Source organism: Alteromonas abrolhosensis (assembly GCF_001953635.1).
In the GTDB taxonomy this organism is placed as follows: domain Bacteria; phylum Pseudomonadota; class Gammaproteobacteria; order Enterobacterales; family Alteromonadaceae; genus Alteromonas; species Alteromonas abrolhosensis.
The window spans coordinates 173,014-230,684 of record NZ_MEJH01000004.1 but is presented as its reverse complement, the minus strand read 5'-3'; the positions used below and the strand labels follow the sequence as shown (position 1 = coordinate 230,684).

At 43.9% G+C, this 57,671-nt stretch carries 53 protein-coding genes and 4 tRNA genes (2 of these 57 only partly in view); 18 read left to right on the top strand and 39 right to left on the bottom strand.

What is annotated here, in order from left to right:
* From BGK61_RS08445 to BGK61_RS08435, 3 genes are all read left to right on the top strand, one after another.
* A protein-coding gene (locus tag BGK61_RS08445; protein WP_014997859.1) for an efflux RND transporter periplasmic adaptor subunit crosses the window boundary here: on the top strand, positions 1-108 show its 3' portion. 1,041 nt of this gene lie to the left of the window's left edge; only the last 108 of its 1,149 coding nucleotides appear in the window; its start codon lies off the left edge, out of view; it ends in the stop codon at positions 106-108.
* A gap of 9 nt (positions 109-117) precedes the next feature.
* A complete protein-coding gene (locus tag BGK61_RS08440) occupies positions 118-3,288 on the top strand; it encodes an efflux RND transporter permease subunit (protein ID WP_076011372.1) in 3,171 nt (1,056 codons plus the stop codon).
* A gap of 92 nt (positions 3,289-3,380) precedes the next feature.
* The gene (locus tag BGK61_RS08435) at positions 3,381-3,872 is read left to right on the top strand and encodes a GNAT family N-acetyltransferase (protein WP_076011373.1); all 492 of its coding nucleotides are present in this window, start codon (positions 3,381-3,383) and stop codon (positions 3,870-3,872) included.
* A gap of 95 nt (positions 3,873-3,967) precedes the next feature.
* On the opposite strand, the gene BGK61_RS08430 is transcribed toward BGK61_RS08435, so the two are convergent.
* Together BGK61_RS08430 and BGK61_RS08425 are read right to left on the bottom strand one after the other, a co-directional pair.
* Positions 3,968-6,061 carry a TonB-dependent receptor gene (locus BGK61_RS08430; protein ID WP_014997856.1) on the bottom strand — a complete coding sequence of 698 codons (2,094 nt, stop codon included), beginning with the start codon at positions 6,059-6,061 and terminating at the stop codon, positions 3,968-3,970.
* 506 nt (positions 6,062-6,567) lie between these two features.
* Entirely contained in the window at positions 6,568-7,182 is a 615-nt protein-coding gene (locus BGK61_RS08425) for a TetR/AcrR family transcriptional regulator (protein WP_014997855.1), read from the bottom strand.
* A 209-nt stretch (positions 7,183-7,391) separates the two neighbouring features.
* On the opposite strand from BGK61_RS08425, the gene BGK61_RS08420 reads away from it, so the two are divergent.
* Positions 7,392-8,474 (top strand): efflux RND transporter periplasmic adaptor subunit, encoded by a 1,083-nt coding sequence (locus BGK61_RS08420; protein ID WP_014997854.1) that lies wholly within the window; start codon positions 7,392-7,394, stop codon positions 8,472-8,474.
* A gap of 3 nt (positions 8,475-8,477) precedes the next feature.
* Positions 8,478-11,519 (top strand): efflux RND transporter permease subunit, encoded by a 3,042-nt coding sequence (locus tag BGK61_RS08415; RefSeq protein WP_076011374.1) that lies wholly within the window; start codon positions 8,478-8,480, stop codon positions 11,517-11,519.
* Between the two features lie 102 nt (positions 11,520-11,621).
* On the opposite strand, the gene BGK61_RS08410 is transcribed toward BGK61_RS08415, so the two are convergent.
* Both BGK61_RS08410 and BGK61_RS08405 read right to left on the bottom strand, forming a co-directional pair.
* Positions 11,622-12,041 (bottom strand): CBS domain-containing protein, encoded by a 420-nt coding sequence (locus tag BGK61_RS08410; protein WP_076011375.1) that lies wholly within the window; start codon positions 12,039-12,041, stop codon positions 11,622-11,624.
* 136 nt (positions 12,042-12,177) lie between these two features.
* A complete protein-coding gene (locus tag BGK61_RS08405) occupies positions 12,178-12,675 on the bottom strand; it encodes a M48 metallopeptidase family protein (RefSeq protein WP_076011376.1) in 498 nt (165 codons plus the stop codon).
* A 350-nt stretch (positions 12,676-13,025) separates the two neighbouring features.
* Between BGK61_RS08405 and BGK61_RS08400 the strand changes: the two genes are divergently transcribed.
* From BGK61_RS08400 to BGK61_RS08390, 3 genes are read left to right on the top strand one after another with little or no spacing between them, the layout of a single operon-like run.
* Positions 13,026-14,270 carry a hypothetical protein gene (locus BGK61_RS08400; RefSeq protein ID WP_014997850.1) on the top strand — a complete coding sequence of 415 codons (1,245 nt, stop codon included), beginning with the start codon at positions 13,026-13,028 and terminating at the stop codon, positions 14,268-14,270.
* Positions 14,271-14,279: 9 nt separating this feature from the next.
* Positions 14,280-14,723: a type 2 periplasmic-binding domain-containing protein gene (locus BGK61_RS08395; RefSeq protein WP_014997849.1), complete on the top strand. Its 444-nt coding sequence runs from the start codon at positions 14,280-14,282 to the stop codon at positions 14,721-14,723.
* Positions 14,716-16,314, top strand: coding sequence for a sensor domain-containing diguanylate cyclase (locus BGK61_RS08390; RefSeq protein ID WP_014997848.1), 1,599 nt, complete (start codon positions 14,716-14,718; stop codon positions 16,312-16,314). Before BGK61_RS08395 ends, BGK61_RS08390 begins: the two co-directional genes overlap by 8 nt.
* Before the next feature lie 136 nt (positions 16,315-16,450).
* Here the strand turns inward: BGK61_RS08390 and BGK61_RS08385 are convergent, their stop codons facing one another.
* Positions 16,451-17,017: a cytochrome b gene (locus BGK61_RS08385; protein WP_076011377.1), complete on the bottom strand. Its 567-nt coding sequence runs from the start codon at positions 17,015-17,017 to the stop codon at positions 16,451-16,453.
* Positions 17,018-17,485: 468 nt separating this feature from the next.
* Here BGK61_RS08385 and asd point away from each other — a divergent pair, with 468 nt between their 5' ends.
* Complete coding sequence (gene asd, locus BGK61_RS08380; protein ID WP_076011378.1) at positions 17,486-18,610, top strand: aspartate-semialdehyde dehydrogenase; 1,125 nt, start codon at positions 17,486-17,488, stop codon at positions 18,608-18,610.
* A gap of 121 nt (positions 18,611-18,731) precedes the next feature.
* Here the strand turns inward: asd and BGK61_RS08375 are convergent, their stop codons facing one another.
* From BGK61_RS08375 to BGK61_RS08365, 3 genes are all read right to left on the bottom strand, one after another.
* Positions 18,732-19,091, bottom strand: a complete 360-nt coding sequence (locus tag BGK61_RS08375; RefSeq protein WP_076011379.1) for a VOC family protein — start codon at positions 19,089-19,091, stop codon at positions 18,732-18,734.
* 118 nt (positions 19,092-19,209) lie between these two features.
* The gene (locus BGK61_RS08370; RefSeq protein WP_234349456.1) at positions 19,210-20,400 is read right to left on the bottom strand and encodes an OprO/OprP family phosphate-selective porin; all 1,191 of its coding nucleotides are present in this window, start codon (positions 20,398-20,400) and stop codon (positions 19,210-19,212) included.
* Between the two features lie 195 nt (positions 20,401-20,595).
* Complete coding sequence (locus BGK61_RS08365; RefSeq protein ID WP_076011381.1) at positions 20,596-21,612, bottom strand: 2-dehydropantoate 2-reductase; 1,017 nt, start codon at positions 21,610-21,612, stop codon at positions 20,596-20,598.
* Between the two features lie 212 nt (positions 21,613-21,824).
* Here BGK61_RS08365 and BGK61_RS08360 point away from each other — a divergent pair, with 212 nt between their 5' ends.
* Positions 21,825-23,000: a patatin-like phospholipase family protein gene (locus BGK61_RS08360; RefSeq protein ID WP_076011382.1), complete on the top strand. Its 1,176-nt coding sequence runs from the start codon at positions 21,825-21,827 to the stop codon at positions 22,998-23,000.
* Positions 23,001-23,196: 196 nt separating this feature from the next.
* Positions 23,197-23,631, top strand: a complete 435-nt coding sequence (locus tag BGK61_RS08355; protein WP_014997841.1) for a hypothetical protein — start codon at positions 23,197-23,199, stop codon at positions 23,629-23,631.
* A 285-nt stretch (positions 23,632-23,916) separates the two neighbouring features.
* Here BGK61_RS08355 and BGK61_RS08350 read toward each other — a convergent pair whose 3' ends face one another.
* Both BGK61_RS08350 and BGK61_RS08345 read right to left on the bottom strand, forming a co-directional pair.
* Entirely contained in the window at positions 23,917-24,402 is a 486-nt protein-coding gene (locus BGK61_RS08350) for a hypothetical protein (protein WP_076011383.1), read from the bottom strand.
* Between the two features lie 10 nt (positions 24,403-24,412).
* The gene (locus tag BGK61_RS08345; protein ID WP_157888788.1) at positions 24,413-25,288 is read right to left on the bottom strand and encodes an endonuclease/exonuclease/phosphatase family protein; all 876 of its coding nucleotides are present in this window, start codon (positions 25,286-25,288) and stop codon (positions 24,413-24,415) included.
* Positions 25,289-25,539: 251 nt separating this feature from the next.
* Here BGK61_RS08345 and BGK61_RS08340 point away from each other — a divergent pair, with 251 nt between their 5' ends.
* Both BGK61_RS08340 and BGK61_RS08335 read left to right on the top strand, forming a co-directional pair.
* Entirely contained in the window at positions 25,540-26,103 is a 564-nt protein-coding gene (locus BGK61_RS08340; RefSeq protein ID WP_076011385.1) for a recombinase family protein, read from the top strand.
* A complete protein-coding gene (locus tag BGK61_RS08335; RefSeq protein WP_076011386.1) occupies positions 26,103-27,059 on the top strand; it encodes a ParB N-terminal domain-containing protein in 957 nt (318 codons plus the stop codon). Before BGK61_RS08340 ends, BGK61_RS08335 begins: the two co-directional genes overlap by 1 nt.
* A 233-nt stretch (positions 27,060-27,292) precedes the next feature.
* Here BGK61_RS08335 and BGK61_RS08330 read toward each other — a convergent pair whose 3' ends face one another.
* The 18 genes from BGK61_RS08330 to aspS all read right to left on the bottom strand — a co-directional run bounded on the left by BGK61_RS08330 (position 27,293) and on the right by aspS (position 41,413).
* On the bottom strand, positions 27,293-29,026 hold the full coding sequence (locus BGK61_RS08330) for a site-specific integrase (protein ID WP_076011387.1): 1,734 nt from the start codon (positions 29,024-29,026) through the stop codon (positions 27,293-27,295).
* A gap of 94 nt (positions 29,027-29,120) precedes the next feature.
* A tRNA-Ser gene (locus BGK61_RS08325) sits at positions 29,121-29,211 on the bottom strand.
* Positions 29,212-29,333: 122 nt separating this feature from the next.
* Positions 29,334-30,389: a quinolinate synthase NadA gene (gene nadA / locus BGK61_RS08320; RefSeq protein WP_076011388.1), complete on the bottom strand. Its 1,056-nt coding sequence runs from the start codon at positions 30,387-30,389 to the stop codon at positions 29,334-29,336.
* A gap of 286 nt (positions 30,390-30,675) precedes the next feature.
* A tRNA-Lys gene (locus tag BGK61_RS08315) sits at positions 30,676-30,751 on the bottom strand.
* Between the two features lie 38 nt (positions 30,752-30,789).
* Positions 30,790-30,865: transfer RNA gene (locus BGK61_RS08310), tRNA-Lys, on the bottom strand.
* A gap of 24 nt (positions 30,866-30,889) precedes the next feature.
* Positions 30,890-30,965 (bottom strand) — tRNA-Lys (locus tag BGK61_RS08305).
* A gap of 292 nt (positions 30,966-31,257) precedes the next feature.
* Complete coding sequence (gene ybgF, locus BGK61_RS08300; protein WP_014997839.1) at positions 31,258-32,052, bottom strand: tol-pal system protein YbgF; 795 nt, start codon at positions 32,050-32,052, stop codon at positions 31,258-31,260.
* A complete protein-coding gene (gene pal, locus BGK61_RS08295; protein WP_014948870.1) occupies positions 32,052-32,618 on the bottom strand; it encodes a peptidoglycan-associated lipoprotein Pal in 567 nt (188 codons plus the stop codon). The genes ybgF and pal overlap by 1 nt, the downstream gene beginning before the upstream one ends.
* Positions 32,619-32,658: 40 nt before the next feature.
* The gene (tolB, locus tag BGK61_RS08290; protein WP_014997838.1) at positions 32,659-34,014 is read right to left on the bottom strand and encodes a Tol-Pal system beta propeller repeat protein TolB; all 1,356 of its coding nucleotides are present in this window, start codon (positions 34,012-34,014) and stop codon (positions 32,659-32,661) included.
* A gap of 4 nt (positions 34,015-34,018) precedes the next feature.
* Positions 34,019-34,870, bottom strand: a complete 852-nt coding sequence (gene tolA / locus BGK61_RS08285; RefSeq protein ID WP_044556945.1) for a cell envelope integrity protein TolA — start codon at positions 34,868-34,870, stop codon at positions 34,019-34,021.
* 7 nt (positions 34,871-34,877) lie between these two features.
* Positions 34,878-35,297 carry a protein TolR gene (gene tolR, locus BGK61_RS08280; RefSeq protein WP_014997836.1) on the bottom strand — a complete coding sequence of 140 codons (420 nt, stop codon included), beginning with the start codon at positions 35,295-35,297 and terminating at the stop codon, positions 34,878-34,880.
* A 30-nt stretch (positions 35,298-35,327) separates the two neighbouring features.
* Positions 35,328-36,017: a protein TolQ gene (tolQ, locus tag BGK61_RS08275; RefSeq protein WP_014948866.1), complete on the bottom strand. Its 690-nt coding sequence runs from the start codon at positions 36,015-36,017 to the stop codon at positions 35,328-35,330.
* The gene (gene ybgC / locus BGK61_RS08270; protein WP_014948865.1) at positions 36,007-36,405 is read right to left on the bottom strand and encodes a tol-pal system-associated acyl-CoA thioesterase; all 399 of its coding nucleotides are present in this window, start codon (positions 36,403-36,405) and stop codon (positions 36,007-36,009) included. Before ybgC ends, tolQ begins: the two co-directional genes overlap by 11 nt.
* A gap of 555 nt (positions 36,406-36,960) precedes the next feature.
* Positions 36,961-37,965 carry a Holliday junction branch migration DNA helicase RuvB gene (gene ruvB, locus BGK61_RS08265; RefSeq protein ID WP_014976035.1) on the bottom strand — a complete coding sequence of 335 codons (1,005 nt, stop codon included), beginning with the start codon at positions 37,963-37,965 and terminating at the stop codon, positions 36,961-36,963.
* A gap of 68 nt (positions 37,966-38,033) precedes the next feature.
* A complete protein-coding gene (gene ruvA, locus BGK61_RS08260) occupies positions 38,034-38,654 on the bottom strand; it encodes a Holliday junction branch migration protein RuvA (RefSeq protein ID WP_014948863.1) in 621 nt (206 codons plus the stop codon).
* Between the two features lie 36 nt (positions 38,655-38,690).
* Positions 38,691-39,209, bottom strand: coding sequence for a crossover junction endodeoxyribonuclease RuvC (ruvC, locus tag BGK61_RS08255; protein WP_014997834.1), 519 nt, complete (start codon positions 39,207-39,209; stop codon positions 38,691-38,693).
* Positions 39,209-39,649, bottom strand: a complete 441-nt coding sequence (gene nudB, locus BGK61_RS08250; RefSeq protein WP_014997833.1) for a dihydroneopterin triphosphate diphosphatase — start codon at positions 39,647-39,649, stop codon at positions 39,209-39,211. The genes ruvC and nudB overlap by 1 nt, the downstream gene beginning before the upstream one ends.
* 3 nt (positions 39,650-39,652) lie before the next feature.
* On the bottom strand, positions 39,653-41,413 hold the full coding sequence (gene aspS / locus BGK61_RS08245) for an aspartate--tRNA ligase (RefSeq protein ID WP_014997832.1): 1,761 nt from the start codon (positions 41,411-41,413) through the stop codon (positions 39,653-39,655).
* Between the two features lie 200 nt (positions 41,414-41,613).
* Between aspS and BGK61_RS08240 the strand changes: the two genes are divergently transcribed.
* Together BGK61_RS08240 and BGK61_RS08235 are read left to right on the top strand one after the other, a co-directional pair.
* A complete protein-coding gene (locus BGK61_RS08240; RefSeq protein WP_240498945.1) occupies positions 41,614-42,513 on the top strand; it encodes a DUF72 domain-containing protein in 900 nt (299 codons plus the stop codon).
* Between the two features lie 128 nt (positions 42,514-42,641).
* Positions 42,642-43,127: a GAF domain-containing protein gene (locus BGK61_RS08235; protein ID WP_076012755.1), complete on the top strand. Its 486-nt coding sequence runs from the start codon at positions 42,642-42,644 to the stop codon at positions 43,125-43,127.
* A gap of 86 nt (positions 43,128-43,213) precedes the next feature.
* Here BGK61_RS08235 and BGK61_RS08230 read toward each other — a convergent pair whose 3' ends face one another.
* The 8 genes from BGK61_RS08230 to BGK61_RS08195 all read right to left on the bottom strand — a co-directional run bounded on the left by BGK61_RS08230 (position 43,214) and on the right by BGK61_RS08195 (position 52,132).
* Positions 43,214-44,554 carry a sigma 54-interacting transcriptional regulator gene (locus BGK61_RS08230; protein WP_014997829.1) on the bottom strand — a complete coding sequence of 447 codons (1,341 nt, stop codon included), beginning with the start codon at positions 44,552-44,554 and terminating at the stop codon, positions 43,214-43,216.
* The gene (locus tag BGK61_RS08225; RefSeq protein ID WP_014997828.1) at positions 44,551-45,135 is read right to left on the bottom strand and encodes a hypothetical protein; all 585 of its coding nucleotides are present in this window, start codon (positions 45,133-45,135) and stop codon (positions 44,551-44,553) included. The genes BGK61_RS08230 and BGK61_RS08225 overlap by 4 nt, the downstream gene beginning before the upstream one ends.
* A 1-nt stretch (position 45,136) precedes the next feature.
* The gene (locus tag BGK61_RS08220) at positions 45,137-46,534 is read right to left on the bottom strand and encodes a sensor histidine kinase (RefSeq protein WP_014997827.1); all 1,398 of its coding nucleotides are present in this window, start codon (positions 46,532-46,534) and stop codon (positions 45,137-45,139) included.
* 60 nt (positions 46,535-46,594) lie between these two features.
* Entirely contained in the window at positions 46,595-46,876 is a 282-nt protein-coding gene (locus BGK61_RS08215; RefSeq protein ID WP_223866688.1) for an EF-hand domain-containing protein, read from the bottom strand.
* A 300-nt stretch (positions 46,877-47,176) separates the two neighbouring features.
* Positions 47,177-49,249: a putative bifunctional diguanylate cyclase/phosphodiesterase gene (locus tag BGK61_RS08210; protein ID WP_076011781.1), complete on the bottom strand. Its 2,073-nt coding sequence runs from the start codon at positions 49,247-49,249 to the stop codon at positions 47,177-47,179.
* 181 nt (positions 49,250-49,430) lie between these two features.
* Entirely contained in the window at positions 49,431-49,871 is a 441-nt protein-coding gene (locus BGK61_RS08205; RefSeq protein ID WP_014997825.1) for a tellurite resistance TerB family protein, read from the bottom strand.
* A 235-nt stretch (positions 49,872-50,106) separates the two neighbouring features.
* The gene (locus BGK61_RS08200; protein WP_076011782.1) at positions 50,107-51,783 is read right to left on the bottom strand and encodes an ATP-binding SpoIIE family protein phosphatase; all 1,677 of its coding nucleotides are present in this window, start codon (positions 51,781-51,783) and stop codon (positions 50,107-50,109) included.
* A gap of 43 nt (positions 51,784-51,826) precedes the next feature.
* Positions 51,827-52,132, bottom strand: a complete 306-nt coding sequence (locus BGK61_RS08195) for an STAS domain-containing protein (protein ID WP_014997823.1) — start codon at positions 52,130-52,132, stop codon at positions 51,827-51,829.
* 171 nt (positions 52,133-52,303) lie between these two features.
* On the opposite strand from BGK61_RS08195, the gene yciH reads away from it, so the two are divergent.
* The 3 genes from yciH (at position 52,304) to pheA (ending at position 55,105) form a co-directional block, all read left to right on the top strand.
* Positions 52,304-52,636 carry a stress response translation initiation inhibitor YciH gene (yciH, locus tag BGK61_RS08190; protein ID WP_014997822.1) on the top strand — a complete coding sequence of 111 codons (333 nt, stop codon included), beginning with the start codon at positions 52,304-52,306 and terminating at the stop codon, positions 52,634-52,636.
* A 63-nt stretch (positions 52,637-52,699) separates the two neighbouring features.
* Entirely contained in the window at positions 52,700-53,500 is an 801-nt protein-coding gene (locus tag BGK61_RS08185; RefSeq protein ID WP_014997821.1) for a response regulator, read from the top strand.
* A gap of 351 nt (positions 53,501-53,851) precedes the next feature.
* Positions 53,852-55,105, top strand: a complete 1,254-nt coding sequence (gene pheA / locus BGK61_RS08180; protein WP_014997820.1) for a prephenate dehydratase — start codon at positions 53,852-53,854, stop codon at positions 55,103-55,105.
* A 42-nt stretch (positions 55,106-55,147) separates the two neighbouring features.
* On the opposite strand, the gene BGK61_RS08175 is transcribed toward pheA, so the two are convergent.
* From BGK61_RS08175 to BGK61_RS08165, 3 genes are all read right to left on the bottom strand, one after another.
* Positions 55,148-56,911, bottom strand: a complete 1,764-nt coding sequence (locus BGK61_RS08175; protein WP_234349480.1) for a diguanylate cyclase — start codon at positions 56,909-56,911, stop codon at positions 55,148-55,150.
* 15 nt (positions 56,912-56,926) lie between these two features.
* Entirely contained in the window at positions 56,927-57,139 is a 213-nt protein-coding gene (locus BGK61_RS08170) for a hypothetical protein (RefSeq protein ID WP_014997819.1), read from the bottom strand.
* A gap of 165 nt (positions 57,140-57,304) precedes the next feature.
* Positions 57,305-57,671, bottom strand: partial view of a GNAT family N-acetyltransferase gene (locus BGK61_RS08165; RefSeq protein ID WP_014997818.1) — the 3' portion only. 146 nt of this gene lie beyond the right edge of the window; the window shows 367 of its 513 coding nt (coding positions 147-513); its start codon lies off the right edge, out of view — the gene reads right to left on this strand; it ends in the stop codon at positions 57,305-57,307.

The following is a 57,671-nucleotide window of genomic DNA, read 5'->3' as shown; positions in this document are numbered from 1 at the left end:
TTCAATGCGAAAAAAGTGGTGATGAGTCTACCTGAATATCCTCAAAACGGTATGCCCGTTAAGGTTATTGAAACAACGACCGAAATCGTGACAGCAAAAGCAAACTAAGGAGCTGTCATGGAAAACCACAACGACACTCAAAGCGGCATTATTTCTTGGTTCGCCAGAAACTCTGTGGCAGCCAATTTACTCATGGTTTTTATTATCATCATGGGTATCGCGAGCTACTTTACTATTCAACGTCAGATGTTTCCCAACATCGAGATTAATTACATTACCGTTGAGGCCAACTACCCTGGCGCTTCACCTCAAGAAATTGAAGAAAGTATCTTCATAAAGGTTGAGGAAGCGGTAAAAGACATTACGGAAATTAAGCGTACGGTTTCACGTGCATTTCGCGGTGGCGGTGCAGTTACACTGGAAATTGACACCAAAGCCGAGCTTACGGATGTGCTTGATAAGGTAAAATTGCGTGTAGACAGCATTGCGACTTTCCCTGCGGGCATGGAGCCGGTTAATGTTTCTCAGGTAGAATTCCAGCAGCAAGTTATTGAAATGCCTATTGTTGGTGACTTGCCCCTATCAGAACTCAAGATACTGGCAAAAGAGGTGGAAGATGAGCTTCTACAACTTGGCTCTATCTCTTTGGTAGAAGCCAATACGCCTGATGATGAAATTGCCATTGAAATTAAGCCCGACACGCTTCGAAAGTACGGTCTGACCATTAGCGATGTTACACAGGCAATTAATAGCTATTCAGCCAATATTTCCGCAGGTCAACTTAGAACTAACTCAGGTATCGTGTCTGTACGTGTTGAAAACCAGTACTACAGCGGCGATGAGTTTAAGCAAATCCCTATTAAAATTGGCACCGGCGGCGCTAAGGTAACCTTGGGCGATGTAGCTTATATCAACGATGGGTTCGTTGAGGGTGAGCGCTACTTTAAATACAATGGCATGAACGCTATCTACATTGCCGTTAAAGCCACTAAAACCCAAAACACCATTCCGGTGGCTGAAACCGTAAAAGCCTATATTGACCAAAAAAACGAAAGCCTTCCTCAAGGAGTGAGCTTAGAAATCTTGGTTGATATGACCTATTACCTTAACGCCCGTTTAGACATGATGCTGTCAAACTTGGTACAAGGGTCAATTCTGGTCGCGCTTATGCTCACGCTGTTTTTGCGCTTCAGGCTTGCTGTGTGGGTTATGGTTGGACTACCCGTATGTTTCCTTGGCGCAATGATGTTAATGCCCCTTTTCGGCGTGAGCATAAACATTCTTTCGCTGTTCGCGTTTATAATGGTACTGGGTATTGTCGTTGATGATGCTATTGTTATTGGCGAGAGTGCTTACACCGAAATTGAGAGCAAAGGTGGTGGTGTTGACAATGTTATCCGCGGTGCCAAGCGCGTAGCTACGCCCGCCACATTCGGTGTTTTAACCACTATCGCTGTGTTTGCTCCGTTTACGCTAAGCAGCGGGCCTGAAGGTGCTTTCTTCTATAATATCGCTGTGGTGGTTATTTTGTGTTTGGCATTCAGCTTGGTTGAATCCAAGCTAATTTTACCGGCGCATTTAGCTCACACCAAGTTCTCTCCTGTGAAGCAAAATAGCTGGCGCGCGCGTTTTAACAAGCGCTTCTTCGCTTTCGTAAATGGGCCTTATAAGCGCACCGTTGAAAGAGCTATTGAGTGGCGCTGGGCAGTGTTGATGATGTTTGTCGCACTGTTAATGTTAAGCATGGGCCTAATTGGTGCTAACTACGTCCGAATGGTGCCAAATCCTAAAGTACCTCACGACTTCCCTAGCGTAAAAATAGAAATGAACGAGAACGTCTCTGACTTGGCTACCATCAACGCGCTTAAAATTGTTGAGCAAACTATTTTAGACGTTGAAGAGCAGATCATTGATGAATTCGGCCAGGGAATGATAAGAGACCGTCTTGCCTTTAATGATGACAGAACTGAGGGTCGAATTTTAACGCCGCTGGTTAATGAAGAAGACCGCCCTATCGATACATTTGAACTTGCCCGTCGCTGGCGTGAAGCCATTCCTGAAATTACCGGCATGAAGTCGTTTACCGTAGTTGATGACGTAAACGGTGATGGCGATGACGGCGAATTTGGATATTTGCTCTTTGGTCCTGATATCGACACGCTTAACGCTGCAGGTCTTAAATTTATTGAAATGCTGCAACAGCAGGAAGGCTTGTTTGACGTAAGTTCAACTATTGACCCGCCCAGTAAAGAAGTGCAAATGACTTTGCTTCCGGTGGCGTACGATTTGGGGCTTACCCTTTCTAACATTGCTTCTCAAGTGGGTGCTGGCTTCTACGGTGGCGAAGCCCAGCGCGTTATTCGAAATGGTGAAGAAGTGAAAGTGATGGTTCGCTACCCAGAGCTTACCCGCGAACGCTTTGCTGATCTGAAGTACTCACTGATCACCACGCCTAATGGACAGGAAGTTATGCTGGGTGACGTAGTGGCCTTAGAAGAAAAACCGGGCATTAGTTATATTCGCCGTGAAGGTGGATATCGCAGCGTTTACATTTGGGGCAACATCGATGAGGAAAAGATTGAACCTAATGAAGTCGTTACTGAAATTCGCGAGAAACTACTTCCTCAGTTAAAAGAATCATTCCCATCGGTTATGACTGAGCTTGGTGGTGACATTGAAGAGCAGCAAGCTCAACAAAACGAGCAAATACTGTTTTTCTTGGCCGCCATGATCATGGTGTATATCCTTCTGGCTGTGCCGCTTAAAAGTTATGGGCAACCTCTTATTATCATGTCGGTTATCCCATTTAGTTTTACCGGAGCAGTCTTTGGTCACTTCATATTAGGTTTAGACTTATCTATGATGTCTAACTTTGGCCTAATCGCTGCCGCAGGGGTTGTTATCAACGACTCACTGGTTATGACTGACTTTGTAAACCAGCGCCGTGCTCAAGGCTACAGCATTAAAGAAGCAGTGACTGAGGCTGGTACAGCTCGTTTTAGAGCGATAACCCTAACCTCAATTACCACGTTTGTGGGCGTATTGCCGATCATGTTTGAGACAAGCCTTCAGGCCGCGTTTGTTGTACCAATGGCAGCAGCCTTGGGCTTTGCCGTACTCTACGCCACGCTTGTGACACTAATATTGGTACCGTGTTTGTACTTAATACTGCTTGATTTACGTGGTCCATTTACGTTTATTAAGAGAAAAATTGTACGCAAAAAGCCTACCAATGACACTAGCGCTACGCACACGCATGTACCTCAGCCAAGTGGGCAAATTGACTAGCTTTTATTTTTGATAAAAGATACAAACTTGCAGCTTTTTTAAAATGAGCCTTTATTGGCTCATTTTTTTATTATTTTTGACGGGGAATTAGCATGAATAACACCATTTCAATTAGACCTGCAACGCCTGACGATATTTCGCAAATTCGCCAGTTCGTACTTGAGTTGGCTATTTATGAAAAAGCAGAACACGAAGTAGAAGCTTCTGAAGAAGCGCTACTGAAAACGTTATTTGGAGAAGGCGCGACAGCGCATTGTGTGATGTGTGAAAGCGATAATGCCCCCATTGGTTTCGCTGTGTATTTCTTTAATTACTCAACGTGGCAAGGTCGAAATGGCCTCTACCTTGAAGATTTGTACGTGTCACCAAAATCACGTGGTATGGGTGCTGGGAAAGCGTTATTGCAACACTTAGCTAAAACTGCGGTAGACAACGACTGTGGTCGTTTCGAATGGAGCGTATTAGACTGGAACAAACCCGCTATCGATTTTTATGAATCGCTTGGTGCTAAACCCAAGAGTGAATGGCTAGGCTATCGAATGGATGGACAGACACTTATCGACTTTGCAAAGCAAGGCGAATAAATTACAAAACCCTGAATACCGTTAGCTGAGATACAAAAAAGCCATTCGCTTTTACGAATGGCTTTTAATTAATGTATTAACTGTTGATGGTTAGTTTAGAAAGAACCAATCAACGATAGACGCGCATTAATCGGCGCACCTACTGTTACCTGATGCGTAGAGTGAGCATTAGGGAAATATAAAGTGTCAGTCAGGTTTTCAACGTTTAACTGAAGGCGCATCTTGTCGCTAAGCGTGTAGTAAGCAGACGCATCAACACGTGTATAGCTAGGTAGTACCGGCGATGAAGCACTTGTCGCTACTTTACTTTCGTCCTGATAAGTAGCGCCTATGCCGAAGCCAAACACATCACTTACTTCATATGTAGACCATACAGACATGGTATGTTCAGGTAGCTCGCGAAGTTCAACGCCGCTAGCATTTTCGCCATCTAAGTTGCTGTAGTTAGCAGTAACATGCCACTTTTCTGTAATGTAGCCTTGTAGCTGAAGTTCAAATCCAGATACGTCTGAATCTACTTCTACAAAGCGCTCTGCGTCGTTTGGATCGTTATCTAAAGACGTTTGCTCATTCTCAAAGATTGCGGCAGTAAAGCTCATACCTTCGCTGAAGTCCCACTTAATACCGATTTCTTGGTTAGTGAACGTATCAGGGTCTAACGCATCAGCATTGCCGTTGATATTCGCGTATTGCTCGCCGCTGCGAGGTAGGAACGATTCGCTGTAGCTTGCGTAGATTGAGATATTTTCCTGAGGCTTATACACAAGACCTGCGCGTGGCGACACTTCTTCGTCTTTTCTGCTGCGTGTTTCGTTTGCAACAACGTTAAACACTTCAATATCAAAGCTATCGAAACGCGCGCCTAAAACAAGGTCAAAGTTCTCTGACAGTGCAATTTCGTCTTGAACGTAGAATGAGTAAACATCAAGGTCTACGTGTGTATCGTCATTAACATCACTAAACACAGCAGTGGTTGTTAGCCCTGCACTTGTTGTTCCAGTAAGCCCGCGGAAAGCAAGTGGACGAGAAATATCAAAAACCTCTCGGTCATTACTTTTGTCTGGATCACCTACTCGCGTATCAAATACTGGATTGTAACGATCTTGATTAGATTTGGTGTTAATCAATTCACCGCCGAAGATAACCGTATGCTCGATATCGCCTGTTGCAAATTCACCCACAAGGTTTGCCGAAAGAATAGCGTTTTCGCGTTGGGTGTTGTCAACGTAGCCGTCTAACGTAACCTGATTAGCTTCTGCGTCGTAGCTTGCGGCATAAAAGTTTGAATAAACCTTATCGTAGTCGCCGTAAAACGCGTTGAAGTTCCCTTTTAAGTTGTCAGAGAAGGTATGTTGTAGGTTTGCGCGGAATACATCGGCACCTAAGGTTTGATAGTTGTTTTCTGGATCACCAAAAACAATGTCTTCAAACGCTTCAACTGGCTCGCCGTTGGCTGTTGGCACACCGCGGTCAATAAAACGCTCGTGATCGATGTATTCATACGACAAATCAACAATTGTGTCATCGCTTAGTTCAAAGCGTGCAGTTGGGTTGAAACCGTAACGATCCCCGTAGAAAAAGTCGCGATGGTTGTCTAGGCTTTCGTACATGGCGTTAATACGCAATGCTGACTTGTCGCCCGTATCAACGTTTGTGTCTAATTGTAAGTTGTAAGCGCCAAAAGTATTTGCCGACACGTTGTAATTTACAAATGTCTCGCTAGTTTTCGCTTTCTTAGATACACGATTTAAAATACCGCCCGTTCCACCGCGACCGAATAGTAGCGCGTTTGGACCACGAAGAATTTCTACCTGCTCTACATTATAAAGTGCACGGTAGTACTGAACATCGTCACGATTGCCGTCTAAGTAAAAATCTGCAGTAGAACGCACGCCACGGAATACAACAGAGTCGCGGTGACCTTCACCTTGCGATGTATTAACACCTGGCGTGTAATCTATGATTTGACCAACGCTAGTAATACCGCGAGCAGTAATTTCTTCAGCCGTCATAATCGACAAGCTTTGTGGCACGTCGATGATAGGTGTTGGGCTTTTAATTGAGTTAGACTGGTTAACTGAAAGGTACTTACCTTCTACGGTCAATCTCTCAATATCTTCCATGTCAGCGGCAAACGCAGCTGGGCTTAGAATTATCGCAGTAGCAATACTAGTAAGTTTAAATTTCAAAATTGCTCTCCAAGTGTTCTGTAAGTCTTGTGTGTTTACTTTCAAAAATCTCTTAACCCCTATTATCAAAACGCGGTTTTGTGCCGCACTTTGTAATTGCAAATAATAATAGTTGTTATTTTTGGTCGGGATATTATAAAAATTTTGACTAAATGACGAGACCTAAAGCGATAAAATTTAAAAACTCTTTATAAAAATTCTTAATTTATTGGATGAATAAGGTGGAAAATCGCCTTAATTGTATAAATAAGACACAAAGATTACGTTTTGAGGGCTCATTTGCCCGCTAAGAGTGAGTGATTCGATTGGTCGAATTTTAGTAGGAAGACACTAAAGCGCTTTTCAAAAAATGAATTACGCTGAGAATGCTCTTGCAGCTAGGTTCGTTGAACTAAGTAAGGGCGTTGGCGCGCAACAGCTAGGAAGGATGCGCTTTGTGAGGTTGCAGGTTTACAGTGCTATTGAGTGGTTAAAAGCGAATGGAAGTAGGTGGAATGATGTAGCCGTTATGCAATAGCATAGCGGCTTAAGATTAACGCGGCCGTATTTTTAGCCAAGCTTTTTTTATCACTATCGCTAAGTGTATCTTCAATTTTGAACAATTGAGGCCAGAAACACTGCCCTTTTACCAAGCTATCAATTTCATCGACTACCCGCTCCAAATCATCAAAGGCGAGTTTGTTATCCGCTTTTGCATCTTTTAACCAGCGATGCATTGCCGTTTCTTGTGCTTTCAACTGCGCAACTTCATCTTTTAACTTTTCAGGCTCATAGAAAAAATGACCAATAGCCACACGCGCTAAATCCAGATGCGATTCGCTCACCATGAATTCGATGTCTTGTAATATTAGGTCTTGAAGCTGCTCATCGAGCCCTAGTGTCGCGTCATACTTTTTATTTATATTTAAAATTGCCGTTTGCCACTGCTGCGTGACCAAATGCATCACAAGTTCTTCTTTTGTAGAAAAGTGATTATATACGGTGCGCTTAGACACATTCGCCAGTTCAGCAAGCTTGTCCATACTGGTTCCATTCACGCCAAATTCTTGGAATGCCTGTGTTGCTGCCTGAATAATGGCTTCGCGTTTAATGTCACTACGCGTACGTGTATTGCCTACCATATAGAAATTCTCAAAATTAGTTACTGGCTACTTTACCCAGCTCATTTTACACCGAACAGTTTACTTTTCAATGAGACCACACTAAAATGCACTCACCAGTTTACTTTAGGTAGTGACCATTCCGGCAAAGGCTTGGCATGTCGTCGCTACCTGGGTTTACAAGTCTATACTTTATTTACCCTGACAATGGATTACACACACCTATGTCCATGATGCGATTTTCTCACATTTTGATTTTAAGCGTTCTATCGATTTCCACCTTAAGTGCATGTTCTTCTGAAGAGCCTGCCGAGCAGCAATCCAAGGCGTCACCCCGATACGTCAAACTCGCTACGGTTAGCAACATACCCGACTTCGACGAATTTACCTTCCCTGCGGTGGTATCGGCTGTAAAAACCGTCGATTTAAGTTTTGAAGTGTCTGGGCGACTCATTCAAACCGACTTGGTGACGGGTAGCGATATCAATAAAGGAAAGCTACTGGCTACTATCGATCGCAAACCGTTTGAACGCCGTGTAGAGGAATCGAAGACACGCCTAGACCAAGCTAAACGTGAACTCGACAGAATTGAGAAAATGTTCGCCCAAAAGCTGGTCGCGCAGAGCTCACTTGATACTGCAAAAACGTCTTACGAACTGGCAGTGATAGACCTAAAAAATGCAGAGCAAGACCTAAGCTACACGCAACTTTACGCCCCTTTTGACGCAAAAGTGTCTCAACGTCTTGTTGAAAATAACAGCTTTGTTGCCGCTGGTACACCGATTGCTCGCCTGCAAGATGTATCTAAAATCTATTTCAATATTAACGTTCCTGAGCGCCTGCTCACGGCCAATATTGGTCGTGGGATCAAACAAGCTAGCGCCACTTTAGCTACAAGTCGCAATCAGTGGTATCCAGTAAACTACGTCGAGCACTCTACCCAGCCTGACCCCGTATCACAAACCTACGAAGTCGTATTTGCCATGGAGCCACGCGAAGAGTTACCGCTGACTCCGGGCGCGCGAGCAGTAGTGAAAGTCAGCTTACAAGGTAGTCTATATCCTGATGGTTTTGTTGTACCTGTCAGATCGCTTGTAGGTGACAAAGATTCTGGTTTTGCCGTTTGGGTGTTTAACAGCGAGTCGAGCTCGGTGACCAAACAGTCTGTAAACGTTAAGCATATTGAAAATGAGTTAGCGATTATTGAAGGTCAGAACAAAGGTGAAATTACACTTGGCCAGCAAGTGGTGGCTGCTGGAGCAACACAGATGCGTGCAGATATGAAAGTACTTCCTTATCGAGGAGAGAAGTAGTTTATGGATATCGCACGTTATTCTATCGATAAGCCCGTCAACATTTGGCTAATGGTAGTTATTCTGCTTTTAGGTGGCATATTGGCGATGAGCAAGATTGGCCGCTTAGAAGACCCTGCTTTTACCATCAAACAGGTAAAGGTATACACCAATTATCCAGGCGCCAGCGCTGAAAAAGTTGAGCGTGAAGTAACCGAGCGCTTGGAAATTGCTATTCAACAAATGCCACAGTTGAAAGAAGTCACATCGATTTCCTCGCCAGGCCTATCTGAAATTACATTAGAAGTAAAAAGTACTTACGACAGTAAGCTCTTGCCGCAAATTTGGGATGAATTGAGAAAGCGACTTCGCGATACGGCAAGTTCACTTCCAACAGGCGCACAAGACCCGGTGGTATTTGATGATTTTGGTGACGTATATGGACTTTACTATGCATTAAGTGCTCCTGATTTTGATACCCGGGAGCTCAGAGAGTTTGCGCGAATCATTCGACGTGAACTACTGACTACTGAAGGTGTGGCAAAGGTAAATGTGACTGGCGTTCAAAAAGAGCAAATAGTCGCGTATATAAACCCTTATCAACTCGCTGGTTTAGGCATTTCATTCCCCGATCTCGCTTCGCTTTTTGAAGACAACTTACGCCCCTTTAACGGCGGCCGTATTAAAGTTGACGAAAAAAACGTACGCCTAATCGTAGAGCGCGCACCAGATAGGCTTGAAGAAATATCGAACCTTTCTGTGGTAGTGCCTGGTACAAACCGTTCCCTTCGAGTTGCCGATATTGCCACATTAAAATTAGAGCCTGCCGATATACAGCCTGTGCAAGTACGTTACAACGGAGAAGAGGCACTCACGCTTTCCGTATCAGCCTTGACCGACGTTAATATTGTTGATGTGGGCGAGCGCGTTAACGCAAAAGTAGAAAAACTGCTTCGGGAACTGCCAGTCGGCATTACGCTTACGCCGATTTACGATCAAGCCTCGGTAGTTGATGAATCGGTAACTGGCTTTATTAACAACCTCGTTATGTCGGTGGCAGTTGTTACGTTAACGCTATGTTTATTTATGGGTTGGCGCTCGGGCGTGGTGGTTGGCTCTGTGCTGCTTGTCACCGTACTAGGTACGATTCTAATCATGTGGCTTATGGATATTCAGCTACAGCGGATTTCACTTGGCGCCATGGTTATTGCCATGGGTATGTTGGTAGACAATGCCATTGTCGTTGCTGAAGGTATGATGCTTCGCATGGCTACCGGCTCTACAGCTAAAGAATCTGCCAGTTTTATTGTTAAGCGTACTCAGTGGCCTTTGCTTGGCGCAACGGTTATTGGTATTGCGGCGTTTTCTGGCATAGGCCTTTCCAACGATGCCACAGGCGAGTTTCTTTACTCTCTATTTGCCGTAGTACTGGTTTCACTCATGATAAGTTGGGTACTCGCGGTAACTTTAGTGCCAGTGCTTGGCGCGTATTTCTACCGCAAAGGTATAGGCCAAACCGCAGGGAACGAACTCTCTGCATCGCAGCGCTGGTTTAAGCGTGCATTACTCGGTGCACTTAAGCTTCGCTGGGTAACTATTGGTGCCCTACTAGTTATTACCATTGTAGCTTACGCAAGCTTTGGTATGGTAAAACAAGGCTTCTTCCCACCGTCAAACGCACCTCTATTCTTTGTACACTACTGGGGCCCACAAGATAGAGATATTCGTGCCACAGAAGAGATAGCAAAAGAAGCTGAAGCACGTATTTTAGAAATGGAGAACGTGACGGCTGTAACTACTTTTATTGGTCAAGGTGCAGACCGCTTTACCTTAACTTATGCACCTAAAAGCGCGAATGAAAACTATGCCTTTTTCATGGTTCGAGCTAATGAATTGGAAAATATTCCGGCTATTCAAAGCGCTCTTGCAGGTAAGCTAACCGACTTGGACTTCGATGCTAGCTTTTATATGGAGCGCATGCAGTTTGGCCCTGGCTCTGGTGCCAAACTTGAGGCCCGTTTCTCTGGCCCAGATACCGAAATATTGCGCCAGTTGGCTGATGAAGCAAAGGCTCTGCTTTTTGCTGACGGACAAGTAAAATTCGTGCGTCACAACTGGCGTGAAAAAGGCTTTGCTATCAATACGCAGTTTGATAACTACAACGCGGGCATTGCTGGCGTATCACATAATGACTTTAGCCAAACCATTCAGTATGCCAGTAGCGGGGTAAGACTTGGTACGGTACAAGATGGTGATTACGCTTATAATATCATCGCAAAGATGGGTAAAGCAGAAGACACTGAACTTCAATCAATACGCGAGTCGCAAGTATGGTCTACGCAGCAGCGCCAGTACGTACCATTTACTCAAGTGTCGCAAGGCTTAGAGTTAATGACAGAAGAAATGCGCATTCACCGCCGCGACCGCGTGCGTACTATTACGGTAGAAGCGGAACCGGGTGACGACGAAACTGCTGCCAAAGCATTGGCTCGAATTCGCCCGCTTATTGAAGGTATTGAATTACCTGCGGGTTATACGTTGGAATGGGGCGGCGAATTTGAAAGCTCTAGCGATGCGCAAAAAGCGCTGGGCGCAGGTTTACCTGCTGGCTTTTTAGTCATGTTTATTATTTCAGTATTGCTATTTGGCCATGCTCGCCAGCCGCTGATTATTTGGCTAGTCGTTCCCATGGCTATAGTGGGCGTAGTTACCGGCTTACTCAGTACTGATATGCCGTTTGGCTTTATGTCGCTACTGGGCTTCTTGAGCTTGTTCGGTATGCTTATTAAAAATGCCATTGTCTTGATAGAAGAAATAGATCTTCAAATAGAAGAAGGCCTAGCCATTCGACAAGCCATTGTAGACGCCACTATTAGCCGTGTTCGCCCTGTATCATTGGCGGCTGTAACGACTATTTTGGGTATGGCACCACTGCTGTTCGATGCATTCTTTGCCGACATGGCAGTAACCATAATGGGCGGATTGGCATTTGCCACGGTACTTACTCTTATCGCCGTACCGGTGCTTTACAGCCTGCTGTTTAAAGTTAGCTACCGCGAGAGCTAACGCTTCAATACTAACGGTCTCTCTACCGCAATATTTATTTACGCTGGTAGAGAGGCACATCCCCTTCCACCGTGACTATTACCTTTGGCGTTACCCAGGCAGCTAACGTTTTGCCTCTACTCTACTTTGCATGAACTTCATGACATCGCGCCACGACACCATTCCTACTGGATGTCTATCTTTGTCGATAATCGGAATGCATGAAATTTTGTGGGTATTAAAAAGCTCAATAGCCGAATAAACAGAGTCACTTGGGTTAAGTGTAATGACTTCACGAGTCATGATTTGGTGCGCTTTTTTAACCAAAGTAGCGCGATCAAGTTTTCGTTCGCTTAGGGTATCTACAAAAGGGCTAATCGACTTCATTAAGTCTCTATCAGATATAATGCCCTGCAGCTTGTTTCCATGAACCACAACTAAATGATGAAACCCCGTCGCGGCGAAAAGTTCACGCAGTGACTGTAAACTGTCATCCATATGCACGCTAACCACCCGCTTAGACATGATGTTTACAATACTCATTTGCACATCCTCGTTATTACTTCATACATTTGAATAGCGCTATTACATTGCTTCAATTATAGAAACCACCCAGCAATAAGTTAGTTTTACTGACTCACATAGGAGATTTAAGAGCCCCACTGGTAGAAAATTCTGCCTATGCGTAAGGGTTTTCTCCCATAGCCAAAGCGACGCAAAACAAACGTAAATCTAGCTCAAGTTGATGATAATCAGGCTCCATATAACAACAGAGTTTGTAAAATGCTTTGTTGTGATCTTTTTCTTTAAAATGGGCGAGTTCATGTACAACAAGCGCCTTTAACAGGGGCTCAGGGGCATTGAGTAAATCGTTATTGATCGCCAAATCGTGTTTGCGGGTTTTCCCTTGCATTCGATAGGTATGCGTACCTAGTGCATTCGTTATCATATCGCCTTGCTTTTTGAATGCTGCGCGCCCAAACGGTGGTGCATTTTTCAAATACCGTTTTTTCAAACCGGTAGCATACTGATAGAGCAATTTATCTGTCGTTACATCATGGGCATTCGGGTATTTTTTTAAGAGGTAAGTAATTAACTGGTTGCTTGAAATTAACTTAAGCGCTTGGTCAACAATATTAGAGGGGTAGCCATTAAAATACCGAGCATATTCGTTCACGTTTATTTCTCCTTTGCCGCGTGGATTATAAAGCAAATGGAAACGGAGAATAGCACTAGCTGCTAACAACTCTGATTAAAGAGCACCCTACTGAATGATGAGTGGATAGTTATAGACGTTTCCATTGCAGCACAAGTGCTGGAAGAGCGAGTAAACACACTAAATGATATGCACTAAAAACTATATTCAATGGTACCATTTACTTTCTTTAGGCATTAAACAATAAAAATAAAAAAAGCTGACTTTTCAGACGTTTTCCTGTTTTTTTACTATCCTTATTTAAACCAGCAGCTTTAGACGTGTGATTTTTTGATGTTAGCTGAAACTAGCTTAAATTTGGATATGTATTAATGATTAAAAAGCCCTTCTCTATTGTCGCTATTGTGTTCAGCTTCCTTACCGTTAATAGCGCCTATGCTGAAAAAGAAAATGTAAAAATAAGTGGGTTCGGCACTATCGCAACAGCAACGTCCGATTCAAACAGATACCAGTTTCGCGCCGACCGTTCACAGGCGGAATTAGCAAAAAAAGACGGTTTTGCATTCAAACCGTTGAGTTTGATTGGCGTACAGCTCGATTACAGTATTTCAGATGATTTGGACTTCGTAGGTCAATTTGTCTATCGAGAGCAGGATGAGCAAAATCTCGATTCTATAACTCAAATGGCCTTTCTAAGATACGACATTTCTCCTTCGTGGCAAGTAAGAGCTGGGCGTTTAGCGGCCGATATCTTTCACTTCAGCGACACTCGAGATGTTTCCATTGCCTATCCATGGGTAAAAGTACCTACGGAAGTTTACGGTATTGTGCCTGCGCGAAGCTTTGATGGAGGAGATATCAATTACACGAAACCTTACGACAGTTTCAATCTGATGATTAAAGGCTTTTGGGGAAGTGGAGAAAGTGACTTTTCAAGTGATGGTTACAGCCCCATAGCTTTTAATAACTTGCGTTCAATTGGTGTCGAGCTTGTTTCATTTGATTGGAGTGTGGCTTTTAAACACACTCAAACTGAAGCGGATAACGACTACGAAGAACTAGCAGTTGTGGCCGCGTCTGTCGCACAGTTACAGCCCTTATGGAGCGGGGCCAGTGATTTTTCTAGGGAAGTAAGCCTTAAAAATACCACAATTCAATATACATCCGTTTACTTCAACCGCTTTTTTAATGCGTGGGAGCTTTCTGGAGAATTGTCGTACATTGATTCTAATTCAATTGCCTTAAGACCCTCGTTTAACGGTTTCTTAAACCTGAGCTACCTTTACGGCGCACATACATTTTACGCTTTGTATTCATTTGCAGAGACAGATACATACTTTCTGAGTAAGGAACAACCCAGCTTCCCTATTAACGATAGTACCGCGCAGTTAGCCATGTTTGTTGAAGAAGTAGCGAGTAGCCTGGCGCACGATCAACAAACCCTCTCTTTAGGTTGGCGTTGGGACTTGCGAGAAAACCTCGCCTTTAAAGTACAGCTTGAGCGAACCGATGTGGAAGCTAGAGGCACGGGACTTCGCGCCCGAGACGGCCTAGTTGTCGACGATGAAGACGGTGTAGTACACACCCTTTTCCTCGCTTTAAGCTTTAGCTTCTAGGGGGCGAAAATGAATTGGTATAAGCGCTTCCCCACAATGATTGTTGCACTGCTCTTGTTATATAGCGTCTCTTCGGTTGCGCAATCTCAAGAGAAAATTGTCGTAGTAACAAATCCAAACAACGATGTGCAGGTGTTAGACAAAAAAGGGTTGATAGATCTTTTTATGGGTAAATATTCTGCGTTTCCAAATGGCAAACAAGCAACCCCCATCGATATTGATCGTGATGACAAGCTAAAAGGTCAATTTTACAAATCGTTGGTTGGGCTTCCCCTTGCACGGGTCAATGCTTATTGGTCTAGACTGAAATTCTCTGGACGTGTGAAGCCACCAGCCATAGAACAAACCATTGATGATGTCATGCAACGGCTTGAAGAAGACGAATCAGCGTTAGCCTATGTTTATGAGTCGTACGTGACGGACAAGATGAAGGTAGTATACCGCTTTGATTAATATTCACGGCTTAGGATTTCGATTCTCGCTCATCTTAGTGGCTGCAGCCATGCTAGTAGTGTTCACTACCGCAGAGTTTTTTTATCGCGCAACGTACGAGCATGAGATTAGTGAGGCGAATAACGACATACAAGAGCTTTACCAAACCGTTAGTGCAACGGCATCTATCGCGGCCTTTTTAGAAGATGAAGATCTTGCCAAAGAGGCAATAAACGGCTTAGTAAAAAGTGAGAAAATACTTGCGGCATCGATTAAAAGTGATGCGTTGTATTATCAATTCAACGTTAATGAGGCCATTAATAAAGAGGTTGAGCCTCGTGTATTTGTGGTACGACACCCTTTCATTCCTGAAGACTCGTTAGCAGAAGTAAATGTCTACCCGAATTTTGACCACATTATTAAACAGGCTGAGGAAATAAGTACTGATAACAATTACTCCTTATATGTAGAAGCACTTGTTGTTGGCATTGTTGCCTTAATTATTACCTATTACATCATCATTTCTCCCATGCTGCGCGTGGGGCGCTCGCTGCACGGAATTACCCCTGGTACGAAAGAGCGAATTGATATCCCTGAGTATCATTCTAAGAGTGAGATTGGCGAATTGGTACAAGACACCAACCAACTGCTAAATAAAGTTGAAGAGCAATTTACTCAAGAGCGGCAATTAAGAGAAGAAATCGAGTTTCTGGAAAAGCGTTTTAGAATGCTGTTTGAAAATGCAAAATCAGCCACTGTTTTAATGGCAGAAGATGGAACTATTGAACTTAGAAACAACGCATTTAATGACTTAGTTGAAAAACTAGGTCTTGAGATTAAACAAGAATACGGTGAGCTGCTTGAAGAACTATTTGAAACCGCTTCAGCAATGAAAAGCTCTCTTTCAGAAGCTTTTGCGCGTAATGAGTTTGCTACGGGCGAATACAAGCTAAAGTCGCACAAAACTGATGATGCTACTTGGGTGCAATTAATCGCTAGTCCGTTGATAACCGACGACGGTGAACGGTATTACCAGCTAACGCTAAATGATATTTCCAGCCGAAAACACGAGCTACAGAAGTTAGCGTTACAGGCGGACTTCGACGCACTAACGGGCATTTATAATCGCAATGGCGGTGAAAAGCTAGTTGCTAAATTAATGAAGAAAGGCCACCACTTCGCCCTAGCATTAATTGATTTAAATGGCTTTAAAGCAGTCAACGATATCTTCGGTCACGACGCCGGCGATGAAGTGCTTATTTTTGTAGCTGAACAATTAAAAGAAAAAATTCGCAAAAACGATGTGGCTATTCGCTGGGGCGGCGATGAGTTTGTGCTGCTACTCCACGCTGAAGACAAAGCTTCTGTCAAAAGTGCTATCGAAAAAGTAAATAATGGCGTAAAACAGCCTTTTTATTTCAACGACGATCCAGAACCCACTTATATTTCAATGAGCGTAGGTGTTGCCTTCTTCCCTCGTATGAGTGACGACATGAGTACCTTAATTAAGTTGGCTGACATTGCGATGTACAAAGCTAAACAAAATAAGATAGCTGCACCAGATGATTACCTTTTCTTTGCTGAGTCTACATCACTCGATACCGAGCATTGAACTTGGATGTAAAAAGCCGAGCTAAAATAGCTCGGCTTTTATTTTAAAGTTATGTACTCAGTCTTGCTGTGAGCACAGCACCGTCAAAACACGTCCACACTGACACTGCTACGCAAGAATACCATGTGGTTAGGCACTACTGTGCAATGTCTTTGCCTAACATGCGCTTTAAAGTGCCATCTTTGTCGACGAAGTGATGCTTGAGTGCGCCAGCAATGTGTAGCAATAGTGCGACAATTACCGTGTAGCCGAGATAAAAATGGATGGCACCACCCGCTTTAGAAAGCTCATAATTTATAGGCAAAGTTTTTTCAGGGTCTTCAACGCTGTAGTTTGGCGCGAACACTTCTAAACCAAAGACTGACAGGCCATGACCACCAAGTACCGACGCCATCAAGCCAGAAATGGGCATTAAAAGCGTAGCGATGATTAATACCCAGTGTACAACCGACGCAAGCTTATGTTCTATTGGCTTGTAGTTAGCGGCAGCGCTAGGCCAACCATTTTTCATACGCCACACTACACGTGCAAGCGCGACAAAAAGCACTAGAAAGCCAATCGCTTTGTGCCAAGGGTATAACGCATACACACCGTTTTCTGACATGTAAATCCCCGTGGCAAGTAATCCAATAATGGTTAATCCAACCACCCAATGTAAAAATACCGTAGTGGTAGCAAATTTGTTATGGCTATCGTACTGCATGTGTGTTCCTCACTTTTATGATTGATGTTAAGAACTACGTTTTCCTTAAAGCGTATCTCAACATGGCAAACCCTCGCGTATTGTGAGGGGTTACCTGAAAGTGACAAAGCAATTTTTAGGCCGACAATCTTTTTTAAATCAGGTAAGTGTGCGGTGTTGGGCTGTGTTTAAGCCCTCGCTTACCTGCATTCTATAGATTGTTTAGCTACTAATTCAGCGTTTCTAAAATGCTTATATCAACGACAGAATATTTATAAAAAACCATCTAGCCAGCGGGATAAATAACACTTAGACTGCAAAGACAAAAATAAAAACGACAGGTATTACGCCAGCTCAACAGATAAGCGGCGTTCGACGTTACTCTTCGTCTAGTTTGTATCTACGTTTGTTCATGAATGAATAGGCGTTGACTAAACAGGCGTAGGTGGCGAAGTACTTTTCATTTTAGTTACAAGGGTTCTCAATTTAATGTCACAACAAAAAGTAGGTTTAGTGGGCTGGCGCGGTATGGTTGGCTCAGTATTAATGCAGCGCATGCAAGAAGAGCAAGACTTTGCGCACATTGAGCCCACCTTTTTCACTACCTCACAAAAAGGCAGTGCAGCACCAGATTTTGCTGGGAAAGATGCAGGTGTTCTAGAAGATGCGCACGACATAGAAGCGTTGTCTAAACAAGATATTATTATCACCTGTCAGGGCGGCGACTACACAAAAGCAGTATACGACGACTTAAGAGCCGCTGGCTGGAACGGCTACTGGATTGATGCTGCGTCAGCACTTCGCATGAAAGACGACGCCGTAATTATTCTGGACCCTGTAAACCGCAAAGAAATTGATAGTGGTATTGAAAAAGGCATTCGCACTTATGTAGGTGGAAACTGTACCGTTTCCCTTATGTTATTGGCGCTAGGTGGCCTGTTTGAAAAAGACCTCGTTGAGTGGGCGTCACCCATGACGTATCAAGCCGCTTCAGGTTCAGGTGCACAGCACATGCGCGAACTCATTACTCAAATGGGCGCAATTCACCGTAATGTGAAAGAAAAGGTTGAAGATCCGGCTACCGCGATTTTAGAGATTGACCAGCAAGTGTCTGAGTTTATACGAAGCGCAGACTATCCAAGTGAACAGTTCGGTGTACCGCTGGCGGGTAGCTTGATTCCATATATCGATTCACAACTACCTTCAGGTCAAAGCCGTGAAGAGTGGAAAGCCCAAGCCGAAGCTAACAAAATTTTGGGTATTAAAGGCAGCGAAGTACCTATCGACGGTATTTGTGTACGCGTTGGCGCCATGCGCTGTCATAGCCAGGCGATCACGCTCAAGCTTAAAAAGGATTTACCGTTAGCTGAAATTGAAGATATTCTTGCTAAGCACAACGACTGGGTAAAAGTTATTCCTAATGACCGCGACGCTACCATGCGTGAACTTACTCCTGCGAAAGTAACCGGTACACTTTCTATTCCAGTAGGTCGTATTCGCAAGCTTAATATGGGCCCTGAATATATTTCTGCATTCACTGTTGGCGATCAACTATTATGGGGCGCTGCAGAGCCGCTCCGCAGAATGTTGCGCATTGTGCTTGAGCAAAACTAACGGAATGTTTTAAAGCTCACTAAACGCGATTTATAACGCCTTGCTGTTATATTACATGCAAGGCGTTTTTGTTTTTAGCGTTGTAAGCCTATGAAAACTAGGCTTTGACAGGTATATAGTACTACTTAGCTGACTCAGACCAAACAGCAAGCTCGTTACCGCCTGGCTCTATGAAATGAAAGCGGCACCCGCCCGGAAAATCAAAAAGTGGTTTGCTGATTGCACCGCCCGCGTCTTCTACCTTGCGCTGAACTTCAGAAATATTCTTGGCATAGAGCACCAACAAAGGAGCGCCGTTTTCTGCTTGTGCCACACGCTGTGAAGCAAAAATGCCTCCTTCCAAACCAGAGTTATTAAAAGCGGTGTACTCACTTCCATAGTCTGTAAAGCGCCAGTCAAAAGCATTTTCAAAAAAAGCCTTTGAACGGCCTATATCTAAAGATGCGAATTCAACATAGTTGATTTTTATACTTTCTGACATTGTTAAAAAGGCCTAATAAGGGAGAGTAAATACCATCATAGCACTTATTTCTCGCTAGTCCCGGGTTTAGAAAATAGGTGCAACAAACACGGTTATTTTTCTAAACGATAACCTTAATTTAAAAGCTCACGTCCCATTGCAATGAATAGACAGTCTCATCCCCTGCTTCAGTGCCGAACTGATCGAGCGCTACCTTGCTCACCTCGGCCGTCACTTTATTTTTGTGTCCATTGAAGAAGTAGTTAAATGCCAAAGTTCTTTCAAAGAAGTGATCATCGCCTTCATTCGTATTTGGAGAGTAAGTAGCGTAACGCGCCGCAATTTCAAGAGGCTCTGGCCACCAACTAATTGATTCGGAGATGAAATACCCCGCCTGTACGTAATACCCGCGCAGCGTTGTTTGAGAATCGTTTTGGGCTATATTCACAATCTTTTTCTCGTGATATTCCGCTTGAGCATTAAACCCTTGATAGAAGTACGCGCCATCAATGACGAATTGCTGAATATCATACTGACCTTCAATTTCACCTTCGTCAAAGTTAGTTAAATTGCCAGCTCCAGATGAGGAGAAGCGTGTAAACTGGCTTTTGAACTTTGCTCCCGCTATTGCTAAAGCTGCCTTGGGCTTAGCAGAGCGTTTGATATCGCTATTGTCGAAACCAACTTTTTCACCAAAAATGTTCCACTGAAAACGTCCAACATACATTGCGTCGCCATCGTGGTTGCTATAATCACCTCGACCAGACCCATTAAATAGCCCCGCCCAATAATTAAAACTAGAAGCGCCACCGCTATCGATGTGACCGTAGACTGAAGCGCCCATCTGTCTGTCTAGCGTAAATATTCTATTGATGATTGAGCGATCCATCATTTGTTGGCCACCACTACTAACGCTACGTTCTCTGGAATATTCAACTTTCCACTGACCAAGCTTAAGCCGAAGGGCATCATACTTTTCAAGGGATAACGTGGCGCTTAGCGTGCGTTGATCAACGGCATCATATTCCACACCGTATTTAATCCACGGTATACCTATATGACCATCTAGCTTAACTCGAGCCCTATTAACACCAAATTGATTCCCTGCGTTATGAGCAAAATCATCACGTTCTGTAGGCTGGCTTATCCCGGGGTTGGCGTAACGAAACTGAAGTCGACCACGCACACGTATCGAGAAGGCGTTATTGTCACTTTGAAAAGTGAGACCGTTGCCATTGTAGGCAGGAATAGTTGCTTCAGACTCACGCTTAAGGTCAACCTCTAGCGCTAAAATAGCCGAGGAGAAAAACAAAGCCCCAACGGAGCTCAATAAAAGACACCAAGAAAAGAATGTTTGGAAAAGCAAAATACACTAAGAAGAATGAGAGTTTGCGCTCAGAATATATACTTTAGTATAAGAATCAAGGGTACTGACACAAAAATGACATAAAACTGTAATATTTCACGTTAAATCGCGCTTTTAACTAGGCCCCTTTTGTTTAGGTGCTTTTTATTCAGGTACTCTTTATTTAGGTAAGAGTGCCACTGCCGGTAAGTGAGGGCTTCCTTTTTCCGCTTGTTCAGATTGTTTTATTAGTTCAACAATGTGAGTGTTTACGGGGGTGGCTATATGATTTTTCTCCCCTAACCTTACAATTTCACCGTTTAGAAAATCTATTTCAGTTCGCCTACCTAGCATCAGATCCTCATACATTGAAGAGCGAGCCTCAGGGTCTATTTTAAGTGTTGATGCTGCAACCACATTGAATAAAAAATCAGGGAGCTTCATAATTTTTGGCATTAGATTGGGAATAACTTTCCCTGTTCTTGCTGGTGTAATACCTTCTGCTTCTAGCACTGTTAATGCCTCGGATAATACTTTCGCCATCACTAACCTGTACTGCCTATTGCCAAGCTGTTCCTTTAGTGGAATACCCGACAATGCATTGACCGCGTTGTTGAGGTTCATTATGAGCTTGCCATACTGTACCGCAGCCATATCGCTATAAACTGTCACCGGAAGCGATGCTTTCTGACAAGCCTTTATCAGGTCTGAGCATTCGCTATTGGGGTCTTCCAGGGCTATGTTACCTTCAGTTCCACAGTGAAAGTGGCCATTCCCCTTATAGAAAACATTAAAAGGCACCATACCCGCAATCACGCTCTGCTTGAGGCGGTGCCGAAGCATGTGTGCGTTGCGTACACCGTTTTGTAAACTAACAACAATTGCAGAAGGACTCGCGTACTGGTCAATAATGTTAGCGGCCTGTTCTGTATCTTGGCTTTTTACACAAAGTAAAATGATATCAGCGTTAACCAAACTTTCGTTACTTAATGAAAACGAGATATGTTTAGGGGCAACCATTTGGTCGCGACCTTGCCAGTCAGTTACATTGATGCCATGTGCTGTGATGTCATCGCACAAACGCTGTCGACCAATAAGCGTAAGCGAATTAGGAGTACATAACGCATCTTTAGATGCCAACAGGCAGCCTGCTACATAACAACCAATACTGCCTGCACCTAACACCACAATTTTCATTACCGTACTTCCTACTTAAGCTTTATCTCTTAAGACTGCGGTTAAACGATCAAAATGTAAACACCAAAATTACAGGTGAATAACAAAAAGTGTTTCAGTATCAGTTATTTCCTATCAGTACGATTCATTCTTTCAATTTTCGCCCATTGCATGATCTCTCTACAATTTGGCCAAGTAGTCAATTTATATTCATCTTCTAGTAAAGGGGTATCATGTTAGGCCAAAAACTAGTTCCTACGCATTCATCAGCTTACTTAGAAACTCGTAAGTTTGGTATGCCGTACAAGGGCAAGGTTGCCTTGGTCGCAGAAGGTGGAGGTCAACGTGGAATATTCACAGCGGGCGTTCTTGATACATGGTTAGACGCTGGTCACGACCCCTTTGATATCCTGATTGGTACTTCAGCAGGTTCACAAAATCTAACAAGCTTTGTAGCACGTCAGAAAGGCTATGCAAAACGCCTTATTCGCGGCTTAACTCGACACAGACGCTTTTTCCAAATGGGACGAGGTTTAATGGGTAAGCATATTGTCGATTTAGATTGGTATTTCGACAAAACTCAAGAAGCTAACCGTTTACTTGATCTCGACACTGCCAAGGCAAACGTGGCGGACCGAGAAATTCTGTTTACCGCTACTAACTCCCGAGATAGAAAAGCTTATTATCTTGACCCTATGAAAAGTAATCACGACTGGGTAGAACTAATTAAGGCATCGAGTGCACTACCTTTGCTGTATAAGCAGGGCGTTCCACTGCACATTGGCGTTGAAGCAAAACAGGCAGCCAATACCGACTTTTACTTAGACGGCGGTTTGGCAGCGCCATTGCCAGTGACCGAGGCCTACAAACGAGGGGCTACCAAGATTGTCGTTATTCGCACGGTAGATAAAGGCTTTCAAGCACAGTCGCCTTGGCTACAAAAGTTGAGCGCAGTAATGTGTGCAACGGGCACCTGCCCCAAAACTATCGACTACCTGTTACAGCACGAACAAGCTTATCAAAAAGAGCTGGCGTTTATTGAAAACCCACCAGAAGGTGTAGAGGTTGTTCAAATTTTTGCGTCAGATAAGCTTCAAAGTAAATTGTTAGGCAGTACAGATGCGCAGCTTCGCCATGACTATAAGCTAGGTAAGCAAGCCGGAAGTACCTTTTTAGAAACTGAACGCAAAGCCATTGCTTTCCCACAAGAAGCAAACAGCCAGCCTACCGCTTCACTGCACGGTGAGAATGCTACAAGTGCCGCAGCGTACTTTCCAAAAAACGCTAATGGCTATATGAAGTCACAGCACGGCGCATCTAATAGAAAGCATGCAATTAAACTTCCTATTCCAGCACCTCGCAAACCCAACGCGGGGGCTGATGATATAAATAGCAGGATCTCGGCATAATCAGGCGTCTTGCGCTTATAAAATAGTGGCTAGCCTGAGGTGGCTGTGCATAAATTGCTAAGTGCATGACCATGTTCACAGGTGAGACTTCGCGTTGCTTTCCCTCTTGTAATTGCCCAGATTAGCGGCAAACGGGTTGACATTGTCTGGCAGAATATTTATAACGCGCTCACCCACATAATCAACAAATGTAACCATGTCAGAATTATCAACACCCGTAAAACAAACTGAAGCCCATAAACTTATCGACAGCCTATTGAAGTCTAACGACCCAACTGCTGATTTAGATAAGATTGCTGAAGAATACAACATTGCGAACTGGGGACAGTCTAACGCTGTTTCTGCTGATTTATACTCAGCAGTTAGAGACTTGCTTGGCAAAGGCGTTGTGACTGGTAATGACCTAGTTTCTGGAAAAGACACCATGGATCCGATTGTACATAAAGTACAAGCGGAGACAGAAAAGCTAATTGCTAACCCAAGTGAAGCAGACGCTGACCGCGTTCAAACCTTTGTACTTGGCTTCTTACGTACATTCGTAAGCCAACTACTTCATCCAGGTACGAAGAAAGCGATTTACGCGAAAAAGCTTCCTGACCTAATTAAGCTTCATCAACAAGTTGCGAAGTAGCTCGCCGCGGCGCGACATCAGAGATGAGAAGCCGTAGGCTTTAGCATACCAGCGTCGCCATAAACGCGTTTAAAAAGAAACCCGCTTCAACGCGGGTTTCTTTTTGCGCAAGCGAAAGGTATTGCTGCGTTGATAAGCACTAATCGATAGACACAAAAAAACCGGCCTAAAGCCGGTTCTTTGTATTTGGCGGAGAGAGAGGGATTCGAACCCTCGAATGTAACCACTTTAAATTTTAACCATTAATTTCAGTAACTTAACTAAAAATTGCAATAAACCATTGTACTAGTCCTCAGTACTTGAGTCGCCCAGCTTTAATCTTTTCTTTTCTTCTTCTTTAAGAATTCTATTCTTTAAGTGTCTTAGCCTGAGGTGAAAATCCGTACTACTTATAACTTCACCTAGATTACCTTGAAAGTCAGGAAAACAAGGAGCCACATAATGCTTGTCGTCAAAGCTTAAAGTTAAAGGGTATACATCTGAAGAATACTTTAATTTGAAAAGCTTCAATGTCTCACCTGTTGGCACATTACGCACGTGAATATTTATGAAGCCAGTTTTTTCTTTGGGTGCAAAAGGATCTGTCAGCGCAGCAAGTCCTGTTTTCACGTTTTCTACATAGTCTATCGACTTGTAAACCTCTAAATCACACACGAGAAATTTAGATAGTGATTGAGAAAGCTCATCTAAGGTTTTCTCGATCTCGTCCAGATTACTTTGATATTCATCTGCGGACTCATTGCCTCTTCTAAGTAATTCATCAAAATTCACTATACTCTCCTCAAACTTTCACTATTTCGCAAATGACAGGGAAATGATCAATATTCATTTTTTTTCCCTCCTCATAAAAACTCTCATCATAAAGTACGTTGGTGAAGAACTCATTTAACTGCCAGTCATTCCCATTTAAAAAACTGCCAGATAGAATTATTTGATCCAGCGAATGCCAAATTGTATTTTTGAACTCTTTGTATCTATAGGATCCAGACCTAAACTCCTCATTGTTCATCAAATAGCCAAAACGCTTTTCTGATACAATCGTTCGCCAAAAAGGATTATAGAAAAACTCTCGAGGGTATTTTTTTACAGCTTCGTGACATCTGTTCGCTCTCATCTCATTGACTAGGCAATTTTCATAAGGTTCAGCGTTAAAGTCTCCCATGACAATTACACTTCCACCGTCATTCATTAATGTCTTACAATCCGCATAAAGATATTTTGCAGCTTCATCTCTACGCGCCATACCATCTCCGTACAGCTTACTTGCCCAGTGACAAAGATAAAGTCTGAACGAGGAATCATCAAATACGTTTCCTACATTAACAACCTGAGCAACTTTGAGAGTATTTCCAGTAACAGTCTCTTTAAACTCCCTTTCCTTTTTTATAGCTACCTTTTTATTATTAAACGCGATAGCCATATCAAATCTGGAACGACCAGCAGGGCTCACTAAATCAATGAGCCCTATGTCAGATAAACTTAATTCGTTATTGATGTATGCTATATCGTGTTCGTTTACTTCACAAAGACCTATAAGATCACATGAGTATTTAGTCAGCATTAAACGCAAGACTCTCACCATGGCTTTTAAACACTCTTCATCAGAACAATTTGCGCCACCTTTTGTAGGAGAGAGGTTAGTATTCCACCAACCCAAACGAAGTCTATGAAGCATAAGTCAGAAAATATCGTCCGTAAATCAAATAAACATCCTAAAGAACATGATGACATACTATTAAACAATTGAAAATCAGTAAGATGTTCAAACATACTTTGCCACAAGTGTGAACATTAGGTATACCCAAACAGGTATAGTCATTTAATTACCACTTTGTACCTATTTGTATTGACTTTTATTTATGGGTACACCATTATCCGCCACCTCTTAGAATCAAACAGGTACAGGAAGTGGCTGATTTAGCATACATTAGGGTTTCTACTACAGACCAGAACACAGACCGTCAGTTGTCAGACTCTAGACTCTCTTTCAAGAAGCAATTCATAGACCGCTGTAGTGGTGGTACTACTAACCGTCCAGCACTAGAAGACCTTAAGGAATATGCTAGAGAAGGAGATACTATTCATGTTCATAGCATTGATAGACTTGCTAGAAACCTTGTAGACCTCAAGACACTCGTAACCCAATGGAACGCAGAAGGCATTAATGTAAAGTTTCATAGAGAAGCTCTGTGCTTCAATGCTGGTGGGTCTGATGCTATGTCAGACCTAATGCTGAGCATGTTAGGAGCAGTTGCCCAGTTTGAGCTTTCAATGATTCAAGAGAGACGTCAGGAAGGCATAGAGAAAGCCAAGCAAGCTGGTAAGTACCGTGGGCGTCCAGTTAATCAATCCAACCACCAGCGCATTCACACACTGCGCTCAGAAGGTGTATCACTTCGTAAGATTGCCTCTGAGGTAGGTGTGTCATTATCAACAGTACAACGGGCTCTAGCAGCCTCTGAGAACGCTTAATGAATTTATACTCGTCAGACACTATTGACACAGACTTAGACCCTCGCGACCTTGTATTAGACCTTATGATACAAGCTCGTGAACCTGAGTTGATTAGGAAAAGCAAGGATAGAGAAGCTCAGATTACGAAGCAATCAATGCAAGACTCTAAAATCCTCAAGGATCTACTTAACGGTGTGGGAATAAAGCAACCTATTACAGTTTTTGAAGTTGAAGAAAAGCTCTATGTAGTCGATGGCTTTCATCGTACAAAAGCGTGTTTAGAATACCTTAAGAAAAAACCAGACGAGCCAATGACAATCAAAGCTGTACTAGTAAAGAAACGCACCTATGTTGAAGCGTTCCTAGCAGCACAGGAGATGAACCAAGAACACGGTGTAGGTGTTACCGCTGAGGAAATAACTCAGTCCAAGTTTAGAAGCCTTATAGTTTCAAATAAATTTGGTCTTAGCATCTCTAAACTAATGGAGTTAGTAGGCTGTGACAAGGGACAAGCCGCCCATTATCGAAGAGCTTTAATAGCATGTGCTAATGCTCTAGAAGGTGTGATACAAGATAAAAACATAAGTGTGCAACAACTTGCAGAAGTTCTTAAGACGCGACTTGAAGAAGAATACTACTTAACTGATTCTGCATGGGATTCAAAAGGTTTCCCTAGGATGAGAAAATTAGCTAACGCATATTCAGGTATTGTTTCTGAACCACCAGCAGAGACACAAGAGTGGATAGAATATAGAACCAATCAGGCTATCAAAAACTTCACTAACATGATGAAGTACTATGATGCTGGTATTTTCAGAGAAGCATTGAGAAAGGCTGTACGAGGTCAAGAGCTAGGAATCACCATCTCGAAAAGAGCCACTTGGGAGTCTGCGAATGCTTACTCTGATGAGGCTAATTATGAGGAAAACCATGGTAACACCACAAAGTTCTCGTTAGAAACCGACCAATTCTAAAGACAAGAAAGTCACTCAAACCCTTTAATATCAGGGCCTACAAGGACATTAGCCTCACACCGTACACATGTGTACACTTCGAGTTATCAAGGTGTACACAATAGGTTTAGGTACATATTAAGTGTCTTACTAAAAGACTAAAAATCAACCACTAATAAACGACGTTTTTTTAACCAGTAACGAGACGATGCAATCGCTAATAGAGTGATTACCTCGCCCCCTCCCCCCTGTACCTACCAGATACGTTGAAGATCTAGTCTTGGTAATTTGTCTATTGCGACCTTCTTAACTTCAAGTGTAACAGTGCCATACCTTCCACCCTCTGTTGTAGCGGCATGACCTGTAATAGCGTCACTGACACTATCCTCAATAAAGAGACCTCTCATCTGAGTCTTGAAGGAGTGACGAAAAGCATGTGAGGGCTGAGCTATAGCAATGTTTTTGCTTCTTACTCGCTTTCCCCACCATTGGCCAATTTTAAGGCCTTTATCACCGTACATATTTGTAGGAAGTTTTGGGAACAACCATTCAGTGGTCGATGCGACATAATCCAAGAAGCCTAGCTCTTTTATGTGTTCAGGAATGGGAATTTCACGAACTGAACTTACTGTTTTGACGTTTTGTTCTTCACCTTGCCTAATGTATAAATAATCAATGCCACTCTCAGATTTACACACGTCTACCTTGCGTAACTGTGCAATCTCATTGATACGAGCGCCAGTGTATCTGCAGATTAAAGGAATCCAGTAACACGCCATGTCATAGATTTTTGGAGCGTCTTCTACATGGAAAACTTCATCTTTAAAAATTAACTGAATATCGCCTTCTGTATAGCCTTTAGCAGCTTTAACTTGAGACTTATCTGCAGCGCTTTTTACCGTGACTCCATTCACAGGATTAGTCTCTATATAGCCTCTATCAATAGCATGACTGAACACTCTGGACAGGAGTTTGAGGTCTTTAATTACAGTATTGGCAGCATAACGGTCCATTTTCTTTTCTTCACAAATGCGAATCTGCTCTGCTACGGGCTTAGCTAGTAAAGCTTTGTCACTTGTTTTAGGAATTAAACAAAGTATGTCTCGCAGCTGTACGATATCGCTACGCTTAAACTTAGCAACATCATGGTCTCCCAAGAATGATATCAGTTTTGAGATTCTTGATTTCGTCTCGTCCAAGGTTTTAGACCTTGCACTTTTAGCATTGACCTTTGCTTTCTCAACAACAATGAAGTCTTCTAGAACGGCTGAAATCGCTTGCGTCTTAACACTGGTGATAGACTGAGTATTTAACATTAGTGGAGCTGCTTTAACTTCACTGCGAACAGAGAGCTCTTTGTCTGCAAGTTCACAGTTAAGAGGCTGGTAGGTCCAGTCATCCTTGTATCTCGCTCTACACAGGGATTCGAGTCTAATTACATACGGATAAAAAGCCCTTCCAAGCTGAATAAAGTTAGCACTGCTAAAAGGGACAGCTATTCCCTCTATATCAAGCTGACTCTCTATATGCTTCCTCAAGTCCTCAGCCAACTCTCTTAGCTGGCTTTCCGTAGCTCTCACAATCTCAGAGCCAGAAATTGGCAACGTGTCAGACAAGCCAAACTCATGAAATTGATACTCACCACCACACCATTGTGCATCACGAACAAGTATCTCTGTGAAGTCTCCACTAGCCTCCATACGGTCTCTTACACGTATGTACCAGCGCTCAGCTAGAATGACACAATCCCTTACTGTGAGCTTTACAGAAGGCTCATCACTTAGTTTAAGTTTTGCTAGCTCTATTTCTCTGTGAGCTTCTTCGAGATAGCTAGGGAATATCTGTTTAGCTTCATTTAAGCTTTTGGTCTTTAGGGATGTTTTGAATGCTGTTTTACCTATGATAGGAACTAGGTCTTTTGGCACAGCCATTCTGAAGTAATAAACCCCTGATTTAGGGTCTTTGTGAGGTGTAGCCATTCTACTCATTTTACCACCACTTTGTACAAGTTGATGGTTACACTAGGATCTCTGCAGGCCTTTAAGAACAAAGCCCCTAGAGAATTAGGGGCCTGTAGGTATTTGGCGGAGAGAGAGGGATTCGAACCCTCGATACGCTATAAACGTATACACACTTTCCAGGCGTGCGCCTTCAGCCACTCAGCCATCTCTCCAATTTTTGTATCAAGAAGTTTTTAACTACGAAAACCCTTGAGCGCGCGTATAGTAGGTAAAGCCGCGCGCTTAATCAAGAACTTGCTGGAAAATATTCAGCAAGTGCTTATAAAACGTGCGCTTATAGCCCGCCTTTCGCTTTTAGCTCGGCTGAGAAGTTAAGCATGCGATCAAGTGGAATAAGTGCACCTTTACGCAACTCATCATCAACAAAGATTTCGTGACCATCAGTTTCGCCCGTTAAAGACGCCTTAATCGCTTCTAAGCCGTTCATTGCCATCCAAGGGCAGTGAGCACAGCTTTTACACGTAGCGCCGTTACCGCCCGTTGGAGCCTCTATAAACGTCTTCTCTGGAGTAAGTTGTTGCATCTTGTAAAAGATGCCCTTATCGGTAGCAACAATAAAGGTGTCGTTATCCATGGTTTGCGAGGCTTTTATCAATTGACTGGTTGAGCCAACTGCATCTGCCATTTCAACCACGCTCGCGGGTGATTCAGGGTGAACCAGTATCGCGGCATTTGGATACAGTGCTTTCATGTCTGCTAGCTTCTGCGCAGAGAACTCGTCGTGAACGATACACTCGCCCTGCCACATTAGCATGTCGGCACCCGTTTGCTTGGCAATGTAAGAGCCTAAGTGTCTGTCGGGGCCCCAAATGATTTTCTTGCCTTGGCTGTCTAAGTGCTCAACGATTTCAAGCGCGATGCTCGACGTCACTACCCAGTCAGCGCGCGCTTTTACCGCTGCAGATGTATTTGCGTAAACCACTACAGTATGGTCGGGGTGTTGGTCACAGAAATCGCTGAACTCTTTTACCGGGCAGCCAATATCAAGTGAACACGTTGCTTCAAGCGTTGGCATTAGCACGGTTTTTTCTGGGCTAAGAATTTTTGCGGTTTCGCCCATAAAGCGAACGCCTGCAACAATTAAGGTCTGCTCTTGAGCATCTCTACCAAATCGCGCCATTTCTAATGAGTCTGCTACACAGCCGCCGGTTTCTTCAGCTAACGCTTGAATTTCATGGTCGGTGTAATAGTGTGCGACAAGCACAGCGTTACGGGCCTTAAGTAAAGCTTTGATCTCAGCCTTTAACTCAGCTTTACGTGCTTCTGATAATGGCTGTGGTTTTGCTGGGAACGGGTACTCTACCTGATCCACTCGAAATGCTACTGACATTAACCTACATCTCTGTTGCGACAAGGGTGCGGATTATACCCAACTGTCATAAAAATTACACACTACCTAATCAACATAAGCGTAATTAAATAGTCGTAGTTGTGCTTAACTGTTCTACTACATGGGGTTAGATAAACCAGATCAAAGTGCAATTGAGATGAGTAACCTTTTAAAACCCAAATAGTGTTCAGTTTTAAAATTTGCTTTGAGCGCTGCTGTAATCGACGCTGGGAAAATATTTTTAAAGATATATGTTTGTGGTGCAGAGTGCGAGGTAAAGACTTGATGGTGGGTCGTGCTGGATTCGAACCAGCGACCAATTGATTAAAAGTCAACTGCTCTACCAACTGAGCTAACGACCCATCAAGTGACACACAGATAAGTTTAGCAATTCAAATGATGGTGGGTCGTGCTGGATTCGAACCAGCGACCAATTGATTAAAAGTCAACTGCTCTACCAACTGAGCTAACGACCCATCATTTGATGCTAGGAGAGAAAGTGGTGGGTCGTGCTGGATTCGAACCAGCGACCAATTGATTAAAAGTCAACTGCTCTACCAACTGAGCTAACGACCCTTTCTTTCCTGTTGTTGCCTGTGTCTTGGCAACGGCGGCATATAATACTCAGATTTTTATTCGACGCAACCCATAACGTCCTTTTATTTTCATTTTTCTGCTAAATTACGACTAAACGGTCAAAATGAAAACAAATCGCTGGGTATTTATACCAGTGCTAATTGAGTTTAGTCGTTTTTCTACGAAACACAGTAAGATTTGGTGCAGAAGTTTTATGCAGTCTGAATGGAAATTTTTGAAAAAAAATTTTCTTTAACTCATAAAAAAGCCTCTTTAAAAGAGGCTTTGTTTATTACAAGTCATTTAATCGAGATTCCGCAAGGCGTTTTGCCGAAGAATCAGGGTAATCATTTACAACTTGCTGGAACAGCTGTCGTGCTGTCGCGCTGTCTCCGGTTCGCTCAGCGATAACACCTAATTTTAGTAAGGCATCTGGACGCTTTGTTGAATCGGTAAAGCGATTAGCTACAATATTGAATTGCTCACTTGCTTCACTCCACTGTTGCTTATTGAACAACAGTTGCCCTAGCCAGTAATGCGCATTTGGTGCATAGCCACTGTTAGGAAAGCGCGAAATGAACGATTGAAACGCAGGAATGGCTTTATCGTACTCACGAGATTTAAGGATCAGATTCACCGCATTTTCGTAGGCTTCATCTTCTCCAGCCTGAGGGGCTGACGGTGTTGTAGCTGGCGCTGGAGAGCTCACAGAGCCCGAACTAACACCCGCACTAGGCATGGCACTACCCTGTAGCGCTCCACTTTGTTTAAGTGCTTCCACGCGTTTATCTATTTCAAGATAGAGCTCACGTTGGCGCTCAAGTACTTTTTGAAGTTCGTTGGTATTGACTTCAACCGCACCGCGTAGCTGATCAACTTCCATTTGCATGTTATCTAACTGAGTTTGCAACCTGTGCTGCATTTCAGTTCGACTTTTAACAATTCGCTCAAGCACTACAATGCGCTGCTCTAATTCACTGCCGCCGTTGGCGTCAACCACAGGCGCTTGTGCGAATGCGGCAGAAACAGCAAGGGCGCCACATAATGTGACGCCCAATTTTAATGTCTTATTCGTTAGAAAAGTCATTAGCGGTAAACAACCACTCCGCGACGGTTTTGAGCAAATGCATACTCAGTAGAACCCATCACTGCTGGTTTTTCTTCACCGTATGAAACTACTGTTACTTGGCTGCTGCTTACGCCAGCATTAAGTAGGTAAGTTTCAACAGACTGTGCACGACGCTCACCAAGAGCAATGTTGTACTCTGGGGTGCCACGGCTATCAGTGTGACCTTCAATTGTCACTTTGGTGCTTGGGTTTTTAACCAAGAACGCCGCGTGCTTGTCTAGAATACGCTGGAACTCTGGCTTGATGCTTGAGCGGTCAAAGTCAAAGTAAACCGTTTGTTCGTTTTTCAGCGCTTCCATTTCTTGCTGAACCATTTCTTCTTGACGCTTCATGCGCTGTGCAGCTTCTGCTTTAACGCGTTGTGCTTCCGCTTCACGCGCTTCTGCTTCTGCGGCCGCTTGTTCTTGCGCAAGACGGTTACGCTCTGCTGCCAATTCTTCTTCGCTAGGGCCTGAAGAACATGCCATCATTGTCACTACTGGCAATGCGATAATGAAGCTCTTCATCACTTTATTCATTTGCATCCTACTAATCCTTAAATTTTATTGTTTAGTCTTTAAATTGTTAGAACAAAAATGGTGACCAACTTGGCGATTTAACTTGCCCATTGGCTGCTGGTAACCTAGCTTTAAAACGCCCATCTAGAGAAACCAACGACAACACTTGGGTTCCCTCATGAAGGGTGCTGTATATAATCATGCTTCCGTTCGGCGCTACGCTTGGTGACTCATCCAAGTACGTCCGTGTCAGTACTTGAGGTGAGCCTCCATCCAAAGACTGCTTCGCAATATGATAGTTCCCATTAGTTTGGTTAACCATAATCATTTGCTTGCCGTCTGGGGAAATTGTACCGCCAAGGTTTTGTTCACCTACAAAGGTAACTCGCCTTACTTTCCCAGAATTTAAATTTACGCTATATATCTGGGGTTTACCACCCCGTTCCGAGCTAAATATTAAACCACTGCCGTCTGGTAGCCATGAAGGCTCCGTATCAATCGCTCTATTTCGTGTTACTCGGCGAAGATTTTTTGTCGCTAAGTCCATCACATAGAGTTCAGGGTTTCCATCTTTCGATAAAACCATTGCAAGTTGCTTGCCATCTGGTGAAAACACAGGGCTACTATTTATTCCAGGGAAATCAGTAATGCGCGTACGCTCACTGGTATAGATATTCTGAATGAATATTTGCGGTCTGCGATTTTCAAAGCTTACATAGGCCAACTTCTCGCCATCGGGCGACCACACTGGCGACATAAGTGGCTCAGGAGAAGACAACAGGCGCGTTTCGTTCTCGCCGTCGTAGTCGGCAATCACTAATTGATAAGGCTTTTCAACCGTATCGCGGTCGCGAACAATGACATAAGCAATTTTAGTTAAGAACGCACCGCGAACACCGGTCAATTTTTCATACACAATGTCGCTAATTCGATGCGCATACTGGCGAAAATCTCGACCGTTAATTACCGCCTGACGGGCAGCAAGAACATGATCGTTGCTCGACACAAGATTCCCGTCTTTCAGTACTTTGGACTGACCATTGTCAACCTGTCCCTTAAGCACATCAATCAACTCATAGGATACAAGGTAGCGCTCTCCCCCTTGCGGCTCGATACTACCAACTAAAACCGTATCAACGCCTAAGGTTGCCCATGCGGTGAAAGAGACTTGCTCAACTGTCTCAGGGTACTGTGGCATTTTGTCGACAGATACCGGGTTAAACTTACCGCTTCGCATTAAGTCTGCCATCACCACTTTAGAAATATCGCCAGGCATGCTGCCTTGCCCTTTCCATTTAAATGGCACAACACCGATGGGGCGAGCACTGTCAACGCCCTCGGTAATCACAATTTCTAAGGATGCAAACACTTTGGCACTGAATGCCATCGTAATAAGCGCTATCCATAAACCTAGTTTTTTCATACCACTATAATTCCACTTTTAAAGTAATGTCTTTTAACTGCTCGTAAACGTCTGGCGCGTCAGAAACCGGTAACTTCTCGGCTCTTCGAACTGCGCTTTCAGCTGCTCTGCAAAGCGCGTCGTTTCCGCCTAGCACGCGAATACTCGTTACAAAGCCCGTCGTCGCTAATCGAATATTCAAGCGACATGTTTTACCTTGGTAACTGTCGTCCGAATATAAGTTGCGCTTAATGGTTTGCTGAATAAGCGCGGTGTAGCGCTCAACTTCAGTAAGTACCTGTTTACGCCTACGTTCTTGCTGAGCAGCTTGTTCTTTCGCTAGCTGCTCTTGCATGATCCTTTCCATCTCGGCGCGCTCAGCCGCTTCTTTTTTCTTACGCTCGGCTTCAGCTTTCGCTTTTGCTTCACGCTCCTTACGTTCCTGTTCCTTTTGCGCAGCTAGGCGCTCCAAGTCTTTTTGACGTTTAGCTTCAGCGGCCTCAGCTTCACGCTTCTCTTTAGCACGCTTGGCCGCAAGCTGTTGCTGACGTTTTTTCTCTGCCGCCGCTTGGGCTTCTCTTTGCCTTTCTTGTTCCTCAGCCCTCGCTTGAGCTTCAGCTTGTGCCTGCTCCCTTTTTTGATCTGCTATCGCTTGTGCATCAATAAACGTCGCTTCAATTACTGGTGCATTCGACGGCAAACTCGGCAAAGGATCAGGAGAGAAACTGACGCTAATTAGCAACAGCGCAGCGATAAAAAGATGCAAGCCAATAGATTTAAATAAGCCTATTTGTTCTGGGCTTAAACTACTGGCCTGTTTAGTCTTCGTATCACTGTTTGCGCGTGACGTGCTTCTCGACACTTCGGGTTTCGACATATCTATATTACTCAACCGGATCCGTCATTAACCCTACCGAAGGCACACCCGCCTGTTGTAATAACACCATTAGCTGTATCACTTCGTTATACGCTACTTGTCCATCGCCTTTTACCACTACGGGTGTATTGGGCTCTTTGGTCAACTGTGCTTTTACAATAGCGCCAAGCTCTTCTTTACTAATAGGCGATTCCTGGTCTTCTCCTACGTTCAGAAAATAGCGCCCCTTAACATCTACCGATGCAATGATCGGTGGTGTATCTTCCTGCTCTATTGGGTTTGCACTTGCTTTAGGCAAATCCACTTTCACCCCTTGAGAAATAAGCGGCGCCGTTACCATAAAGATAATAAGTAGCACCAGCATTACGTCGATGTAGGGCACTACGTTTATCTCAGATACCGGCCTGCGGCGTTTTCTTACATACATAACAAGTCCTCCGTTTTGGAATGTAAACGCTTAGGCTTGTTGTTGTGCTTGCGCAGCAACGGCTTGGCGATGAAGGATTGCAGAGAACTCTTCCATGAAGTTGCCATAGCTATTTTCTAGCTTCTCAACCTGATGGCTGAAGCGGTTGTATGCAATTACGGCTGGGATGGCAGCAAATAGGCCGATAGCAGTTGCAATTAGTGCTTCTGCAATACCGGGCGCTACCATCGCAAGGGTGGCTTGTTGCACTTCACCTAGTGCGATGAAGGCGTTCATGATCCCCCACACAGTACCGAATAGGCCAATGTAAGGACTGATTGAGCCTGCTGTTGCTAAAAAGGGTAAACGACTTTCTAATTCTTCAACTTGACGAGACATAGAAACGCGCATAGCACGGTATGTACCGTCGACGATACCGTTGGTAGCGGTGTTAGATTTGCGCAGACGAACAAACTCTTTAAAGCCTGAGCAAAAGATGCTGCCCATACCAGTAAGGTTAGTTCTAGCTGAAAGCTCTTGATAAAGACGGTTAAGGTCAGCGCCTGACCAGAACTTATCTTCAAACTGACGCATTTCGTTGCGTGCCGCCGACAAGGCCTTGCTGCGTTGGAAAATAAATGTCCACGAGGCTATCGACACGCTTAATAACAAGAGCATAACTAGTTGAACAATAAAACTCGCTTGTAAAAACAAGCCAATAAAAGTGAGATCAGATGACACGCGAAATTTCCCCTAACAAAGTACGTGGTAATCTTTTTGGCTTCATAACTGCCAAATCGACGCAGGCAACCTTGATATCTCCCGATACCAATGTAACGCCTTGTTCATTTTTAATAATTTGTTGAAACGTCATACTAGCGCCTTTCAATTCTACAACGCGAGTCTCAATACTCAACAGTTGATTAAACCGCGCAGGCGCATAGTTATGCATTTCAACGTGTTTGACGACGAAAGCGATGGATTGTTCCATCAGTGTATCTTGTTCAAAGCCTAGCTCGCGAAGCCACTCTGTACGGGCTCGCTCCATAAACTTTAGGTAATTCGCATAATAGACGATACCGCCTGCGTCGGTATCTTCGTAATACACTCTTACCTGATGTAAATGCATAACTATTCCTTTACCAAAAAAATTAATAATCCAAACTGAAGATAAACTAACTAATTAGCGCGATAAAGTGCAGAGCAAAACCTCTCTACAACCCCCACCAAAGCTAACATTTAATCAAAAGTAAACCAATATTAAACACCTAGTTAACACATTAGTTATTCTAATCCAAAACAACAATTTTACTCAATTGTAGTTTTTTCGGCACTCCCTATAATGCACAGCATCAGTCGTACAGAGCGTGATGGTGCTAAGCACGGTCATGCAAGAGTTATCCTCCTGTTAGACATGAGTTCCCTGGATTTATTTCCTTCAACACTTGTTGTTTTAGCCCGCTCACTGAGCGGGCTTTTTTTTGCCAAAAATTTAGCGCGTGTCTTTAATAGTTAAAGTTTACAACAGCGCAGTAATAACCAACTCATACGTTTAAAGCAGTACTTCCCTGCCTAGACGTTAATTCACGTGAATTCGATTGGGGACAGCCCCACCAAAAAAAGCCCAGCTTTCCAGCCAGGCCTTAAAAACGAATCTTTACTCTTTTACAATGTAGGCAGTAAATTATTCAGACGGAGCGAAGCCAAAATGAAGATAAGCGCGCTGCGACACAATACGGCCTCGAGGCGTGCGCTGTAAAAAGCCCTGCTGAATAAGAAACGGTTCAATTACATCTTCAATTGTTTCTTTCTCTTCACCAATGGCTGCTGCCAAATTGTCTAAGCCTACTGGCCCACCATCAAACTTTTCGATAATAGCAGTAAGCAATTTACGATCCATGTAATCGAAACCTTCTTTATCTACGTCCAGCATATCCAGTGCCTTCGCTGCCGTATCGGCCCCCACCGTACCGTCTGCTTTAATTTCTGCGTAGTCTCGAACACGGCGTAACAAACGATTAGCAATACGCGGCGTGCCACGCGAACGGCGAGCCACTTCTTGCGCACCTTCATCGTTCATGTCTAAATTCAGATAGCTCGCGCTCCTTGCCACAATGCTGGTGAGATCTTTTACGTTGTAAAACTCAAGGCGTTGAACAATACCGAAACGATCGCGTAATGGAGACGTTAGCGAGCCTGCGCGCGTGGTTGCGCCCACAAGAGTAAACGGAGGGAGATCCAGTTTAATAGAACGGGCTGCAGGCCCCTCGCCTATCATAATATCAAGCTGGTAGTCTTCCATGGCAGGATAGAGAATTTCTTCTACTACTGGGCTTAGGCGATGTATTTCATCGATGAACAATACATCGTTGCGCTCAAGGTTGGTAAGAAGTGCAGCCAAGTCCCCAGCTTTCTCAAGCACGGGGCCTGACGTGGTTTTAATATTCACGCCCATTTCGTTCGCCACGATATTTGCAAGCGTGGTTTTACCGAGCCCTGGCGGACCAAATATAAGTAGATGGTCTAGCGCATCGTCACGATTTCGCGCAGCTTGAATAAAAATTTCCATCTGCTCACATACGTGAGGCTGCCCCGTATAGTCTTCCAGCATTTTAGGGCGAATGGCGCGGTCGATGACCTCGTCTTCGGTACTGGCTTCAGGCGTAATCAGTCTGTCGGCTTCAATCATGATAGTTCTACTTTAAACGGTAACGTGAAGACAGGCAGACTAAGAACCGCTGTCTTCGTTGAGTGCCATTATATGGCCGCTTTTAATGATTCGCGAATAAGGGCTTCGCTTTCCATGCCCTCTTTGTATACGCTGTCGACTAGCTTGCTCGCTTGAGCAGGTTTATAGCCTAGTGCAATAAGCGCGCTTTGCGCTTCTTCCCGGGCGTCGTTTACAGCAACAATAGTGTTGGTGGATAACAAATCGCCACTTGGGGGAGGCACAGCTATACTCTGCGCTTTGCCAAACTTAGCCAATCTGTCTTTAAGTTCTACCACTAAGCGTTCTGCGGTTTTCTTACCTATACCCGGTAAGCTGACGAGCGCAGAAACATCTTCGTTTTGTACGCTTGCCAAAAACTGGCTTGCCGACATACCAGATAAAATAGCAAGGCCTAATTTCGGACCTACGCCATTAGCTTTGATCAATTCGCGGAAAAGCCCTCTTTCCATTTTATCAGCAAAACCAAACAGCAATTGGGCGTCTTCACGAACCACAAAGTGTGTGTACACCACGACTTCTTCACCCACCGCGGGAAGCTGGTAGAAACTGGTCATAGGCATGTGAATTTCGTAGCCAACACCGGCTACATCTACAAGAATTTCTGGAGGCTGTTTCTCAGCCAACGTACCGCGAATTCGTCCAATCATGAATTATCTCTGTAAAAGCGTGAGCTTTAGGCAGTTTTAGCGCAAACGACCACGAACGGTTTTTCGGGCTTGCCCTGCCATGTTTATCAGGCCCTGTTCGGTGTGTGCATGACACAAGGCAACGGCTAATGCATCGGCAGCATCGGCCTGTGGCGTGCCGCTTAAATTCAGCAGGTGTTTTACCATGTGCTGAACTTGCGTTTTATCTGCACCACCTTTACCAACTACCGACTGCTTAATTTGCCTTGCGCTGTATTCAGCAACAGGAAGTTGCGCTTGGGTGGCTGCCACAATGGCGGCGCCTCTGGCTTGACCAAGCTTCAGCGCTGAATCAGGGTTTTTCGCCATAAATACTTGCTCAATAGCAAACTGGTCGGGTTTATATTGACGAATAATATCGCCAACACCGGTAAAAATATTTGCAAGGCGAGAAGGCAAATCTGCCGTTCCAACGCGAATGCATCCGCTTGCTACATACACCAGTTTACCTTGCTTGCGTGCAATTAAACCGTAGCCTGTGATCCGAGAACCTGGATCTATACCCAGTATAACCATTAAGGCACACTCGGTACAAACAAAGATACCGCTTCTTTATTGGAGGGAGACCATAAGCGCGCGAGCGCTTCGTCTTTCGACACCCATTCGTACTGCAAGTGTTCTGTCAAAACAATGGGTAAATCGCTGCTTATTTGAAGGGAAAATACGTGTTCTGTGTTATGAACAGTGCCCGGAGGATAACGGTGTAACCAGCGGTTACGAATTTCATATTGGTTTTGTTTATCGTGATCGTTAATCACAAACCCGTGTGCTTTAGCATCGATGCCAATTTCTTCACACACTTCACGATACGCTGTTTCTAAGGGCAACTCCCCCTCTTCCAATGCGCCTGTTACCGACTGCCAGAAAGTGGGGTCATCTTGTCGTTGCAAAAGCAGCACTCGGTAGTGTTGGTCGTACAACACTACCAGTGCAGATTCAGGCTTCTTATACGCCATAAATTACGATTGCTTTTTCACCGTTGCAATAGCTAGCTCTTCAAGCTGCTGCGGATTTGCAGGGCTAGGCGCCGATGTTAATGGACATGCCGCTGTGGTCGTTTTAGGGAATGCCATCACGTCACGAATAGATGTTGCGCCAGTCATAAGCATTACTAGGCGATCTAGACCAAACGCAAGACCTGCATGCGGCGGCGCACCAAAGCGCAATGCGTCTAGCAAGAAGCCAAACTTGTTCTTCGCTTCTTCATCGTCAATGCCAAGAATGTTGAATACCGTAGACTGCATGTCTTCATTGTGAATACGTACAGAACCACCGCCTAATTCAACACCGTTCAATACCATATCGTAAGCGTCAGATAAGGCTTCAGCAGGGTTGGCTTTAAGCTCTTCTGGCGTTAAACCACGTGGCGCGGTAAACGGGTGGTGAATAGCGTGAAGCTGACCGTCAAACTCTTCGAACATTGGGAAATCAACAACCCAAAGTGGTTTCCAGTCGCCTTCAAGAAGCTCAAAGTCTTCACCAAGCTTAAGACGTAGTGCGCCCATTGCTTCGGTTACCACAGTGTAGCTGTCTGCACCAAACAATAGAATATCGCCACTTTGTGCGCCAGTGCGCTCTAGCATGGCGTTAGTGATGTCTTCAGTTAGGAATTTAAGAATTGGCGACTGTAGACCTTCAAGACCAGCACCGGCATCGTTAACTTTAACCCATGCTAGGCCTTTCGCGCCGTAAATACCTACAAATTTGGTGTAGTCATCAATTTGTTTACGCGAAAGTGACGCCCCACCTGGTACGCGAATAGCTGCTACTCGACCTTTAGGGTCGTTTGCCGGACCGCTGAATACTTTAAAGTCAACGTTAGCAAGCAAGTCTGCAACGTCGGTTAACTCTAGCGGGTTACGCAGGTCTGGCTTATCGCTACCAAAGCGCGTCATGGCTTCTTTATACGTCATGCGCGGGAAGTCGCCAAGGTCAACGTTTAGCATTTTGTTGAACAAGTCACGAATCATGCGCTCGGTAATAGACATTACGCCATCGGCATCTAAGAACGTGGTCTCAATATCGATTTGGGTAAATTCTGGCTGACGGTCGGCACGTAAGTCTTCGTCGCGAAAGCACTTAACGATTTGATAGTAACGGTCCATACCCGACATCATCAGAAGCTGTTTGAAAAGCTGTGGCGATTGCGGAAGTGCAAAGAACTCACCTTTGTGCGTGCGGCTTGGCACTAGGTAGTCACGTGCACCTTCTGGCGTTGCCTTAGTAAGAATAGGTGTTTCAATATCAAGGAAACCTTCTTCTTCTAGGAAGCGACGTACAGCACCGGTTACTTTTGCACGGAATTGTAAGCGCTGGCTCATTACAGGACGGCGAAGGTCTAGGTAACGGTAACGAAGGCGCTGTTCTTCTGAGTTTTCTTGGTTCCAGTCTAGTGGAAGCACGTCAGATTTGTTGATCACTTCAAGGCCTGTGCCTAGGATCTCAATCTCGCCAGTGCGCATGTCTTTGTTTACTTGACCTTCAGGGCGCGCGCGTACTTTACCCGTTAGCTTTACGCAGAATTCACTACGCAACGTGTTAGCTACAGATAGCACGTCTGGTAAATCTGGGTCGAACACCACTTGTACGATACCTTCGCGATCGCGTAAGTCGATGAAAATTACACCGCCTAAATCGCGACGCTTATTAACCCACCCGCAAAGGGTAACTTCTTGTCCAATGTATGATGAATCGATATTCCCACAGTAATCTGTGCGCATGGTCCTTGACCCCTGATGTTTTTCTCTTGCTTCGCATGCAGTGAATTGGCGTTCAAAACCGCTTATTTTTGGGCTTAAGACTTTGACAAAAACCGCGTAAACTTGCTGGCCAATTAGCTGGCCCGCCCACAACATGCATAATGTAATGATTTAAAGGCCGCATAGTATAAACAAATGCTTGATAAAGCCCAATGACAAATATGCACAAATCAGCCATATCACAAGGAAATCTCTATATTGGATTGCCAATGTGGCAACACAGCCATTGGCCAAGCACGTGGTTTGCTAATTATCCCAAGTCTGATAATGGATTGTCGCTGTATGCCAAGGAGTGTAATACGGTTGAAGGGAATACCACATTTTACTCTCTTCCCCACCAAGACGCTGTAGCGAGATGGTGCGATTCAGTACCCGACCACTTCAGATTTACTTTCAAGTTTCACCAGAACATTACTCATGTACATCAATTACAGCATTGTGATGAAGAGGTTGCCCAACAGCTTTCATTGTTAAGTCCGCTTAAAGAAAAGCTAGGAGTCATGATGCTGCAACTGCCCGCTTCTTTCGGGCCAGAAAAGCTGCCCGTTCTGGATACCTTTTTAGCGGCGTTACCCCAAGAATTAAACGTAGCAGTTGAAGTGCGCCACTTGGCATTTTTTGCAAAGGGGGATGAGGAAAAGGCGCTTAACCAACTTTTGATTCGCCACAGTGCGAATAGAATCATTATGGACACCCGAGCACTGTTTACTGGGTCTTTAGACGCAGGGGGAAACAATAGACGAGCGATGCTAGAGGAAGTACGAGAGAAAAAGCCCCGTGTACCGGTAAACGTTATCGCTACAGGACATACTCCCATTGTGCGCTTTGTCGGTAACGATGTAGACGATGACAACCGACGCTGTTTGTTACCTTGGGTGAAAAAAGTGAAGATTTGGCAAAGAGAAGGAAAAGACGTGTACTTTTTTTGTCACCGCCCCGACAATAAAGACGCTCCCTGGTTAGCTCAGCAGTTTATCGATTTATATAACAACGATGACCCATCACTAGTGCTAAAAAACCTGTCCATCAAAAGCCAGCCAGCGCAGAATTCTCTGTTTTGATGACAAGTAACTGACATTGCGCCGATTGATATTTCGTTTTTAATAGATAGCGTTTTTCTAATTCAACGGTAAACTACTGTCCTTATCTATTTTGGTACTACACCATTATTTACTGTGAAATAACCTCAATGAATCATGAATATGAGAAAGCGCGTATTGCTGCGCTTGAATCGTTAGATATTTTAGATACTTCCCCAAGCGAACAGCTTGACGAACTTACCAAAACCGTACAAGAAGAGTTTAATGCTAAAACTTGCTTGGTAAGCCTTGTAGCAGAAGATCGCCAATGGTTTAAGTCCCGCCAGTGTATGGATGCTACCGAAACACCGCGTAATATCTCGTTTTGCACCTACGCGATAGCCGAAGAAGAATACTTGATTGTTCCCGACGCTCAAGCCGATAAGCTATTTGCTAATAACCCGCTGGTTACTGGCAGCCCTTACATAAGAGGTTACGCAGGTGCTATCTTGCGCAACAAAGATGGCTATGAATTGGGTACGTTATGCCTTCTATTTGATGAACCTCGTGACTTTTTAGACGTTGAGATAGAAAGCTTAAAAAACCACGCCCGCACAGTTGAAGCTATTATTTTTTCAAAACACCTTCCAGCATAACCCCAGCGCTAGGCTTTGCGTATCGCAAAACAAAAACGCATCACTAAAAAGTGATGCGTTTAATAACTCTCTAAGCTCGACTGTGTCTATCTGAAATCAGCTGCGTCTAATTCATGCTTTTTCATAAGTTTATGCATGTCTGTACGGTTTCTACCTGCAAGCTCCGCCGCGCGCGTTACATTGCCGTCGGTCATTTTAAGAAGTTTGTGCAAGTATTGCTGTTCAAAGGCATCGCGCGCTTCTGTAAGCGTTGGCCAGCTTTGCTTAGTGGCTGACAAGGCTTGCTCTACTAAGTGAAGCGGGATAACCGGCGTTTGCGTTAACGCAACACACTGCTCAACCACGTTCACAAGCTGGCGTACGTTGCCAGGCCAAGACGAGGTTACTAGCTGTTGCATTGCGTCATCAGAAAATTGGCTTACATTTACACCATGACGCTGCGCACTTTGTTGTAGCAAAGATCGCGCAAGCAGCGGTATATCTTCACTACGCGATTTTAGCGACGGAAGTTTTAGGTTCACCACGTTTAGACGATAATATAAATCTTCACGGAAGGTGCCTTCTTCCATTTCTTTGTGCAAGTCTTTATGCGTTGCAGAAATGATACGCACATCGATGTCTACGTGCTTACTGCTACCTACTGGACGAATTTGACGCTCTTGTAGCGCGCGCAATAGCTTCACTTGAAGCGTCATTGGCATGTCGCCAATTTCATCTAAAAACAGCGTACCGCCGTCGGCTTCTCTAAACAGACCTGGGTGAGCAGCTACAGCGCCGGTAAACGCACCTTTAGCATGACCAAATAGCTCAGATTCAAGTAAATTTTCAGGCAATGCTCCACAGTTAATAGCTACAAATGGCTTATCACTGCGGTTGCTGGCTTTATGAATTGCATTAGCGAGTAACTCTTTACCGGTTCCACTTGCGCCGCTAATAAGTACAGATACTTCACGCTGCGCAATGCGGAAGGCTTGGTCTAGTACATTTAGCATTTCAGGAGAACGCGTAATGATGTCTTTCGCCCAATCTCCAGGCTGTGCAGCTTGAGACTGGCTAAGTGCTTTTTGCAGCAGCGCACGTAGCTCGTCGTGATCCACTGGTTTAGGTAGAAAACCAAATACGCCGCGCTGCGTGGCAGCAACTGCATCAGCAATGGTGCCGTGCGCCGTCATCAGAATTACAGGAATGTCTTTTCTAATCCCCATAATTTCTTCAAACAAGCTTAAGCCATCTAAACCCGGCATACGCAAGTCACTTAATACAACATCGTAGTTGTCGTTTTGAAGTTTTCTTAACGCTGATTGACCGTCTTCCACTGCGGTCACGTGGTAACCTTCGCCTTCCAAACGAATGGTTAGCAAGCGCAATAAGCTTTTATCATCATCAACCAACAATAAGTTAGGGTTACTATTCGCCTTTTCGCTCACTGTTGTGTACTCCTGTTTTTGTCCATCAGTGTTGCTTCAATCTGCAACAATTCTTCTAGTTTTTTGCGCAGGTTAACTGCTTCAATTTCAAGTGCTTTTACTTTCTCACCACGAGAAGTATTTTCCTGCTCTAATACCACCATGGCAGACTCAAGCTGCATAATCTGGTTGTTGTGCGACCCAGCAATAACGTTAATTACTTCCTGAGCTGTTGGTGTGAATTTATTAGCGATATCGTCTAAGGCCAATTGCGCGCGTAACCTGTCTTGATAAGGGGTATCAGTAGGTAGGGTTAGAATGTAGGCATGCAGCGTATCGAAAGCCGAGTCGCCCAATGCTTTTAATGCCTGCTTTCGCTCTAACCAAGGTTGATTAGCTGAAGAAATCCACGTGTTTAGCCAATACACAGCATCACAATTGTGCTCGAAGCCTTGGGGAGCCTCATCAAACAAACATAAATCGCGTTCTATTTTAGCTACAGGGGTAACCTTTTCGGGTTCTCCTGCGTTGTCGTTGTTTCTGGTTAAACTCTGACATCCTGTCAGCACCAGTAAGGCGACAATTAAACCACTTATTCTCATTTTATTTTTCCTGTTGCCCAATGGTCACTCTAAAGCAAACATCGGCATAGTCTACATCTACAACGCGTACATCACCATGCATCAGTCGAGCACAATCGGCAACAATTGATAACCCTAAACCCGTCCCAATAACATTGTCGTTTCTTGGCTCGGTTCCTCGGATAAAAGGTTCAAATAAAGTATGTACTGATTCAGGTGCAATGCGCTTTCCGCGGTTGGCAACATCTAGTACAAGATTATCGTTTTCGTTATAAAGGCTTATATTTATCGGTCTTCCAACAGCACCATGTGCTACTGCATTGGACACCAGATTATCAAGTATTCTTCTAAATAGCTCCTCGTCCACACGTACATCAGACGCTGTTATCTTTACCTCCACTTCTCTGTCTTGAATAGCAAGCGCGTAATCTTCTAAACATGCAGATACCAACTTACTCACATCACTTTGCACCATTTTCGGCTGAGCCTGTTGCAATAGCAGGTTGTAGTCGAGCAGCTTTTCCACCAGCGTGTTAAGTCGCTGGGTGCTGGCAGTAAGTAAAGAAAGCACTTCTCGTTGACCGTTATTCAACTCGCCCACCACGTTTTCAGACAGCAAGCTGCAGCCTTCTTTAATACTGGCAAGCGGTGTTTTGAGTTCGTGCGCCGCATGTCTCAACAGTGCGGTCCTAATATGCTCTAACTGCTGTAAACGATCATAAAGCCAGTGTAAGTCTTTCTCGACATCAATGAGTTCTTTTGGCGCTTGCCTTGAAAGCGGTGGAAGCTGACCATCGCTGTGCGCCATGATCCTAATAATCTTTTTTAAGTTATTAACGGGGTTAACAATCAGTTGGCTTCCCATCAAGATAAGTAATAACGACACACTCACAAGCATAGCGGTGGACCAAGCTTGCTTTGCTTGCATGGCATTCAGGTCGTCCTGTTGGACTTTAACCCGTTCAGTAATTGCGGATTCGACGTCGTCCCGCAGTTGGTCAACGCTATCGCCTACCGACGCAAGATAAGCATTAAGCAGCAGCTGATCTTCAATGGCGCGATATTCGGCTAACTGGTTTAACTGTTCTGAAAGTCGTGTGCAGGTAGAGGGTACAGAGAGAGCCTGACATAGATTGTCAGCAGCCACTGCAAACTGGTCGATAGCGTTGTCAGAAAGGGACGCCACTCTATCGTTTCTTAGCACGGCAAATTGTCGAATGCTGCGCTCTACATCAACGACAGCGTTGTCGAGTCTTTGCATGTCGCTAACAACATCGACCACGAACCGAGTTTCGAGGGTGGTCATTTGACCTACTTTGGCTAAGTCGCTTTGACTTTGCCAAAGTAGCGCAATGAGAGGGATAAGGGCCAGTACAAAACTACCTAACGTCAACTGCCTTAGTGAACCAAGTTGTACCAAGCGTTCACCAAACGAAACCTTGTTTATCAGAACCTTACCCTCTTCAATATATTATTTTATCTACTCACTTGCTGTGAGCTTTTCATTGCCTGGCGTTAACTTACTTTTTGCCAACTCGGCTTCAGAAAGTTTGCCATCTTCGTTGTCATCAATCAGCCCAAAGTTACGCAGTAAACCTGTATGTCGAACTGCTTCTTTAAGTGATATCAAACCGTCTTTGTCTGTGTCTAATTCCTGCATCAACGAGCGCGCCGGACTTGCGTACGCGTCCGCTACTGAAATGGCTTGTACTGCAGCAACAGCACAAAGTGCTAAGAAAACTTTTTCGAGACGTTTCATCATGAATCCTCCGCTAAACGCTTTTAAAATCCTTCTCAATCCACTTTATTAACAGACCGCTCAATTAAAGCGCGGCGCGAATAAAGCTCATGGATACTACCACTAGTCTTCAATTAACCACTATCATAATTGCATACAATCTGCCTATGCGATTTTCAGACCAAAACTTAAAATATCAATAAAAACAGAGGTTTAACCAAATTTACATACCAAGCCAATTGCTACACACAAGTGGTATGTAGCAAAAAAGAAACACCACTTTGAAACACTGCGCGTCAAAGCGGTTCTATTGTTACCATATGCTTAAACAGAGAAACTGCTGTCGCTGTAATGGTAGGGAGAATGGATTAGTTCAGCCAAGGGAATAGGTTTACTAAACATAAAACCTTGCACATTGTCACAACCGTGCGCCCTGAGATAATTCCACTGTTCGAGGTTTTCAATTCCTTCAGCACAGACCGAAAGAGAAAGTCGTTTTGCCAAATCGATAATCGCCCCTGTTACCAGTCGACTTCGCTCTGAAGTCTGAATCTCCATAACAAATTGTCTGTCGACTTTTAGAGTATCGATATTGATTTGAGTGAGGTAACTCAAAGAAGAGTATCCTGTACCAAAATCGTCTAGCGCTATGGCACATCCCATGTTTCCTATCCGCCTGAAGAACTTATTTGAAAGGGTAAAGTTTTCAAGGTATGCACTTTCAGTCACTTCAAATTCAATGTTTTCTGGGTTGATGTCGTAAAGCTTGAAAGTGTTGTAAATGTAGTCGAATAACTGTGAACTACGTAAGTCGTGACCAGACAAGTTAATAGAGGCTCTAAAAGGCGACGTAGCCCATTGTTTTAAGTCTGGCATATCGATGCAAACTCGTTTTATTACCCACTGAGTAATTGCGGTTATCTTGCCGCCCTGTTCTGCAATGGGAATAAACTCGTTCGGCATAACCAATCCAAATTCAGGGTGTTGCCAACGAATAAGCGCTTCTACGCCTATGACGTTTCCTTCGTTATTAACTTTAACCTGATAATAAACAACAAACTCATCATTTATTAGGCCTTGTTCAATGCCGTTAGCCAAGTGCAGTTTACGCTTATGCGATTCAACCATGTCAGGGGTGAACAGTGTATAACTGCCACGCCCTCTCGCCTTTGAGCGGTACATCGCCAAATCTGCGTTGCTCATAAGCTCACTAAGGTCGTAGCCTGCATCAGAGGCAGTCGCAATACCCACACTTAACCCAACCGTAAGCGATAAACCTCTAAGTTCGAAAGGTTCATCAAACGCTGTAATGAGTCGCGTTGCCAAACTTTGTGCTTGGTCGGTCGACACGTCTCTATCTGGTAGTACCAAAAACTCGTCTCCGCCCAAGCGCGCAAACAAGTCGCCATCGCGCAATAAACATTGAACTCTGTCAGCAACCTCGATGAGTATAAGGTCTCCGGTCTCGTGCCCCAACGAATCGTTAATTCCTTTGAACCCATCTAAATCAAAAAACAGAAGTAACAAATCTTCATCGTTTCGTTTAGCTCTGGCTAGCTCAAGCCTTAGGTTATCTAGCACAAACTGTCGATTAGGCAGGCCGGTTAAACTGTCGAAGTTTGCAAGACGAGACATGGTCTCTTGTTGATCAACTAACGTTTGTTTTTGTTCAAAGTTGATAAGTAATTCAACTTCAATGGTATCTAGTAAGCTATTAATATTATTCGATAATTGTCCAATTTCGTTAGATGTATCAAGCGAACTGCGCAGCGCATAGTCTTTTGACTCAAAAACCTCTTGCGTAAACTGCTTTAGCGACCCAATAGGAGAAATTAAACGATAGAGAATGAAGACACAAATGCCAGTACACAACAGCCAAACTGCCAATACGATAGGAATTTGCTTGATGAGCTGGCGAGCTGAACCTTCTGTTATAGTATCTTCTATGTCTACATAAATAACGACATGACCAAGAGGATATAAGCTACTGCCAACAATTTGGTGAGCGGTGATAATATTATCGTACTGCGTAACGCCAAACGGAATTTTTGCAGGGTCTATGGGAACAGATTTACCGGAAAGCTGGTTTAAGGATTCAGGTTGAATAGTGGATATAACTTGGTAATCATTGTCGTATAGCGTGGCTGAGAGTAGATTATCGTGCTCTTTCATAGGCTGAAAAAGAGAGGAGAACAAAGCACTATCTCCCGGACTACGCTCCATTACCACCGATAACTGAAGTGACAGGGCATTGCTCATCGTGGCGGTATTTTCTTTTACCACATCCACAACGGAAGCGTTGTGTTCTAACTTATTAATGATTACCACAGAGAGTGCCAGCACAGACATCGCCAATGCAATGACAAGCCCAATTGGAGTTTTCAACGTTCTTAACACTCAACTAACCCTTACTTCAGTACTGCAAGCTGTTGTAAGCAAGTGATGCCGAAGGCCCTAAAACAGCACTGTCACCGCCAAGCTTTTATTATTATTTGCGTTCAATAGTAAGGTACAGGTCGGAAAATTTGAATCCATTTTTTCAGCTAATATGAAAAACGCCTGCTTGTTTTTGCAATAGCTACATTCTTTCAGCCACTTCAAGTTTAGTTTTAATGTATTGGCTATGAGGCACATACAGCAAGTCTGCTATTTGGCGAATCGTACTCTCTTCAAGTGGAGCAAGAGATTCATCAGCGTATGCAATAGCCCAAAGGCTTTTGATCACATCCCTCCTCTCTTCCGCGCTACAATGCTTGTTCAGCACCTGTGTAAAACGCACCAGGTCGATTGAGTCATCTGCGGTTTCATGACCTCGTTCAAGCAGTAGCGACATAGCGTCTTCTTCTACCTTTACATGCTTCCTGAGCTGTTTCTCATATTCACTTCTTTCACTTTCCGTCACCTCATTATCTGCATTAACGATTTCACTAAGTAATGCCGCTGTTGCAAGTTCAACGGTATACGTCGGTTCCGTTTTCTTTTGTGTGTCTTCAAATAGTTTAAGAAATGATTTAAGCATGGGGCCTCTACTTCTTTGTGTCACCGCAGATACGTCTACGACAATGAGATTTGAGTATCGATAAAACTTTTACTCGATAGAAGCTAAATTCGATTAGTTGCTTGATTAGTTAGACAGAGTTGCGGCAATGACTGAGTAAATATGTAATGTCAATTTGAATATTGTATTCTGCGTTGAACTTTAGGGAGAAAAGACCGAAATAATTATTAATGATTGAAAGACTTACTTGAATTGATTATATCTTGGTATCAAGTAAACAAATGACTTTACTGCCGCCTTTTTCAAACCACACGCGTTCACATAAGGCGTTAAGTAAAGGAAGTCCTCGCCCATAACTTTCATCTTGAACAGAGTGACCTCTACTTAAACTGCTCGCTCTATTCCATTCGAAGCCCTCACCACTATCTTCAACCGAAATCAGCACTTTACCTTTAAGCGGCAGAGACTCTACCCTGATATTAATTCTTCCATGACTTAGCGCCTTAAGTGAAGCTTCGCGGTTTTCATAATACTGATGAAACCCAGAACTATCTGCCTTTAGCTTCGAGTCTAGCTTTAAAATTCCATGTTCCAACGCATTATTAAATAGCTCAGACAATACGGTATAAATTATCGAACGAACGGCTTGAATTCCTTCACATTGCCCCGCGAGTTGCAGCACACGCTGGAGAATGTCCGGCTGCTTTAAGTGCTCGGCGTCAAGCGCCACTTCGTGGACCGACGGCAACCCCAAGTCCATTTTTTGCGATACAGGAATTTTAATGGGTTGCGAATTAAAAATGACTAAGGTTACGTCATCGTGAAATGAAGATGAGGCACAGTGCGCTTTAGCTTCGAGAAACAATGCGTTAGATTCTATTTTGCCGAAGGTCTGCATTTGCTCCTTTACTATTCTCACCAAGCCCTCTTCAAGAAGCATTTCACCGTCTTCATTGGTACTCTCAATGAGTCCGTCACTGCAAATAACTAACTGCTCATTAACTCCGAGTTGAATGGTGTCACAATCGGTATTGAGTTCATGTTCATCTAGGATCCCAAGTGCCATGTGGCGCGAGGGAATACAGCGAAGTGCCAGATCTGTTTTAGCAGGAACAATCACGGCTGGCATGCCGCCCTGCCATAAATTAATTCTATTACCTCCAGCGTTTATCTCACCCACTACCGCAGCCATAAACATATCGCTGGGTAAAAACTTAATTAGGATTCGATTTAGCTCTGAAATAATCTCAGCAATAGAGACCCCTTGCTGGCTTAATTCTTGGAATGCACGCATTACTGGTAGCGCACCAATTGCCGACGCTAGACCATGGCCGGTGAAATCTCCCACTACAAAATAGATACCTCCACTTGGACTAGACTCGCAGAGAAACAGATCGCCATTGAAGGTCTCTGCCGGTCTAAGAAAACAGTCGAAATGTGCCATAACCTCGGGTCGATTAACGATAGCATGACTGAATATATGCTCTACGATCGCATGCTCTCTCGCCACCCGTTGGTTAAATAAGCGAAGGGTTTTGTTTTGCTGTTCTACATATTCGCTTAATGCGCGTATTTTTAAGTGAGCGCGAATCTTCGCGATAAGAATATGACGGTCAAACGGTTTGGTAGCGAAATCATTTCCCCCAACTTCAAGACACCTCACCAAACTTTCTTTGTCTTCTAACGCGGTAATAAATAAAATAGGGAGATACGGCCCTTTAGCCAATTGCCGTATTTTAGGTGCAACATCAAAGCCACTCAGCCCAGGCATCACGACATCCAATAAGACCAAGTCAGGCTTTTCGCTCGTAAACTGCTTAATAGCTTCAACGCCGTCCACCGCTTCGATACACTCTTTATACCCTGCGTTATAAAGCATGTTAGTCAGCAATGTACGATTGATAGCCTCGTCATCAACAATGAGGATCTTCACGTATATCTCTTCGATAAAATCTTAATTTAACTACTTGTTCTATTTACTTAATTTCGAACTTTTTATCGAATCGAGATATTTTCAGGATTTTAGCGACCTGAGGGCGGGCATTTTCGATACTGTAGGTTAACTCCCTCTCGGCGAGTGACTTTTGCATGTTTAACAGCATGCCTAGAGCAGAGCTATCCATATATTCAGTACGCGATAAATCTATTGTGATATGTGAGACATCGGCATTTAGTTCGCCGTAGGCATTTCTGAAGTCTTCAACCTTGCTAAAGTCAAACTTAGTGCCTACATCTACCACCAGTACTTTCCCTTGATTTTGATAGCTTGACGTTATTTCCATATTCGCTCCTTAAAAATGTACGCAGAAATGCTTCATCACATGCTTTTAACTTTGCTATTCTTATACTAGTTGAACTTTTAAACATCGCCATGAAAGTCATCTTAAACTTTCGTATGGAAACGCTTTTTTTATCGCCATTTAGATGGAAAGACGCAATTTATTGAGGTATTTATGCAAGATTGGCAAGACGCACTTTTGGTCTATAGTACTGAGAGCGGCAAAATAAAGCCTGAGCAAAAAGAACAGCCCCGGTCGGTATCCTCCGACGGCATTGTTCGTATTCACAGAGAAACCAAGGGTCGCAAAGGAAAAGGAGTTTCTCTGATTAAAGGGTTAGACCTTGCAGCTGATGAGTTGAAAAAACTAGGCTCAGAGCTAAAGAAAAAATGTGGTTGCGGCGGCGCAGTGAAAGACGGTGTCATTGAAGTACAAACCGATGACAGGGAAAAACTCCGCGCACTGCTTACCGATAAAGGGTACAAAGTTAAGCTTGCTGGGGGCTAATGAAACGCTAGTTATCTAGTACGCTCTCACTTTTTCATAAACATATAACAAAAAGAGTCTGAAATGGAAAAGCTGTCAATTTCTGATTTACATATTATTTTAGTTGAGCCTTCTGACACACAAAGGAAGATCATTACCACTTTGTTGTTGAAAGAGCACGTTAAGGAAATTGACCCTGTCAGTACCCTTTCCGAAGCTCGTTCTGCAGTAAAAGCTCACGGTGCTGACTTAATTGTAAGCGCAATGTATTACGAAGATGGTACAGCATTAGAGCTACTAAAATTCATCAAAGAAGACGATGAGTTTAAAACAATTCCTTTTATGCTGGTTTCAAGCGAAAACCGTCTGAGCAAGCTGGAAGAGTTTAAACAGGCTGGTGTGGCGGCAATTCTTCCTAAGCCATTTGAGCCGCTTCATTTGTCTCGCGCATTGAATGCAAGCTTAGACTTAATAAATCATGACGAACTCGAGCTAGAGTTGTTTGACGTTCACGACGTACGTGTACTTCTTGTCGATGACAGCAAACTAGCACGAAATCATATCAGACGAGTGTTAGAGGGTATGGGCTTGCAGCGTATCAAAGAAGCTGAAAACGGCGCCATGGCGTTAACGCTGATAAAAGACGAGCCTTTTGATTTAGTAGTTACCGATTACAACATGCCTGAAATGGACGGCAGGGAGCTATCGGAGTTTATTCGCTTCAATCCTGAAACCACGCATATACCAATTATTATGGTAACGTCAGAGTCGGCTGACAGTGCACATATGGCCAATATTCAGCAAACTGGCGTGAACGCTTTGTGTGACAAACCTTTTGAGCCTAATGAAGTAAGACAGATGCTGTCGGCGTTATTGGGTAACTAATTGACTGGATGCGCTGACCAAAAAGTAATGGTGATCTTGCCTTGCAGGATCACCATGCTCGGAAGCGCTTGCTTCGACTCTCAACCCATTAGACTGTGTTAATACCGAAAATTGTTCTTTTAACGTAAAAACAACCTTCTTTCACCTACTCTTCGCTTCTTATCGAAAACCCACACGCGCATTTTTAGCACTTTTTCAAGCCCTTCATATCAAAAATGACTATCCAATTTGTAAAAATGGGTTGACACACTGGGGTGTTCAACATACATTCGAGTGTATGAAACAGAACATAATGCACGTAGCACTTTTCTTTTTTGCGTTTACATCCTTTCACTAGGGAGGCGCGGCTACATGCATGAAAACCTCCCAACTGGGAGGTTTTTTTTTAGCAGAATTTTCTTATTCGATACTTACGGGAATGATATGTCAGACAATGCATTAGATACTGTTAGAGAGCGTATTACCGCTCTGGACAGTGAATTACTTACTCTACTCTCAGAGCGCAGAAAGTTAACCAACGAAGTGGCTGAGACGAAAATAAAGCATCACATTCCGGTGAGAGATCAAAAGCGTGAAGAGCAGCTATTAGTACGACTAATTAAAGAAGGCCAAAACATTGGTCTAGACCCTCATTACGTGACACAAATTTTCCACGTCATTATTGAAGACTCTGTTTTAAACCAGCAGGCTATGCTTGCTGAGCGCGCAAACCCTGGCAGTACGTTGCCGTTAAACCGAGTGGCATTCTTGGGCGACAAGGGTTCTTACTCTTATCTGGCAACCCAAAAGTACTTCTCTCGTCGCCCCGGTGAATTGCTGGAAATTGGCTGTCAGAGCTTTGCTGAAATTATTCACAAAGTGGAAAGCACAGAAGCCGATTACGCGGTATTGCCTATTGAGAACACAACGTCTGGTAGTATCAATGAAGTGTATGACCAGCTCCAACACACCCAGCTCAGTATTATCGGTGAACTCACCCACCCTATCCGCCATACCTTGTTAGTTGGCACCAATACCAGTATCGATAAAATCAAAACGCTTTACGCTCACCCTCAAGTGTTCACTCAGTGTAGCCATTTCCTAGCAGAACTGGGGAACGTAGAAGTGAAAACCATGGACAGCACCTCGTCGGCCATGTTGACAGTTAGTGAGCTCAAACGTGATGACGTAGCAGCTATAGGCAGCGAAGCGGGTGGTAACTTGTACGGCCTAATGGCAATAAAGAGTAACTTGGCAAACCAAAAAGAAAACCATAGCCGCTTTATCGTTGTTGCGCGCAATCCAGTAGTGGTTCCACTTCAAGTGCCGGCTAAAACAACCCTTGTAATGTCTACCGTTCAAAAGCCAGGTGCACTTGTTGAGGCCCTTTTAGTGCTTCGAGAAAACAGCATTAATATGACAAAGCTTGAGTCGCGCCCTATTCCAGGTAACCCGTGGGAAGAAATGTTTTACATTGACGTAGAAGGCAATGTTGAAGACGGCCCTGTGCAAAATGCCCTTGATGCGTTGCGCAGTATTACGCGCTACATCAAAGTATTGGGATGCTACCCAAGTGAAGAGATTAGCCCGACCAAAGTGGCTGCGGCGAGCGCGCTGGCTGATTAAGCCAGCCCGCGACTCATTATTTGTTTTGTAGTGCTAACGTGTTTAGGCAGGCTGAAAGGCTTGCCCGACACTGGCAACATCACTTTTACCATTAATATGATAGACAGATACTCTATTGCGGCCATGCTTTTTACTACCATATAAAGCCTCGTCGGCATTGGCATAAAGCGCCTCGAATTGATACTTTGACGACGCAGTACTAGAAATACCGAAGCTTGCAGAAACATCGAAGGTAAAGCCACTTTCCCTTGTATCGATTTGACGAATACTATTTCGCATACTTTCCGCTATTTCTTTCGCCTTTTGCTCTGAGCACCCTGGTAAAAGCAAACCGAACTCTTCGCCACCTAAGCGACCAAAAACATCTTCCTTTCTGCAATGCTTCTTCACTGCGCTAACCACTGCCTTAAGCACCCAATCTCCGGTTGGATGACCGTAGCTGTCGTTAACTGCTTTAAAATGATCAAGGTCGAAAATTACAAAAGACAATATTTCTTGGTGGTCTGCTGCTCGCTTTAGTGCTTTCGTCGCTAACTCAGTAAAGTAGTGACGATTGGCCACCTTTGTCAGCGAGTCAGTTTGCGCCTTTTCTTTTAGCGCAGCATGTAACTTGCGATTTATTATTGCCCACATAAGAACAAGTATGGTTGTGGAAGCAAGCAATGTTATCAACAGCCTGTGATTTTGCTTTTCTTCTCTCGACAGGGCAGCTTGTGCTTTTAATAGGCTGTTTTCTTTGTCCAGCAGTTGGATTTCAATATTCTTTTCAAGGTTATCGAACTTGGCTTGTTGAATAGCCATTTGCTTAACGTTGTACTCATCCAGATACGCCTTGTCGGCTTCAGCGTACTGTATATACGCCTCTAACGCTTTTACATTGTTCCCTTGCTCAATCGCCGATTGATAAAGAGTGTGATACGCCGTTTTTCTTGGTTTAGAGTAACCCATACCCTTTGCGAGCTCAGCGCCTTTCAGGGCACTTTCCTGGGCGTTGTGAAAGAGTTTGTTCGCAAGGTAAGCCTGGGCTAAAACTGTATAATATTCCGACGTTAATCGTGGATAGTTAGTACTTTCCACATCCTTTTGAATGACAAGCAAAGCGTCTAATGCCCCTGCTACCCCATCCGGCGAGGCTAACATTAATTGAGCAAGCCATAACTTTGCTAGGTTCAGAGCAATAGGCTCTTTACTCGCTTCGCACACTGCAATAGTTGTCATTAACGTCTCACGGTCAAGACGCCCCAAATTATGCAAAGACTCACTACGCAGGTTGTGAGCCAAACACTCGTTGCGGGGAGAAAGGTTTTGTCCAATCACGCGATTGCTGTATTGCAAACTCTGTTCAAATTCTTCGAGCTGATTATAGAAAAGCGCAATCGTTAAAATCGATAGGTGCTTATCTTTGTCTTTAGCCAACGAAAGAAGAGGGACGATGTCAGGAATTTGCTGAAGCGCTTTGGGAAAATCTCTGACTAATGCGAAGTTGTTAAGAATAGAGTTTTTAGCCCGTAGCTGTAGAGATTTATCTGTAGCACTTTGAAAAACACTTTCATAAAGTGGAACCGCTTCTATCAACTTTCCTGAATACGACAAACTATAAGCATTGAGATAGTTAAAGTATTGAACTTGGGCAGGAGAGAATGAGCGTGATTTTGCAGAAAGTTCAGATAATGAAGTACGAAACGCAGTAACGTCCTGACTACGAAGTGTGTCAGCTTGCTGTAGCTGTTGATCTATTTCGTCTGCAGCAAGGGGGAATATGAAAAAGGGGCAAATTAACGCCCCTATTAATAATCTAGACAGCATTTTCAACTATCACGGTTAGTGAATTGAAACTTGGTTCTTTTCGCCACTGTCTGGTGCATCTCCTGGCGCTTCTTGCTCTTCGTCTTCTGGCATCAAAAGACACCACATTTTTTCTTTGTCTTTTGAAAGTTCATCAGCGTGATCAGCCTTGAACTGAGCAATAATGTCGGAGTTGCTTTGTTTAGATGCATCTTGTGCAATTGCTAGTAATTCTTTTAGCGCCTTCATGAGTGTGTATTCAGCTTATAATTTTTAGTTAATACTAGATTATCAACAAATTGATGGGATGTTAATCAATTACGTATAGTCTTTTTGACATATAATACCAGTGCGAGTGGACACACGCGTCGCGTTTAAGGGCAACTTATGGTTAATCGGTCGGTTGACGATAACTCAGTTACAAAGACGTTCAAAAGTATAGGTTGTTAGTTCGCTTTTGCTTCCCGTTGATAAACTGTCGTTTTTCTTAACAAAGCCCAATTGAGTAACTAATCGCCGTGTTGCCAAATGGCGTATTTGGAACTGAGCAACGATGCGGTCGAGATTTACATGTGAAATACCGTAGTCAACCAAGGCTCCCATCGCTTCCCGAGCAGCCCCTTTGCCATTCATCTTTCGAGCTAACATTATGCCAATCTCTGCACTATTCTTGTGAGTATGTTTACGTAACATCTGAATACCGCAAAATGCTTTTGTGTAATTGCATGTTATTACCCAGACTTTCTGCGTTGGCCAAGGCTGACGGTTTGCTTCAATGAAC

Bases quoted from the DNA above. Each gene is read 5' to 3' on its own strand.
- BGK61_RS08440 (WP_076011372.1), top strand. From the start codon at position 118: ATGGAAAACCACAACGACACTCAAAGCGGCATTATTTCTTGGTTCGCC.
- BGK61_RS08435 (WP_076011373.1), top strand. From the start codon at position 3,381: ATGAATAACACCATTTCAATTAGACCTGCAACGCCTGACGATATTTCG.
- BGK61_RS08425 (WP_014997855.1), bottom strand. From the start codon at position 7,182: ATGGTAGGCAATACACGTACGCGTAGTGACATTAAACGCGAAGCCATT.
- BGK61_RS08420 (WP_014997854.1), top strand. From the start codon at position 7,392: ATGATGCGATTTTCTCACATTTTGATTTTAAGCGTTCTATCGATTTCC.
- BGK61_RS08415 (WP_076011374.1), top strand. From the start codon at position 8,478: ATGGATATCGCACGTTATTCTATCGATAAGCCCGTCAACATTTGGCTA.
- BGK61_RS08410 (WP_076011375.1), bottom strand. From the start codon at position 12,041: ATGAGTATTGTAAACATCATGTCTAAGCGGGTGGTTAGCGTGCATATG.
- BGK61_RS08400 (WP_014997850.1), top strand. From the start codon at position 13,026: ATGATTAAAAAGCCCTTCTCTATTGTCGCTATTGTGTTCAGCTTCCTT.
- BGK61_RS08395 (WP_014997849.1), top strand. From the start codon at position 14,280: ATGAATTGGTATAAGCGCTTCCCCACAATGATTGTTGCACTGCTCTTG.
- BGK61_RS08385 (WP_076011377.1), bottom strand. From the start codon at position 17,017: ATGCAGTACGATAGCCATAACAAATTTGCTACCACTACGGTATTTTTA.
- asd (WP_076011378.1), top strand. From the start codon at position 17,486: ATGTCACAACAAAAAGTAGGTTTAGTGGGCTGGCGCGGTATGGTTGGC.
- BGK61_RS08375 (WP_076011379.1), bottom strand. From the start codon at position 19,091: ATGTCAGAAAGTATAAAAATCAACTATGTTGAATTCGCATCTTTAGAT.
- BGK61_RS08365 (WP_076011381.1), bottom strand. From the start codon at position 21,612: ATGAAAATTGTGGTGTTAGGTGCAGGCAGTATTGGTTGTTATGTAGCA.
- BGK61_RS08360 (WP_076011382.1), top strand. From the start codon at position 21,825: ATGTTAGGCCAAAAACTAGTTCCTACGCATTCATCAGCTTACTTAGAA.
- BGK61_RS08355 (WP_014997841.1), top strand. From the start codon at position 23,197: ATGTCAGAATTATCAACACCCGTAAAACAAACTGAAGCCCATAAACTT.
- BGK61_RS08335 (WP_076011386.1), top strand. From the start codon at position 26,103: ATGAATTTATACTCGTCAGACACTATTGACACAGACTTAGACCCTCGC.
- BGK61_RS08330 (WP_076011387.1), bottom strand. From the start codon at position 29,026: ATGAGTAGAATGGCTACACCTCACAAAGACCCTAAATCAGGGGTTTAT.
- nadA (WP_076011388.1), bottom strand. From the start codon at position 30,389: ATGTCAGTAGCATTTCGAGTGGATCAGGTAGAGTACCCGTTCCCAGCA.
- ybgF (WP_014997839.1), bottom strand. From the start codon at position 32,052: ATGACTTTTCTAACGAATAAGACATTAAAATTGGGCGTCACATTATGT.
- pal (WP_014948870.1), bottom strand. From the start codon at position 32,618: ATGCAAATGAATAAAGTGATGAAGAGCTTCATTATCGCATTGCCAGTA.
- tolB (WP_014997838.1), bottom strand. From the start codon at position 34,014: ATGAAAAAACTAGGTTTATGGATAGCGCTTATTACGATGGCATTCAGT.
- tolA (WP_044556945.1), bottom strand. From the start codon at position 34,870: ATGTCGAAACCCGAAGTGTCGAGAAGCACGTCACGCGCAAACAGTGAT.
- tolR (WP_014997836.1), bottom strand. From the start codon at position 35,297: ATGTATGTAAGAAAACGCCGCAGGCCGGTATCTGAGATAAACGTAGTG.
- ybgC (WP_014948865.1), bottom strand. From the start codon at position 36,405: ATGCATTTACATCAGGTAAGAGTGTATTACGAAGATACCGACGCAGGC.
- ruvB (WP_014976035.1), bottom strand. From the start codon at position 37,965: ATGATTGAAGCCGACAGACTGATTACGCCTGAAGCCAGTACCGAAGAC.
- ruvA (WP_014948863.1), bottom strand. From the start codon at position 38,654: ATGATTGGACGAATTCGCGGTACGTTGGCTGAGAAACAGCCTCCAGAA.
- ruvC (WP_014997834.1), bottom strand. From the start codon at position 39,209: ATGGTTATACTGGGTATAGATCCAGGTTCTCGGATCACAGGCTACGGT.
- nudB (WP_014997833.1), bottom strand. From the start codon at position 39,649: ATGGCGTATAAGAAGCCTGAATCTGCACTGGTAGTGTTGTACGACCAA.
- aspS (WP_014997832.1), bottom strand. From the start codon at position 41,413: ATGCGCACAGATTACTGTGGGAATATCGATTCATCATACATTGGACAA.
- BGK61_RS08240 (WP_240498945.1), top strand. From the start codon at position 41,614: ATGCACAAATCAGCCATATCACAAGGAAATCTCTATATTGGATTGCCA.
- BGK61_RS08235 (WP_076012755.1), top strand. From the start codon at position 42,642: ATGAATCATGAATATGAGAAAGCGCGTATTGCTGCGCTTGAATCGTTA.
- BGK61_RS08225 (WP_014997828.1), bottom strand. From the start codon at position 45,135: ATGAGAATAAGTGGTTTAATTGTCGCCTTACTGGTGCTGACAGGATGT.
- BGK61_RS08215 (WP_223866688.1), bottom strand. From the start codon at position 46,876: ATGATGAAACGTCTCGAAAAAGTTTTCTTAGCACTTTGTGCTGTTGCT.
- BGK61_RS08205 (WP_014997825.1), bottom strand. From the start codon at position 49,871: ATGCTTAAATCATTTCTTAAACTATTTGAAGACACACAAAAGAAAACG.
- BGK61_RS08195 (WP_014997823.1), bottom strand. From the start codon at position 52,132: ATGGAAATAACGTCAAGCTATCAAAATCAAGGGAAAGTACTGGTGGTA.
- yciH (WP_014997822.1), top strand. From the start codon at position 52,304: ATGCAAGATTGGCAAGACGCACTTTTGGTCTATAGTACTGAGAGCGGC.
- BGK61_RS08185 (WP_014997821.1), top strand. From the start codon at position 52,700: ATGGAAAAGCTGTCAATTTCTGATTTACATATTATTTTAGTTGAGCCT.
- pheA (WP_014997820.1), top strand. From the start codon at position 53,852: ATGCATGAAAACCTCCCAACTGGGAGGTTTTTTTTTAGCAGAATTTTC.
- BGK61_RS08175 (WP_234349480.1), bottom strand. From the start codon at position 56,911: ATGCTGTCTAGATTATTAATAGGGGCGTTAATTTGCCCCTTTTTCATA.
- BGK61_RS08170 (WP_014997819.1), bottom strand. From the start codon at position 57,139: ATGAAGGCGCTAAAAGAATTACTAGCAATTGCACAAGATGCATCTAAA.